Origin of the sequence: Pseudomonas sp. ML96 (assembly GCF_000761545.1) — a bacterium.
Lineage (GTDB): Bacteria > Pseudomonadota > Gammaproteobacteria > Pseudomonadales > Pseudomonadaceae > Aquipseudomonas.
This window is the reverse complement of sequence record NZ_JPMY01000021.1, coordinates 1-55,839: the sequence shown is the minus strand read 5'-3', so window position 1 is coordinate 55,839 and position 55,839 is coordinate 1. Positions and strand designations below refer to the sequence as shown.

General features: G+C 64.2%; 56 protein-coding genes and 1 pseudogene (1 of these 57 only partly in view). 46 read left to right on the top strand and 11 right to left on the bottom strand.

Features of this window, described 5'->3' with window-relative positions; genetic code table 11:
- The 6 genes from fadB to IP89_RS13440 form a co-directional block, all read left to right on the top strand.
- Positions 1–1,879, top strand: partial view of a fatty acid oxidation complex subunit alpha FadB gene (fadB, locus tag IP89_RS13465; protein ID WP_043310074.1) — the 3' portion only. 269 nt of this gene lie to the left of the window's left edge; 1,879 of the gene's 2,148 nt are visible here — the last part of the coding sequence; its start codon lies off the left edge, out of view; its stop codon occupies positions 1,877–1,879.
- A gap of 30 nt (positions 1,880–1,909) precedes the next feature.
- Positions 1,910–3,085, top strand: a complete 1,176-nt coding sequence (gene fadA / locus IP89_RS13460; protein ID WP_043310073.1) for an acetyl-CoA C-acyltransferase FadA — start codon at positions 1,910–1,912, stop codon at positions 3,083–3,085.
- 62 nt (positions 3,086–3,147) lie between these two features.
- Positions 3,148–3,402 carry a DUF1653 domain-containing protein gene (locus IP89_RS13455; protein WP_043310072.1) on the top strand — a complete coding sequence of 85 codons (255 nt, stop codon included), beginning with the start codon at positions 3,148–3,150 and terminating at the stop codon, positions 3,400–3,402.
- A 90-nt stretch (positions 3,403–3,492) separates the two neighbouring features.
- Positions 3,493–6,102, top strand: coding sequence for a type I DNA topoisomerase (gene topA, locus IP89_RS13450; RefSeq protein ID WP_043310071.1), 2,610 nt, complete (start codon positions 3,493–3,495; stop codon positions 6,100–6,102).
- Positions 6,103–6,179: 77 nt separating this feature from the next.
- On the top strand, positions 6,180–6,698 hold the full coding sequence (locus tag IP89_RS13445; protein ID WP_043310070.1) for a DUF6586 family protein: 519 nt from the start codon (positions 6,180–6,182) through the stop codon (positions 6,696–6,698).
- Positions 6,699–6,767: 69 nt separating this feature from the next.
- Positions 6,768–7,001 (top strand): hypothetical protein, encoded by a 234-nt coding sequence (locus IP89_RS13440; RefSeq protein ID WP_043310069.1) that lies wholly within the window; start codon positions 6,768–6,770, stop codon positions 6,999–7,001.
- 59 nt (positions 7,002–7,060) lie between these two features.
- On the opposite strand, the gene sulA is transcribed toward IP89_RS13440, so the two are convergent.
- Complete coding sequence (gene sulA / locus IP89_RS13435) at positions 7,061–7,528, bottom strand: SOS-induced cell division inhibitor SulA (protein ID WP_043310068.1); 468 nt, start codon at positions 7,526–7,528, stop codon at positions 7,061–7,063.
- 17 nt (positions 7,529–7,545) lie between these two features.
- Positions 7,546–8,157 carry a transcriptional repressor LexA gene (gene lexA, locus IP89_RS13430; RefSeq protein WP_043310067.1) on the bottom strand — a complete coding sequence of 204 codons (612 nt, stop codon included), beginning with the start codon at positions 8,155–8,157 and terminating at the stop codon, positions 7,546–7,548.
- Between the two features lie 243 nt (positions 8,158–8,400).
- Here lexA and IP89_RS13425 point away from each other — a divergent pair, with 243 nt between their 5' ends.
- The 4 genes from IP89_RS13425 to IP89_RS13410 are packed head-to-tail and all read left to right on the top strand — an operon-like array spanning position 8,401 to position 11,442.
- On the top strand, positions 8,401–9,108 hold the full coding sequence (locus tag IP89_RS13425) for a TetR/AcrR family transcriptional regulator (RefSeq protein WP_043310066.1): 708 nt from the start codon (positions 8,401–8,403) through the stop codon (positions 9,106–9,108).
- Between the two features lie 40 nt (positions 9,109–9,148).
- The gene (locus IP89_RS13420) at positions 9,149–9,673 is read left to right on the top strand and encodes a L,D-transpeptidase (RefSeq protein WP_043310065.1); all 525 of its coding nucleotides are present in this window, start codon (positions 9,149–9,151) and stop codon (positions 9,671–9,673) included.
- A gap of 19 nt (positions 9,674–9,692) precedes the next feature.
- On the top strand, positions 9,693–10,691 hold the full coding sequence (nagZ, locus tag IP89_RS13415; RefSeq protein ID WP_156115051.1) for a beta-N-acetylhexosaminidase: 999 nt from the start codon (positions 9,693–9,695) through the stop codon (positions 10,689–10,691).
- Between the two features lie 13 nt (positions 10,692–10,704).
- Positions 10,705–11,442, top strand: a complete 738-nt coding sequence (locus IP89_RS13410; protein ID WP_043310064.1) for an S-methyl-5'-thioinosine phosphorylase — start codon at positions 10,705–10,707, stop codon at positions 11,440–11,442.
- Between the two features lie 56 nt (positions 11,443–11,498).
- Here the strand turns inward: IP89_RS13410 and IP89_RS13405 are convergent, their stop codons facing one another.
- Both IP89_RS13405 and mfd read right to left on the bottom strand, forming a co-directional pair.
- Positions 11,499–12,023 (bottom strand): CsiV family protein, encoded by a 525-nt coding sequence (locus IP89_RS13405; RefSeq protein ID WP_043310063.1) that lies wholly within the window; start codon positions 12,021–12,023, stop codon positions 11,499–11,501.
- Positions 12,024–12,043: 20 nt separating this feature from the next.
- Complete coding sequence (mfd, locus tag IP89_RS13400) at positions 12,044–15,475, bottom strand: transcription-repair coupling factor (protein WP_043310062.1); 3,432 nt, start codon at positions 15,473–15,475, stop codon at positions 12,044–12,046.
- 153 nt (positions 15,476–15,628) lie between these two features.
- Here mfd and IP89_RS13395 point away from each other — a divergent pair, with 153 nt between their 5' ends.
- From IP89_RS13395 to sthA, 3 genes are all read left to right on the top strand, one after another.
- Positions 15,629–17,080 carry a glyceraldehyde-3-phosphate dehydrogenase gene (locus IP89_RS13395; RefSeq protein WP_043310061.1) on the top strand — a complete coding sequence of 484 codons (1,452 nt, stop codon included), beginning with the start codon at positions 15,629–15,631 and terminating at the stop codon, positions 17,078–17,080.
- Between the two features lie 88 nt (positions 17,081–17,168).
- The gene (locus tag IP89_RS13390; protein WP_043310060.1) at positions 17,169–18,173 is read left to right on the top strand and encodes an FAD:protein FMN transferase; all 1,005 of its coding nucleotides are present in this window, start codon (positions 17,169–17,171) and stop codon (positions 18,171–18,173) included.
- Positions 18,174–18,327: 154 nt separating this feature from the next.
- Positions 18,328–19,722, top strand: coding sequence for a Si-specific NAD(P)(+) transhydrogenase (gene sthA, locus IP89_RS13385; RefSeq protein WP_043310059.1), 1,395 nt, complete (start codon positions 18,328–18,330; stop codon positions 19,720–19,722).
- A 164-nt stretch (positions 19,723–19,886) separates the two neighbouring features.
- Here the strand turns inward: sthA and IP89_RS13380 are convergent, their stop codons facing one another.
- From IP89_RS13380 to IP89_RS13370, 3 genes are read right to left on the bottom strand one after another with little or no spacing between them, the layout of a single operon-like run.
- Positions 19,887–20,606, bottom strand: a complete 720-nt coding sequence (locus IP89_RS13380; protein WP_043310058.1) for a glycerophosphodiester phosphodiesterase — start codon at positions 20,604–20,606, stop codon at positions 19,887–19,889.
- Positions 20,603–20,902: a hypothetical protein gene (locus IP89_RS13375; protein WP_043310057.1), complete on the bottom strand. Its 300-nt coding sequence runs from the start codon at positions 20,900–20,902 to the stop codon at positions 20,603–20,605. Before IP89_RS13375 ends, IP89_RS13380 begins: the two co-directional genes overlap by 4 nt.
- Positions 20,899–21,474 carry a PilZ domain-containing protein gene (locus IP89_RS13370; RefSeq protein WP_043310056.1) on the bottom strand — a complete coding sequence of 192 codons (576 nt, stop codon included), beginning with the start codon at positions 21,472–21,474 and terminating at the stop codon, positions 20,899–20,901. The genes IP89_RS13375 and IP89_RS13370 overlap by 4 nt, the downstream gene beginning before the upstream one ends.
- A gap of 98 nt (positions 21,475–21,572) precedes the next feature.
- Here IP89_RS13370 and IP89_RS13365 point away from each other — a divergent pair, with 98 nt between their 5' ends.
- From IP89_RS13365 to IP89_RS13355, 3 genes are read left to right on the top strand one after another with little or no spacing between them, the layout of a single operon-like run.
- Positions 21,573–22,829 carry a lipoprotein-releasing ABC transporter permease subunit gene (locus IP89_RS13365; RefSeq protein ID WP_043310055.1) on the top strand — a complete coding sequence of 419 codons (1,257 nt, stop codon included), beginning with the start codon at positions 21,573–21,575 and terminating at the stop codon, positions 22,827–22,829.
- Complete coding sequence (gene lolD / locus IP89_RS13360; protein WP_043310054.1) at positions 22,822–23,505, top strand: lipoprotein-releasing ABC transporter ATP-binding protein LolD; 684 nt, start codon at positions 22,822–22,824, stop codon at positions 23,503–23,505. Before IP89_RS13365 ends, lolD begins: the two co-directional genes overlap by 8 nt.
- A gap of 1 nt (position 23,506) precedes the next feature.
- Positions 23,507–24,751 (top strand): lipoprotein-releasing ABC transporter permease subunit, encoded by a 1,245-nt coding sequence (locus tag IP89_RS13355; RefSeq protein ID WP_043310053.1) that lies wholly within the window; start codon positions 23,507–23,509, stop codon positions 24,749–24,751.
- Between the two features lie 31 nt (positions 24,752–24,782).
- Here the strand turns inward: IP89_RS13355 and IP89_RS13350 are convergent, their stop codons facing one another.
- The gene (locus tag IP89_RS13350; protein WP_043310052.1) at positions 24,783–25,313 is read right to left on the bottom strand and encodes a DUF2062 domain-containing protein; all 531 of its coding nucleotides are present in this window, start codon (positions 25,311–25,313) and stop codon (positions 24,783–24,785) included.
- A gap of 97 nt (positions 25,314–25,410) precedes the next feature.
- Between IP89_RS13350 and IP89_RS13345 the strand changes: the two genes are divergently transcribed.
- From IP89_RS13345 to murB, 8 genes are all read left to right on the top strand, one after another.
- Positions 25,411–27,636, top strand: coding sequence for a DNA internalization-related competence protein ComEC/Rec2 (locus IP89_RS13345; protein ID WP_043310051.1), 2,226 nt, complete (start codon positions 25,411–25,413; stop codon positions 27,634–27,636).
- Positions 27,637–27,708: 72 nt separating this feature from the next.
- Positions 27,709–28,380, top strand: coding sequence for a MotA/TolQ/ExbB proton channel family protein (locus IP89_RS13340; protein ID WP_052081073.1), 672 nt, complete (start codon positions 27,709–27,711; stop codon positions 28,378–28,380).
- Positions 28,377–28,808: a biopolymer transporter ExbD gene (locus IP89_RS13335; protein ID WP_043310050.1), complete on the top strand. Its 432-nt coding sequence runs from the start codon at positions 28,377–28,379 to the stop codon at positions 28,806–28,808. The genes IP89_RS13340 and IP89_RS13335 overlap by 4 nt, the downstream gene beginning before the upstream one ends.
- Positions 28,805–29,809 carry a tetraacyldisaccharide 4'-kinase gene (gene lpxK, locus IP89_RS13330; RefSeq protein ID WP_043310049.1) on the top strand — a complete coding sequence of 335 codons (1,005 nt, stop codon included), beginning with the start codon at positions 28,805–28,807 and terminating at the stop codon, positions 29,807–29,809. Before IP89_RS13335 ends, lpxK begins: the two co-directional genes overlap by 4 nt.
- A gap of 37 nt (positions 29,810–29,846) precedes the next feature.
- Positions 29,847–30,032: a Trm112 family protein gene (locus IP89_RS13325; RefSeq protein ID WP_043310048.1), complete on the top strand. Its 186-nt coding sequence runs from the start codon at positions 29,847–29,849 to the stop codon at positions 30,030–30,032.
- Positions 30,033–30,794: a 3-deoxy-manno-octulosonate cytidylyltransferase gene (gene kdsB, locus IP89_RS13320; protein WP_043310047.1), complete on the top strand. Its 762-nt coding sequence runs from the start codon at positions 30,033–30,035 to the stop codon at positions 30,792–30,794.
- Positions 30,794–31,258 carry a low molecular weight protein-tyrosine-phosphatase gene (locus IP89_RS13315; protein ID WP_043310046.1) on the top strand — a complete coding sequence of 155 codons (465 nt, stop codon included), beginning with the start codon at positions 30,794–30,796 and terminating at the stop codon, positions 31,256–31,258. Before kdsB ends, IP89_RS13315 begins: the two co-directional genes overlap by 1 nt.
- Positions 31,255–32,274, top strand: coding sequence for a UDP-N-acetylmuramate dehydrogenase (gene murB, locus IP89_RS13310; protein ID WP_043310045.1), 1,020 nt, complete (start codon positions 31,255–31,257; stop codon positions 32,272–32,274). Before IP89_RS13315 ends, murB begins: the two co-directional genes overlap by 4 nt.
- Before the next feature lie 208 nt (positions 32,275–32,482).
- Here the strand turns inward: murB and rne are convergent, their stop codons facing one another.
- The gene (rne, locus tag IP89_RS13305; protein WP_081963245.1) at positions 32,483–35,539 is read right to left on the bottom strand and encodes a ribonuclease E; all 3,057 of its coding nucleotides are present in this window, start codon (positions 35,537–35,539) and stop codon (positions 32,483–32,485) included.
- Between the two features lie 592 nt (positions 35,540–36,131).
- Here rne and rluC point away from each other — a divergent pair.
- Genes rluC through sppA form a run of 3 tightly spaced genes read left to right on the top strand, consistent with a single transcriptional unit; the run spans position 36,132 to position 38,731 of the window.
- A complete protein-coding gene (gene rluC / locus IP89_RS13300) occupies positions 36,132–37,085 on the top strand; it encodes a 23S rRNA pseudouridine(955/2504/2580) synthase RluC (RefSeq protein WP_043310108.1) in 954 nt (317 codons plus the stop codon).
- Positions 37,078–37,770, top strand: coding sequence for an HAD-IA family hydrolase (locus tag IP89_RS13295; RefSeq protein ID WP_043310042.1), 693 nt, complete (start codon positions 37,078–37,080; stop codon positions 37,768–37,770). The genes rluC and IP89_RS13295 overlap by 8 nt, the downstream gene beginning before the upstream one ends.
- Entirely contained in the window at positions 37,763–38,731 is a 969-nt protein-coding gene (sppA, locus tag IP89_RS13290) for a signal peptide peptidase SppA (protein WP_043310040.1), read from the top strand. Before IP89_RS13295 ends, sppA begins: the two co-directional genes overlap by 8 nt.
- A 26-nt stretch (positions 38,732–38,757) precedes the next feature.
- Here the strand turns inward: sppA and IP89_RS13285 are convergent, their stop codons facing one another.
- Positions 38,758–39,336 carry a nucleoside triphosphate pyrophosphatase gene (locus IP89_RS13285; RefSeq protein WP_043310038.1) on the bottom strand — a complete coding sequence of 193 codons (579 nt, stop codon included), beginning with the start codon at positions 39,334–39,336 and terminating at the stop codon, positions 38,758–38,760.
- Between the two features lie 119 nt (positions 39,337–39,455).
- On the opposite strand from IP89_RS13285, the gene IP89_RS13280 reads away from it, so the two are divergent.
- From IP89_RS13280 to IP89_RS13220, 13 genes are all read left to right on the top strand, one after another.
- Positions 39,456–39,983, top strand: coding sequence for a YceD family protein (locus IP89_RS13280; RefSeq protein WP_043310036.1), 528 nt, complete (start codon positions 39,456–39,458; stop codon positions 39,981–39,983).
- A 13-nt stretch (positions 39,984–39,996) separates the two neighbouring features.
- On the top strand, positions 39,997–40,179 hold the full coding sequence (rpmF, locus tag IP89_RS13275; RefSeq protein ID WP_021700475.1) for a 50S ribosomal protein L32: 183 nt from the start codon (positions 39,997–39,999) through the stop codon (positions 40,177–40,179).
- 3 nt (positions 40,180–40,182) lie between these two features.
- Entirely contained in the window at positions 40,183–41,193 is a 1,011-nt protein-coding gene (gene plsX / locus IP89_RS13270) for a phosphate acyltransferase PlsX (protein ID WP_081963244.1), read from the top strand.
- A gap of 151 nt (positions 41,194–41,344) precedes the next feature.
- Positions 41,345–42,283, top strand: coding sequence for an ACP S-malonyltransferase (fabD, locus tag IP89_RS13265; RefSeq protein WP_043310033.1), 939 nt, complete (start codon positions 41,345–41,347; stop codon positions 42,281–42,283).
- Between the two features lie 18 nt (positions 42,284–42,301).
- On the top strand, positions 42,302–43,045 hold the full coding sequence (gene fabG, locus IP89_RS13260) for a 3-oxoacyl-ACP reductase FabG (RefSeq protein WP_043310032.1): 744 nt from the start codon (positions 42,302–42,304) through the stop codon (positions 43,043–43,045).
- A gap of 181 nt (positions 43,046–43,226) precedes the next feature.
- Complete coding sequence (gene acpP, locus IP89_RS13255) at positions 43,227–43,460, top strand: acyl carrier protein (protein ID WP_043310031.1); 234 nt, start codon at positions 43,227–43,229, stop codon at positions 43,458–43,460.
- A gap of 109 nt (positions 43,461–43,569) precedes the next feature.
- Positions 43,570–44,814 (top strand): beta-ketoacyl-ACP synthase II, encoded by a 1,245-nt coding sequence (gene fabF, locus IP89_RS13250; RefSeq protein ID WP_043310030.1) that lies wholly within the window; start codon positions 43,570–43,572, stop codon positions 44,812–44,814.
- Complete coding sequence (pabC, locus tag IP89_RS13245) at positions 44,814–45,629, top strand: aminodeoxychorismate lyase (protein WP_043310029.1); 816 nt, start codon at positions 44,814–44,816, stop codon at positions 45,627–45,629. Before fabF ends, pabC begins: the two co-directional genes overlap by 1 nt.
- A 3-nt stretch (positions 45,630–45,632) precedes the next feature.
- Positions 45,633–46,670, top strand: a complete 1,038-nt coding sequence (mltG, locus tag IP89_RS13240; RefSeq protein WP_043310028.1) for an endolytic transglycosylase MltG — start codon at positions 45,633–45,635, stop codon at positions 46,668–46,670.
- 9 nt (positions 46,671–46,679) lie between these two features.
- Positions 46,680–47,312, top strand: coding sequence for a dTMP kinase (tmk, locus tag IP89_RS13235; RefSeq protein ID WP_043310027.1), 633 nt, complete (start codon positions 46,680–46,682; stop codon positions 47,310–47,312).
- Complete coding sequence (locus tag IP89_RS13230) at positions 47,305–48,291, top strand: DNA polymerase III subunit delta' (protein WP_043310026.1); 987 nt, start codon at positions 47,305–47,307, stop codon at positions 48,289–48,291. Before tmk ends, IP89_RS13230 begins: the two co-directional genes overlap by 8 nt.
- Before the next feature lie 36 nt (positions 48,292–48,327).
- Entirely contained in the window at positions 48,328–48,684 is a 357-nt protein-coding gene (locus tag IP89_RS13225) for a PilZ domain-containing protein (protein WP_043310025.1), read from the top strand.
- 73 nt (positions 48,685–48,757) lie between these two features.
- Positions 48,758–49,540, top strand: a complete 783-nt coding sequence (locus IP89_RS13220) for a TatD family hydrolase (protein ID WP_043310024.1) — start codon at positions 48,758–48,760, stop codon at positions 49,538–49,540.
- Between the two features lie 237 nt (positions 49,541–49,777).
- On the opposite strand, the gene IP89_RS13215 is transcribed toward IP89_RS13220, so the two are convergent.
- Positions 49,778–50,911: an aminotransferase class V-fold PLP-dependent enzyme gene (locus tag IP89_RS13215; protein WP_043310023.1), complete on the bottom strand. Its 1,134-nt coding sequence runs from the start codon at positions 50,909–50,911 to the stop codon at positions 49,778–49,780.
- Between the two features lie 75 nt (positions 50,912–50,986).
- On the opposite strand from IP89_RS13215, the gene IP89_RS13210 reads away from it, so the two are divergent.
- From IP89_RS13210 to IP89_RS13190, 6 genes and pseudogenes are all read left to right on the top strand, one after another.
- Positions 50,987–51,625, top strand: a complete 639-nt coding sequence (locus IP89_RS13210; protein WP_043310022.1) for a TetR/AcrR family transcriptional regulator — start codon at positions 50,987–50,989, stop codon at positions 51,623–51,625.
- Positions 51,626–51,706: 81 nt separating this feature from the next.
- Complete coding sequence (locus tag IP89_RS13205; RefSeq protein WP_043310021.1) at positions 51,707–52,675, top strand: GTP 3',8-cyclase MoaA; 969 nt, start codon at positions 51,707–51,709, stop codon at positions 52,673–52,675.
- 141 nt (positions 52,676–52,816) lie between these two features.
- Positions 52,817–52,936 (top strand): annotated as a pseudogene (locus IP89_RS23030) (radical SAM protein); the annotation flags it as partial.
- Between the two features lie 635 nt (positions 52,937–53,571).
- Positions 53,572–54,957: a gamma-mobile-trio recombinase GmtY gene (gene gmtY, locus IP89_RS13200; protein ID WP_043310020.1), complete on the top strand. Its 1,386-nt coding sequence runs from the start codon at positions 53,572–53,574 to the stop codon at positions 54,955–54,957.
- Positions 54,957–55,307, top strand: coding sequence for an integrase repeat-containing protein (locus IP89_RS13195; RefSeq protein WP_043310019.1), 351 nt, complete (start codon positions 54,957–54,959; stop codon positions 55,305–55,307). Before gmtY ends, IP89_RS13195 begins: the two co-directional genes overlap by 1 nt.
- Positions 55,307–55,839, top strand: a 533-nt coding sequence (locus IP89_RS13190) for an integrase repeat-containing protein (protein ID WP_043310018.1), incomplete at its 3' end; no start/stop codon positions are given. The genes IP89_RS13195 and IP89_RS13190, both read left to right, overlap by 1 nt.

Sequence of the window (55,839 nt, the reverse complement as noted above, 5' to 3'; positions counted from 1 at the left end):
CGAAGCCAACAAGATCTTCAGCGATTTCGAAGACCTGGCCGTTCCGACCGTCATCGCCATCAACGGCATCGCCCTGGGCGGCGGTTTCGAAATGTGCCTGGCCGGTGACTACCGTGTCGCCTCCGAGAGCGCCAAGATCGGCCTGCCAGAAGTCAAACTGGGCATCTACCCGGGCTTCGGCGGCACCGTGCGCCTGCCGCGCGTGATCGGTACCGACAACGCCATCGAGTGGATCGCTTCCGGTAAGGAAAACAAAGCTGCCGACGCCCTGAAAGTAGGTGCCGTCGACGCTGTTGTCGCTTCCGCCAAGCTCAAGGACGCCGCTCTGGACCTGGTCAAGCGTGCCATCTCCGGCGAGCTGGACTACAAGGCCAAGCGTCAGCCCAAGCTGGAAAAAATCAAGCTCAACGCCATCGAGCAGATGATGGCCTTCGAAACCGCCAAGGGTTTCGTTGCTGGCCAGGCCGGCCCGAACTACCCGGCTCCGGTTGAAGCCATCAAGACCATCCAGAAGGCCGCGAACTTTGGTCGCGACAAGGCCCTGGAAGTGGAAGCCGCTGGCTTCGTCAAACTGGCCAAGACCTCGGTTGCCGAGAGCCTGATCGGTCTGTTCCTGAATGACCAGGAGCTGAAGAAGAAGGCCAAGCAGCACGACGAGATCGCTCGTGACGTGAAACTGGCCGCCGTTCTCGGCGCCGGCATCATGGGTGGCGGTATCGCCTACCAGTCCGCCTCCAAAGGCACCCCGATCCTGATGAAGGATATCCGCGAAGAGGGTATCCAGCTGGGTCTGAGCGAAGCTTCCAAGCTGCTCGGCAAGCGCGTCGAGAAGGGCCGTCTGGCCCCGGCCAAGATGGCTGAAGCCCTCAACGCCATTCGCCCGACCATGTCCTACGGCGACTTCGGCAACGTCGACATCGTCGTCGAAGCCGTTGTCGAGAACCCGAAGGTCAAGCAGATCGTTCTGGCCGAAGTGGAAGGCGTGGTGCGTGAAGACGCCATCCTGGCTTCCAACACCTCGACCATCTCCATCAGCCTGCTGGCCAAGGCCCTGAAGCGTCCGGAAAACTTCGTCGGCATGCACTTCTTCAACCCGGTGCACATGATGCCGCTGGTGGAAGTGATCCGTGGCGAGAAGTCCAGCGACGTGGCCGTTGCCACCACCGTGGCCTACGCCAAGAAGATGGGCAAGAACCCGATCGTGGTCAACGACTGCCCGGGCTTCCTGGTCAACCGCGTACTGTTCCCGTACTTCGGCGGCTTCTCCAAGCTGCTGGAGTTCGGTGTCGACTTCGTGCGCATCGACAAGGTCATGGAGAAGTTCGGCTGGCCCATGGGCCCGGCTTACCTCTCCGACGTCGTCGGCATCGACACTGGCCACCACGGCCGTGACGTGATGGCCGAAGGCTTCCCGGACCGTATGGCCGTTGAAGGCAAGACTGCCGTCGATGTGATGTACGACGCCGATCGCCTGGGTCAGAAGAACGGCAAGGGCTTCTACGCCTACGAGACCGACAAGCGCGGCAAACCGAAGAAAGTCTCCGACCCGGTCGCCTACGAGCTGCTGAAGTCCATCGTCAAAGAGCAGCGCGAGCTGACCGACGAAGACATCATCAACTTCATGATGATCCCGCTGTGCCTGGAAACCGTTCGTTGCCTGGAAGACGGCATCGTCGAGACCGCAGCTGAGGCCGATATGGGCCTGATCTACGGTATCGGCTTCCCTCCCTTCCGCGGTGGTGCTCTGCGTTACATCGATTCCATCGGTGTCGCCGAGTTCGTCGCCCTGGCCGACAAGTATGCCGACCTGGGCGGCCTGTACCACCCGACCGCCAAGCTTCGTGAAATGGCCGCCAAGGGCCAGAAGTTCTTCGGTTAATCGCGCAGCGAACAGAGCGAGAGTAGAAATATGAGCCTGAATCCGAGAGACGCGGTCATTGTCGACTTCGGCCGCACCCCGATGGGTCGTTCCAAGGGTGGCATGCACCGCAACACCCGTGCCGAAGACATGTCGGCCCATCTGATCAGCAAAGTCCTGGAGCGCAACACCAAGGTCGATCCGGCCGAAGTGGAAGACGTGATCTGGGGTTGCGTTAACCAGACCCTGGAGCAGGGCTGGAACATCGCGCGCATGGCGTCGCTGATGACCCAGATCCCGCACACCAGCGCCGGCCAGACCGTCAGCCGTCTGTGCGGTTCCTCCATGAGCGCCCTGCACACTGCCGTGCAGGCGATCCAGACCGGCAACGGCGACGTATTCGTCGTCGGTGGTGTGGAGCACATGGGCCACGTCGGCATGATGCACGGCGTCGATCCAAACCCGCACATGTCCCTATACGCCGCCAAGGCGTCGGGCATGATGGGTCTGACCGCTGAAATGCTGGGCAAGATGCACGGCATCAGCCGTGAAGCCCAGGACCAGTTCGGTGAGCGTTCCCACCGTCTGGCCCACAAGGCTACCGTCGAAGGCAAGTTCAAGGATGAAATCATCCCGATGCAAGGCTACGACGAGAACGGCTTCCTGAAGGTGTTCGACTTCGACGAAACCATTCGTCCGGAGACCACCGTGGAAAGCCTGGCGGCCCTGAAGCCGGCGTTCAACCCGAAAGGCGGCACCGTGACTGCAGGTACTTCCTCGCAGATCACCGACGGCGCTTCCTGCATGATCGTCATGAGCGCCCAGCGTGCTCAGGACCTGGGCATCCAGCCGCTGGCCGTGGTTCGTGCCATGGCTGTGGCCGGTGTCGATCCGGCGATCATGGGCTACGGCCCGGTGCCGTCCACTCAGAAAGCACTCAAGCGTGCCGGCCTGAGCATGGATGACATCGACTTCGTCGAGCTTAACGAAGCCTTCGCCGCCCAGGCTCTGCCAGTGCTGAAAGACCTGAAACTCCTCGACAAGATGGAGCAGAAGGTCAACCTGCACGGTGGCGCCATCGCTCTGGGTCACCCGTTCGGCTGCTCCGGTGCACGTATCTCCGGCACCCTGCTGAACGTTATGAAGCAGAACGGCGGTACTCTGGGCGTGTCCACCATGTGCGTGGGTCTCGGCCAGGGCATCACCACCATCTTCGAACGCGTCTAAGCGTCAGAGGGTGTAAAGACCGGGGCCTGGTGCCCCGGTTTTTGTTTTTCAGGAGAAATTTCATGCAACTGCAACCCGGTCTCTACCGTCACTACAAGGGCCCGCAGTACCGTGTATTCGGTTCCGCGCGCCACTCGGAAACCGAGGAGTGGGTGGTGGTCTACCAGGCGCTCTATGGTGATTTCGGCCTGTGGGTGCGACCGCTGGAGATGTTCTGCGGTACGGTCGAACTGGACGGCGAGACGGTAGCGCGCTTTGCTCTGATCGAGGCCGAACCGGCGGTGATCGGACAGGACGTTGCCGGGAATCGCGCTTGACCGCGACTCGACAGCCACTATATATAGCGGTGCCTTGATAGGCTCCCGCCTCTTATTCTTCCTTTTTTGTTTTCAGGAATTCTCCAATCCATGGGCAAATCGCTGGTCATCGTGGAATCCCCGGCCAAGGCCAAGACCATCAACAAGTACCTGGGCAACCAGTTCGTGGTGAAGTCGAGCATCGGCCATATTCGTGACCTGCCCACCAGCGGTTCCGCCAGCGCCAGCAAGGAGCCAGCCAAGCGCGGCAAGGCTGCCGCCGCCGAGGCGCCGGCTCTGTCGCCCAAGGAGAAGGCCAAGCGCCAGCTGTTCTCGCGCATGGGTGTCGACCCCGAGCACGGCTGGAAAGCCAAGTACGAAATCCTTCCCGGCAAGGAGAAGGTGATCGAAGAACTGCGTCGTCTGGCCAAGGATGCCGACACCATCTATCTCGCAACCGACTTGGACCGCGAAGGAGAGGCCATCGCCTGGCACCTGCGCGAAGCCATCGGTGGCGACGACAGCCGCTACAAGCGCGTGGTGTTCAACGAGATCACCAAGAAGGCCATCCAGGAGGCCTTCTCCCAGCCGGGCGAGCTGGATATCAACCGGGTCAACGCGCAGCAGGCGCGTCGCTTCCTCGATCGCGTGGTGGGCTACATGGTCTCGCCGCTGCTGTGGGCCAAGATCGCCCGCGGCCTGTCTGCCGGTCGTGTGCAGTCGGTAGCGGTGAAGCTGGTGGTGGCGCGCGAGAAGGAAATCCGTGCCTTCGTCCCGGAAGAGTACTGGGAAGTGCATGCCGACCTGGGCAGCGCCAAGGGCGACAAGGTGCGCTTCGAGGTTACCCGCGAGAATGGCGAGGCCTTCAAGCCGCTCAACGAAGCCCAGGCCATGGCCGCCCTGGCTAAGCTCAAGGCGTCCAGCTACAGCGTGGTCAAGCGCGAGGACAAACCGACCTCGAGCAAGCCGTCCGCGCCGTTCATCACTTCGACCCTGCAGCAGGCGGCGAGCAATCGCCTCGGCTTCGGCGTGAAGAAGACCATGATGATGGCCCAGCGTCTCTACGAGGCTGGCTATATCACCTATATGCGTACCGACTCGACCAACCTGTCGGCCGACGCCATCGATATGGTGCGCGGCTTCATCGACGGCGAGTTCGGCAAGAAATACCTGCCGGCCAAGCCGAACTTCTATTCGAGCAAGGAAGGCGCCCAGGAGGCGCACGAGGCGATTCGCCCGTCCGACGTCAACCTGCGCCCGACCCAGCTGTCCGGTATGGAGCGTGATGCGGAGCGCCTGTACGAGCTGATCTGGCGCCAATTCGTGGCCTGCCAGATGCCGCCGGCCGAATACCTGTCCACCAGCGTCAGCGTCGCTGCCAGTGGCTTCGAGTTGCGTGCCAAGGGCCGCATCCTCAAGTTCGACGGTTACACCCGTGTGCTGCCGCAACAGAGCAAGCCGGGTGAGGACGACGTGCTGCCGGAGATGAAGGAGGGCGAAGCGCTCAAGCTGCTGCAGCTCGACCCCAGTCAACACTTCACCAAGCCGCCAGCGCGCTTCTCCGAGGCCAGTTTGGTCAAGGAGCTGGAAAAGCGTGGCATCGGTCGTCCGTCCACCTACGCGGCGATCATCTCGACCATCCAGGAGCGCGGCTACGTCACCGTACACAACCGTCGTTTCTACGCCGAGAAGATGGGCGATATCGTCACCGAGCGCCTCGACGAGAGCTTCTCTAACCTGATGGACTACGGCTTCACCGCCGCCATGGAAGAGCGTCTGGATGACGTGGCCCAAGGCGAGCGCGACTGGAAGCACCTGCTCGACGAGTTCTACGGCGACTTCAAGAAGAAGCTGGAAGTGGCCGAGGTGGCGGACAAGGGCATGCGTGCCAACCAGCCGACCCCGACTGATATCGCTTGCCGCGATTGCGGCCGGCACATGATGATCCGCACGGCCTCCACTGGCGTGTTCCTCGGTTGCTCCGGCTACGCACTGCCGCCGAAGGAGCGCTGCAAGGCCACTCTCAACCTGATTCCGGGCGACGAGATCGCCGCGGATGATGAGGGCGAGTCCGAATCCCGCGTGCTGCGTAACAAGCATCGCTGCCCGATCTGCAGCACGGCGATGGACGCCTATCTGCTGGACGAGACGCGCAAGCTGCACATCTGCGGCAACAACCCGGATTGCGCCGGCTACGAGATCGAGCAGGGCCAGTACCGCATCAAGGGCTACGAAGGTCCGAGCCTGGAGTGCGACAAGTGCGGCAGCGAGATGCAGCTCAAGACCGGCCGCTTCGGCAAGTTCTTCGGGTGCACCAATCCTGCGTGCAAGAACACCCGCAAGCTGCTGAAGAGCGGTGAGGCCGCGCCGCCCAAGATGGACGCGGTGAAGATGCCGGAGCTCAAGTGCGAGAAGGTCGATGACACCTACGTGCTGCGTGATGGCGCCTCGGGCCTGTTCCTTGCGGCCAGCGGCTTCCCCAAGAACCGCGAGACTCGTGCGCCGCTGGTGCTGGAGCTGATTCCGCACAAGGACGAGATCGATCCGAAGTACCACTTCCTGCTGGATGCGCCGAAGAAGGATCCGGAAGGCCGCCCGGCGGTGATCCGCTTCAGCCGCAAGACCAAGGAGCAGTATGTGCAGAGCGAGGTGGACGGCAAGCCCACCGGCTGGCGCGCCTTCTTCGATGGCGGCAAGTGGAAGGTGGAAGACAAGCGCTGATCGCGCAGGCCGCACCTTGGCTAAGAGGTGCGGCGTCCTCCCTCAAGTAATCTGCACGACGGCTGCGAGGCATCGGCATGGCTCACGAACTCTATACCCGCACCAACCAGAAGATCTTCTTCGCCGGCCTGGCCCTGGAGAGCCTGCGCAAGGCCGAGGCTGGTGAGGCGATGAATGCCCAGGCTCTGATGCAGTCCGAGCGCGAGGCCGTGCTGTTCCACCTCTACGGTGCGGTGCTGGGGCTGTGCCATGAGGTCGCCGGCTACTACAAGCTGGCGGAGATGGGCGCGCCACGGGTTGAGCTGCTGCTTAATCAGGCTGTCCTGCAGTCTTCGCCGACTCCTGAGCTGGCCGAGCTGATGGAGATTGCTCAGCAGCCGGAAAGCTGGCTGGCGCAATTGCTTGCCGGCTACGCGCAGCTGTTCCAGCCGCCGCAGGCGCCCAAGACCGCCAAGGTCGACCCAACTCTGCCGCTGATCAGTGCAGTCAGTGTCGAGGACGAACCTGAGACACAGCGGTACGCGGAGCTGGAGAGTTGGCGGCAGCAGCTCAAGCAACTGGTGCTGCGCTACCGCGAGTCGCTCAGCGAGTGCTGATTGGCTTGCCAGGCTAGGGCGCAAGCGCCATGGCTGTTACACTGGCTGCCTGCTAGGAGACCTACCCTCATGTCCACTTCCTTCCTCGAAATCGTCGAACTGCCTGACGGGCGCATCATTCTGCGGCGCGCCGAAGATGAGGAAGTGCTGGTGACTCTGGACTTCTCGACGGACGCCAAGGCTTTCCTGCAGGGGCATCATGTCGAGGTGGCCAAGGCCATGCTCAATGTCGGTGTGCAGATGGCTGGTCGTCTGGCCGAAGGCGAGATGGAGCAGGACGAGCAGCCACGCGTGCTGCACTGATTCGCGGGAGCCTGCAATAGGCTCTTATGCGGGACGATGACCGTCCCGGGGCACAAGTTTCAATCCAGCTGAATATTCAGGCTTTGTGCGCAACCCAGGCGCGCGGCGCTGGTCAGGCTCGCGCGCTGAGTGGATTGCAGGCTGATCCAGCTCACTACTGTATGGCTTCTGCCCAGGCGCAGGGCTTCCCGCGCCAGTTCCGCGGCATCCTGGCCTGCGCGTGGTTGCAGCAGGAGCAGCCGGTCCAGGTTGAGGCCGAGGCTGCGCAGCCAGGCATTGGTGATGGAGGCTGGCGGGGCTACCAGAGTCAGCCAGCGTGCATCCTGATTGCGGCTGAGCTCGCGCAGCACCGGGCCGAGCAGATGGCGGCAGTTGCCGAGCGAGCCTGACAGACGCAGTTCACTGAACGGCTCGGGTTCGTCGAGCCAGGGGGCTTGGGGTTCTTCACCGAGCAGCGGAAGGCTGGCGCCGAGGAAGGCTTCAAACAGCGGGAGTTGCGAGCGATTCAGCGACTGCGGGAACTGCATGAAGCTCTCCTTGATGCTTAGCGGCGGATCACGCCGACACTCAGGCCTTCGATTACCAGGTCCTGTTCTTCCAGATTCACCTCGATAGGGGCGAACTCAGGGTTTTCGGCTATCAGCAGGACTTTGTTGCCATCACGCTGGAAGCGTTTGACGGTGACTTCGTCGTCGATGCGCGCCACTACTATCTGGCCGTTACGGACTTCGCGAGTGGTGTGCACAGCCAGCAGGTCGCCATCGAGGATGCCGATGTCCTTCATGCTCATGCCGCGCACACGCAGCAGGTAGTCGGCCTTGGGGCGGAAGAACTCCGGATTGATCTTGCAGGAGTCCTCGACGTTCTGCTGAGCGAGGATAGGGGCGCCTGCGGCGACCCGGCCGATCACCGGCAGGCCTTCTTCTTCATTGGTCGCGGGCTCGAAGCCGGGAATGCGAATGCCACGGGAGGCGCCTGGGGTCATCTCGATGGCGCCTTTTCGCGCCAGCGCTTTGAGGTGTTCCTCGGCGGCGTTGGGCGATTTGAAGCCCAGCTCCTGGGCGATCTCGGCGCGGGTCGGCGGATAGCCGTTGTCTTCCAGGCAGCGTTTGATGAAGGCGAGGATTTCGGATTGTCGCGGCGTCAGTTTGAGCATGCTGGCGGTCTGTCTGTTTATACAGTTGCTGTGATTATATACAGTGATTCGTCTCTGGCAACACCTCTTTTCTATCTAAGGCAAAACGGCCATTTCTGCCGTTCGGCGCAGTGGGCTCGGCTTTTGCCTGTCTCGCCTATGGTTAAATGCGTGACCGGCCGGCCATGATTGGTCCTGCCAGACTTGACAGGGCAATATTCTGAAACGTATGTTTCAAACAAGTGTTTGTCTGGCGAGGATGTCATGGCTCAATCAGAAACCGTTGAGCGCATATTGGATGCTGCAGAGCAGCTGTTTGCGGAGAAGGGCTTTGCCGAGACTTCGCTGCGGCTGATCACCAGCAAGGCCGGGGTCAACCTGGCGGCCGTCAATTACCATTTCGGCTCCAAGAAAGCGCTAATTCAGGCGGTGTTCTCGCGTTTCCTCGGGCCGTTCTGTATCAGCCTCGAGCGTGAGCTCGATCGCCGTCAGGCCAAGCCGGAAGCCAAGCCCAGCCTGGAAGAGCTGCTGGAGATGCTGGTGGAGCAGGCCCTGGCGGTGAAGCCGCGCAGCGGCAACGACCTGTCCATCTTCATGCGCCTGCTCGGCCTGGCCTTCAGCCAGAGCCAGGGGCACCTGCGCAAGTATCTGGAAGAGGTGTACGGCAAGGTCTTCCGCCGCTACATGCTGCTGCTCAATGAGGTGGCACCTAAGCTGCCGCCGCTGGAGATCTTCTGGCGTGTGCATTTCATGCTTGGCGCCGCAGCGTTCAGCATGTCCGGTATCAAGGCGCTGCGTGGCATGGCGGAGAACGATTTCGGCGTGGATACCTCGATCGAGCAGGTGATGCGTCTGATGGTGCCGTTCCTCGCCGCCGGCATGCGTGCCGAGAGTGGTGTGAGCGACGAGGCGCTGGCCACTGCCCAGTTCAAGCCACGCAGCAAGGTTCAGGTCGCCGCCAAGGCTGTCTGATGCTGTGCCCGAGTGGGTCGATGGGCTAAGCTAGCGGCCCATGCGCCCACTCGATTTCCTGCATATCTCCATTGCCGACCAGTGCCTGTACGGCTTCGCCGACGGGCAGCTATGTCTGCGCCTGCCGGTATCCACCGCATTGAATGGCGCTGGCGAGCAGAGTGGCTCCAACTGTACGCCGCGTGGCCGTCATCAGGTGCGCGCGAAGATCGGTGACGGCCTGCCGCTTGGCTCGGTGTTGCGCGGGCGGCGCTGGACCGGCGAGGTCTGGTCCGAGGCGCTGGATACACAGTTCCCCGGCCGCGACTGGATTCTTACCCGCATTCTCTGGCTCAGCGGATGCGAGCCAGGCGTCAATCGCCTGGGCCAGGTCGACACCTTCCGCCGCTACATCTATCTGCATGGCACGCCGGACACCCAACCCATGGGCGTGCCGCTGTCCCACGGCTGCGTGCGCCTGCGCAACGCCGACCTGCTAGATCTTTTCCCTCTTGTACCGCCGCACTGCGCGGTAATGATCGACGAGGCGCCGTGCCCGCAGTGGGCGACGGCCGATCTCGCTTAAGGACGCTTCTGTGACGACCCTGTTTGGTTCCCTGATGCTGGACATCCAAGGTACCTGGCTGACCGCCGAGGACCGCCAGATTCTGCGCCAGCCCGAGGTGGGCGGCCTGATCCTGTTCGCCCGCAACATCGAAGACCCGCGCCAGGTGCGCGGGCTGTGTGCCGCCATCCGTGCCGTGCGCCCGGACCTGCTGCTGGCGGTGGACCAGGAAGGTGGCCGCGTGCAGCGCCTGCGCCAGGGCTTCGTGCGCCTGCCGGCGATGCGTGCCCTGGCCGGCAACGACAATGCCGAACAACTGGCTGAGCACTGCGGCTGGCTGATGGCCACCGAGGTACTGGCCGTGGGCCTTGACCTCAGCTTTGCCCCGGTGCTGGACCTGGATCACCAGCGCAGCGCCGTGGTCGGTAGCCGTAGCTTCGAAGGTGACGCTGAGCTGGCCACGCGCCTGGCTGGCGCCTTCATCCGCGGTATGGATGCGGCGGGCATGGCCGCTACCGGCAAGCACTTCCCCGGCCATGGTTGGGCCGAGGCCGACTCGCACGTGGCCATCCCGGTGGACGAGCGCAGCCTGGAGCAGATCCGCGCCAAGGACCTGATCCCGTTCCAGCGCCTGAGTAAGCAGCTGGCCGCGGTGATGCCGGCCCATGTCATCTACCCGCAGGTCGACGCCGGCCCGGCCGGTTTCTCGCGTCGCTGGCTGCAGGAGATCCTGCGTGGCGAACTGGGCTTTGACGGGGTGATCTTCAGCGACGACCTGTCCATGGCTGGCGCCCATGTGGTCGGCGATGCCGCCAGTCGTATCGAGGCGGCGCTGAATGCCGGCTGCGACATGGGCTTGGTGTGCAACGACCGCGCCTCTGCCGAGCTGGCCCTCGGCGCCCTGCAGCGCCTCAAGGTGCAGCCGCCCAAGGGGCTGGCGCGCATGCGCGGTCGTGGCTTCGCGCGTACCGACTATCGCGAGCAGCCGCGTTGGCTGCAGGCCATCGCCGCCCTGCGTGCGGCGCAGTTGATCGACTGACGGGGGAGCCAGCATGACCACCTACGCCATCATCGGCGGCACCGGCCTGACCCAATTGGACGGCCTGACTCTCAAGCAGGCGCAGAACATCGACACGCCCTACGGCGCACCCTCGGCCGCCGTGCTGCGCGGCGAGTACGCCGGCCACGAGGTACTGTTCCTCGCCCGCCACGGCCACCCGCACCGCATCGCGCCGCACCAGGTGAACTACCGCGCCAACCTGTGGGCGCTGAAGCAGGCCGGTGCCGAGGCAATTTTCGCGGTCAACGCGGTGGGTGGCATTCATGCGGCCATGGGTAGCGGCCACCTGTGCGTGGCGCACCAGATCATCGATTACACCTGGGGCAGGGCGCATACCTTCTTCGACGGTGAGCTGGAGCATGTCACTCATATCGATTTCAGCTTCCCCTACGACGAGGAGCTGCGTGGCCGGCTGATCGCTGCGCTGCAGGCGCTTGGCTATGCGCACAGCATCCATGGTGTGTATGGCGCGACCCAGGGGCCGCGGCTGGAGACGGCGGCGGAGATCACCCGCATGGAGCGCGATGGTTGCGACATCGTTGGCATGACCGGCATGCCCGAAGCCGCACTGGCTCGTGAGCTGGAGTTGCCCTACGCCTGCCTGGCGCTGGTGGTGAACCCGGCGGCTGGCAAGACCAACGGCACCATCAGCATGGCCGAGATCGAGGCGGAGCTGGAGCGCGGCATCGGCAAGGTGCGCGCCGTGCTGGGCCATGTGCTCGGCGCCTGATTCGAGCACAGATGAAAAAGCCCCGCATTGCGGGGCTTTTTTGTGCAGCTGTGCAATCAGGGCTGGGTGACTTTCACCAGTACGCCCAGGCTGCCGTTGTCCAGGTAGGTCAGCTCGCCCAGCTTGAGGCGGGTCTTCTGCCGCACGCGCTCGCTGCCGGTGAGCAGGCCGTCGTTGTCGAAGCGGTTGATCCAGAAGTCTGCCTGCAGGTCGACCAGGCGCTGCTGTTCGCTCAGGGTCACCACGCCCTCTACCGGGAAGTGGCCGAACTGCTCGTTGCCGGTGCTCAGCGAGGCTTTGTCCTGCACGGCGCTGAGGTTCTGCGCCCAGGCCTTGTGCAGCAGCACTTCGTAGCCGTTGCCCGGGTTGAGTTTGGCCGCCTCGCCGTCCAGTGCGGTGCCGCGCTCGTTGTCGGCGATCGGGTTGGCGCCCACGGCCCAGTCATCCGGGGCCGGCTGGCTGGTAGAAAGTGCTTCGCCACCCTGGCGGAAGACGATGACTTCGATCTGGAACAGGCCGTCGGCGAAGGCCTGCGGGGCCATCAGGCAGAGCAGCAGGAAGAGGGGGCGAAGCACGCGCATGGGTCAGTCCTTTAAAAGTATTACGGGGCGAGGCGCTCCAGCAGCGCCTCCAGGGTATTGAAACGTTCTTCCGGGCGCTCCATCGGCACCTGGAATTTGAACAGGGTGGCGCCTTCGAACTTATAGCGATTCGGTTGGCTCTGGATCAGCTTGATCAGCACCAGTGGGTCGACGCTGGTATCGGCGGCGAACTCGATGCGGCCGCCTTGCGGGCCAGCGTCGACTTTCTTGATGCCGAGCTTCTCCGCCTGCAGCTTGAGCAGGGTCAGACGCATCAGGTTCTTGGTCGCCTCCGGCAGTAGGCCGAAGCGGTCGATCATCTCCACCTGCAGCTCCTTCAGGCCGTCTTCGTCGGCGGCGTTGGCGATGCGCTTGTAGAGGATCAGACGGCTGTGCACATCCGGCAGATAGTCGTCGGGAATCAGCGCCGGCACCCGCAGGTTGATCTCGGCGCCGCCGCCCAGCGGCTGCTCCAGGTTCGGTTGCTCGCCCTTGCGGATGGCTTTCACCGCGCGTTCGAGCATCTCCATGTAGAGCGTGAAGCCGACCGCCTGGATTTGCCCGCTCTGGCCGTCGCCGAGCAGCTCACCGGCGCCACGAATTTCCAGGTCGTGGGTCGCCAGGACGAAGCCGGCGCCCAGGTCCTGGGCGTTGGCGATGGCTTCCAGACGCTTCTGTGCGTCCTCGGTCATGCCCTTGCGTGGCGGCGTGAGCAGGTAGGCATAGGCCTGGTGGTGGCTACGGCCGACCCGGCCGCGCAACTGGTGCAGCTGGGCCAGGCCGAACTTGTCGGCGCGCTCGATGAGGATGGTGTTGGCGCTGGGCACGTCGATGCCGGTCTCGATGATTGTCGAGGCGATCAGCACGTTGAAGCGCTTGTGGTAGAAGTCGCTCATCACGCGCTCCAGGTCGCGCTCGTGCATCTGCCCGTGGCCGATACCGATACGTGCCTCTGGCACCAGTGCGGCCAGGTCGGCGGCGCACTTCTCGATGGTCTTCACGTCGTTGTGCAGGTAGTACACCTGGCCGCCGCGCAGTAGTTCGCGCAGCAGCGCCTCCTTGATCACCGAGTCGTGCTGCTCCATGACGAAGGTGCGTACCGACAGCCGGCGTGCCGGCGGGGTGGCGATGATCGACAGGTCGCGCATGCCCGACACCGCCATGTTCAGCGTGCGCGGGATCGGTGTGGCGGTCAGGGTGAGGATGTCGACTTCGCTGCGCAGGGCCTTGAGCTGCTCCTTCTGGCGCACGCCGAAGCGGTGCTCTTCGTCGATGATGCACAGGCCCAGGTCCTTGAAGCGCACATCGTCCTGCAGCAGTTTGTGGGTGCCGATGACGATATCGATCTTGCCCTCGGCCAGCTTGGCCACCGCCTCGTTGACTTCCTTGGCCGACTTGAAGCGGCTCATCACCTCGACCGTCACCGGCCAGTCGGCGAAGCGGTCGCGGAAGCTGTTGTAGTGCTGCTGGGCGAGCAGGGTGGTCGGTACCAGCACCGCCACCTGGCGGCCGCTGTGCACGGCGATAAAGGCCGCGCGCATGGCCACTTCGGTTTTGCCAAAGCCGACGTCGCCGCAGACCAGGCGATCCATCGGCTTGGCCGCGAGCATGTCCTCACGCACGGCGTCGATGGCGTTCTGCTGGTCCGGGGTCTCCTCGAAGGGGAAGCCGGCGCTGAAGGTGGCGTAGTCGGCGGCCGGGTCCTTGAAGGCATAGCCTTCGCGGGCGGCGCGGCGGGCGTAGATGTCGAGCAGCTCGGCGGCCACATCGCGCACCTGCTCGGCAGCCTTGCGCTTGGCCTTCTGCCAGGTTTCCGAGCCGAGGCGATGCAGCGGCGCCAGGGCGTCGTCGCTGCCGGTGTAGCGGGCGATCAGGTGCAGGCTGGCCACCGGCACGTAGAGCTTGGCTTCCTCGGCGTACATCAGGGCGAGGAATTCGGCGGCCTGGCCGTCGAACTCCATGGTCACCAGGCCCAGGTAGCGGCCGACGCCGTGGTCGATATGCACCACCGGCGCGCCTTCGCGCAGCTCGGTGAGGTTCTTGATCACGTTGTCGCCGCCATCGCGCGATTTCTCGCGGCGGCGGCGTTGCATCACCCTCTGGCCGAACAGCGGGCTTTCGGCGACCAGGGCGATCTTGTCGAGCAGCAGACCCTCGTCCAGCGGGGCGATGCAGATGGCCAGGCGCTCGCGGCTGTCAGTGAACTCCTTCCAGCCGGCCACTTCGATGGGCTTGAGCTTGAGCCGCGCCAGCAGTTCCAGCAGCACCTCGCGGCGGCCGGCGGACTCGGCGCTGAACAGCACGCGGCCCGGGTATTCCTCGATAAAGCGGCGCAGGGCGGCCAGCGGCTCGGTCGCCTTGGCCTGGATCGCCAGATCCGGCAGGGCGCGGGCGTCGAAGCGCTCGCGGCCGACGCCGACTTCCACATCTTCCTGGCTGACTACCACGCGCGGCCAGTTCTTCAGGCGGGCGAAGCAGTCTTCTACCGGCAGGAAGATGTCGGCCGGCGGCAGCAGCGGGCGCTCGGGGTCGACGCGGCGGTCCTCGTAGCGGTTGCGTGCGTCGGTCCAGAACTGCTCGGCGGCCTGCTCGATACCCGGCAGGGAGAACACCTGGGTGTCGCCCGGCAGGTAGTCGAACAGGGTGCCGGTTTCCTCGAAGAACAGCGGCAGGTAGTACTCGATACCGGCCGGGGTGATGCCGGATGCGAGGTCCTGGTAGATCGGGCAGCGGCGGAAATCGACGTCGAAGCGCTCGCGGAAGCGCCCGCGGAAGTCGGTGACGGCCTTCTTCTCCAGCGGGAACTCGCGGGCCGGCAGCAGGCGGATCGACTCCACCTTGTCCACCGAGCGCTGGGTCTCCGGGTCGAAGGTGCGCAGGGTCTCGATCTCGTCGTCGAACAGGTCGATGCGGTAGGGCGTGTCGCTGCCCATGGGGAACAGGTCGATCAGCGCGCCGCGCACGGCGAACTCGCCGTGCTCGTAGACGGTGTCCACGCAGCGGTAGCCGGCGGCTTCCAGGCGTGCGCGCATTTCCTCGACGTCGAGCTTCTGGCCGACGTCCAGCAGCAGGCCGGAGCCGAGCAGGAAGCGGGTCGGTGCCAGGCGGTGCAGGGCGGTGGCAATCGGCACCACCAGCACACCGTGCTTGATCTCCGGCAGGCGATAGAGGGTGGCAATACGCTGGGAGATGATGTCCTGGTGCGGCGAAAACACGTCGTAGGGCAGGGTTTCCCAGTCTGGGAAGTGCAGTACCGGCAGGTCCGGGGCGAAGAACGCCAGCTCTTCCTGCAGGCGCTCGGCGCTCTGGCTGTCGGCGGTCAGCAGCAGGGTGAAGCGCTTGGCGGCGCTGGCCGCCTCGGCCACGGCCAGGCTCAGCGCGGCGCCGGGCAGGTTGCCCCAGTGCTGTTTGCCGGCGGCGCCCGGCAGTTTCGGCAAGTGCAGTACGGACACGGGTGTCGCGGCCCCAGGCGAAAAAGAAGGCGGCAATTGTAACGAGGCGAGGCATCCACTGTCAGTTACGACGGGCGCACATTGCTCAGCGCAGTGGGCGCCGTCATAATGTAGCCCCTTTTTTCAGCCCCTACATGTGGAAGGTAATTGCCCGTGACCCAGAAGCCCGACCAGTGTCTCGGTGAGTGGATCGATCGTGAAGCCCTCGCAGAAGCGATGATTCCTATGATCGGTCAGCTCTACCGCAACAACAGCGTGGTGACCTCGATCTACGGCCGTGGTCTGATCAACCGTTCGGTGATCGACATCCTCAAAGCCCATCGCTTCGCCCGTCACCGCCTGGCTGACGAAGGCAGCGAGCTGTCGGTGCACGATACCTTCCCGATCCTCAAGGCCATGAGCGAGCTCAAGCTGGGCGCCGCTTCCGTGGACCTGGGTAAGATGGCCAGCAAGTTCAAGACCGAAGGCAATGGCCGTGCCGTCGAGCAGTTCGTCAAGGACGAGCTGGCCGACGTGGTTGGCAAGCAGAATGGCGCTGCCCGTGAAGGCACCGACGTGGTTCTGTACGGCTTCGGCCGCATCGGCCGCCTGCTGGCGCGCATCCTGATCGAGAAAACCGGTGGTGGCGACGGCCTGCGTCTGCGTGCCATCGTCGTCCGTAAGGGCGCCAGCAACGACCTGGTCAAGCGCGCCAGCCTGCTGCGTCGTGACTCGGTACACGGCAAGTTCGATGGCACCATCACCATCGACGAAGAAAACAACACCCTGACTGCCAACGGCAACCTGATCCAGGTGATCTATGCCAAGGACCCGAAGGAAGTCGACTACACCCAGTACGGCATCAAGAACGCCCTGCTGGTCGACAACACCGGCGTCTGGCGTGATGCCGAGGGCCTGGGTCAGCACCTGGCCTGCCCGGGTGTCGATCGCGTGGTTCTGACCGCACCGGGCAAGGGCGCGCTGAAGAACATCGTGCACGGCATCAACCACAGCGAAATCACCGCTGACGACAAGATCATCTCCGCTGCTTCCTGCACCACCAACGCCATCGTGCCGGTGCTGAAAGCCGTGAATGACCAGTACGGCATCGTCAACGGCCACGTCGAAACCGTTCACTCGTACACCAACGACCAGAACCTGATCGACAACTTCCACAAAGGCAGCCGTCGTGGCCGCAGCGCCGCGCTGAACATGGTGATCACCGAGACCGGTGCCGCCACTGCAGCCGCCAAGGCTCTGCCGGTACTGAAAGGCAAGCTGACCGGCAACGCCATCCGCGTACCGACGCCGAACGTCTCCATGGCCATCCTCAACCTGAACCTGGAGAAGGCCACTACTCGCGAAGAGATCAACGAGTACCTGCGCCAGATGGCCATGCACTCCGACCTGCAGAAGCAGATCGACTTCGTCCAGTCGCAGGAAGTGGTTTCCACCGACTTCGTCGGTTCGCGCCACGCCGGTGTGGTCGATGCCGAAGCTACCATCGCCAACGACAACCGCGTTGTGCTGTACGTGTGGTACGACAACGAGTTCGGCTACAGCTGCCAGGTAGTTCGCGTGATGGAAGACATGGCTGGGGTCAACCCGCCGGCCTTCCCGCGCTAAGCGCCGGGTAACACGCAAAACGGGAGCTTCGGCTCCCGTTTTCGTTTTCTGCGCCTAGGCTTGCGCCTGACTTCGATGGAATCCCTGTGTGGCCAGATTCTCCGTTCTGCTCCTGATCCTGCTGTTGTCCGGCTGCGGCGATACGCTGCAGGAGTTCGGCGGGCCGACCATGGGCAGCCGTTATTCGCTGAAGTACGTACAGACCGCTGGCGTGCCGCCACGGGAGCAGCTGCAGGCCGAGGTGCAGGGCATATTGGCCGAGGTCGACCGGCAGATGTCGACCTGGCGCGCGGACTCCGAGCTGTCGCGTTTCAACCGCCTGCCGGCTGGGGCCTGCATGCCGATGCCTGCTCCGGTGCTGGAACTGGTGCGCTTCGGTGAAGAGTTGTCCGCCAGCAGCGCGGGCGCTTTCGACCTGACCGTGCAGCCGCTGATGGAGCTCTGGGGCTTCGGCGCGCAGTCGCGCGGCCAGCGCGTGCCGGCGGCCGAGGAGATCGCCGCAGTCATGCCACTGATCGGCCAGCGCCACCTGCGCATCGCCGGCGAGCGTCTGTGCCAGGAAGCCGCCGTGCGCGTCGACCTGGACGCCATCGTTGCTGGCGCCACGGTGGATCGCATCGCCGCGCGCCTGGCCGAGCTGGGCGTACATAGCTTCCTGTTGGAAGTCACCGGCGAGCTGAAGGCGGTGGGGCGCAAGCCGGATGGCTCGCCCTGGAACATCGCCATCGAGGCGCCGCGCGCCGATCGCCTCGAGGAGCAGCTGCGTCTGCAGTTGGACGGCCTGGGCCTGTCCACTTCGGGCGACTACCGTAATTACTTCGAGGTCGACGGCAAGCGCTACTCGCATACCTTCGATCCGCGCAGCGGCCGGCCGGTTGCGCACGACCTGGCTTCGGTCAGCGTGGTGGATGCCTCGGTGCTGCGCGCCGATGGCCTGTCGACCACGCTGATGGTGCTGGGAGCCGAGCAGGGCATGGCCTACGCCGAACGCGAGGGTGTGGCTGCGCTGTTCATTCAGCGTCAGGGCGAGGGCTTTGTCACTCGCGCCAGTCCGGCCTTCATCGCGCGCTTCGGTGCGCCCGGGGCCATGTAGTGGATAGAAAGCTCGCCTACGACGCGACCAAGCGCTAATGTGCGCGGCAAAATCACATGGCTAAGCTATGTGAAGCAATTCGAGATCGCGGCCATGGGGTGCCGCGGTCGAACCGGGCGCCGCTGGAGCGTCCGGCGCGTGATGAGGAGTAAGCATGGCGGTCTACAACTACGACGTGGTGGTGCTGGGCTCGGGCCCGGCGGGCGAAGGCGCGGCGATGAACGCGGCCAAGGCCGGGCGCAAGGTGGCGGTAGTCGACAACCGTCCGTTGGTCGGCGGCAACTGCACCCACCTCGGCACCATTCCGTCCAAGGCGCTGCGTCACTCGGTGCGCCAGATCATGCAGTACAACACCAACCCGCTGTTCCGCCAGATCGGCGAGCCGCGCTGGTTCTCCTTCCCCGACGTGCTGAAGAGCGCCGAGCGGGTGATCTCCAAGCAGGTCGCCTCGCGCACCGGCTACTACGCGCGCAACCGCGTCGACGTGTTCTTCGGCACCGCCAGCTTCCATGACGAGCAGACCGTTGAAGTGGTCTGCGCCAGCGGCGTGGTCGAGAAGCTGGTGGCCAAGCAGGTCATCATCGCCACCGGCTCGCGTCCCTATCGTCCGGCGGACGTGGACTTCCACCACCCGCGTATCTATGACAGCGACACCATCCTCAGCCTGACCCACACCCCGCGCCGCATCATCATCTACGGAGCGGGCGTGATCGGTTCCGAGTACGCCTCGATCTTCAGTGGCTTGGGCGTGCTGGTCGACCTGATCGACAACCGCGACCAACTGCTCAGCTTCCTCGACGACGAAATCTCCGATGCGCTGAGCTACCACCTGCGCAACAACAACGTGCTGATCCGTCACAACGAGGAGTACGAGCGCATCGAGGGCCTGGATAACGGCGTGATCCTGCACCTCAAGTCGGGCAAGAAGATCAAGGCCGACTGCCTGCTGTGGTGCAACGGCCGTACCGGCAACACCGACAAGCTGGGCCTGGAAAACATCGGCATCAAGGTCAACAGCCGTGGTCAGATCGACGTCGATCAGCAGTACCGTACCTCGGTGTCGAACATCTTCGCCGCCGGTGACGTGATCGGCTGGCCGAGCCTGGCCAGTGCCGCCGCCGACCAGGGCCGCTCGGCTGCCGGCAGTGCGGTGGAGAACGACAGCTGGCGCTTCGTCGATGACGTGCCGACCGGCATCTACACCATTCCGGAGATCAGCTCGATCGGCAAGAACGAGAAGGAGCTGACCCAGGCCAAGATCCCTTACGAGGTCGGCAAGGCTTTCTTCAAGGGCATGGCGCGGGCGCAGATTTCCCACGAGCCAGTGGGCATGCTGAAGATCCTGTTCCACCGCGAGACCCTGGAAATCCTTGGCGTGCACTGCTTCGGCTACCAGGCCTCGGAGATCGTGCACATCGGCCAGGCGATCATGAACCAGAAGGGCGAGGCGAATACCATCAAGTACTTCGTCAACACCACCTTCAACTACCCGACCATGGCCGAGGCCTATCGGGTGGCGGCGTTCGACGGTCTCAACCGGCTTTTTTGAGCGGCTCCGACCGGTGGCCTGAACCGGTCGGGGATCCTCTCAACGACTCCCGCACCTGGCGCTGGCCGAATCGGGAGAGCTTCTGACCAGGCGCGATGCTGCAAAAAGAAACCGGCCCAAGGGCCGGTTTCTTTTTGTCTGCTGCGTTTTCGAGAAAGGCGTGTTCAGCGCTTGAGCGTGTCGACCGCCAGCCCCGGAAAGTCGGTGATGATGCTGTCCGCGCCGAAGTCGGCCAGGCGGCGCATCAGGGCCGGTTCGTTGACCGTCCACACCGACACGTGCAGGCCGGCCTTCTGCGCCTTGAGCAGGCGCTCCGGGGTGCACAGGGTCCAGTTCAGTGCGAGCATCGAGCACTCGTGGTGAGCTGCGACCTTGAGTGGGTCCAGCCAGTTGTATTCGGCCACCAGGCCGCGTGACAGCTCCGGCGCCAGGCGGCGCAGGGCGCGCAGCACTTCGCGCGAGCTGCTGGTGACGGTGACCTTGTCCTTGATGCCGAAGCGCTCGGCCAGGGCCTGGATGGCCAGCACGGTGCGTGCGGCGCGCACCCGTGAGGCGCTTTTGACTTCCAGCTGCCAATGCTCGAAGGGGCACTGTTCGAACAGGGTTTCCAGTTTCGGGATGGGGCAGGGCGTCTTCCAGCCGGGGCCGCCCAGGCGGGCATCGAGGGTCACCAGTTCGGCGGCCTCGTGCTCCACCACCTTGCCGCGGCGGCCGGTGGTGCGCTTGAGCGTCGGGTCGTGGATCACCATCAGCTCGCCGTCGCGCGACAGGTGCAGGTCCAGCTCGCAGCGGGTCACGCCGTGAGCGAGGCATTGCTGGAAGCTGGCGAGGGTGTTTTCCGGTGCTTCGCCCTTGGCACCGCGGTGGCCGTAGATGAGGGTCACTGTTGATCCTTGATGGGGTAGTGCTGCTGGTGGTGCAGCACGCTGTTGATCACGTGGTCGTATTCGAAATAGACGCTGAAGCTGCGGTAGTCCCAGCGAGTGATGGGCGGCTTGCCCACTGGCGGGTGTTCCTCGTCGGCCAGGCCAAAGCGCTCCAGCACCGAACGCTTGGATTCGCCCTTCTGCGGCAGGTTGGCGACGGCGTCGCCCTGCTGGCCGACGGGGATCTCGATGGTCTCGGCCTGAACCAGCGGTGACAGCAACAGGGTGAAGAGCAGGGCGCGGGACAGCCTCATCGTTGCTGTTCCTTGGCGATGCGTCGCTCCAAGGCCTGTTTCTGCAGGATGTGGCGAGCGACCAGCTGGCGCTGGGCGTCGGTCAGGGCCTCGAACTCGGTGCCGATCTCGAACTGCTCGTTGTCGCGCGGCTGGCAATGCACGACCTGGGCGCGCAGCAGTAAGCCCAGGGCTTGGGGCATGAGCACCATCTTGATCGCCAGGTGGCTGCCGACAGGCACCGGCTTGGCGTTGCTGAAGCTGATGCCGCCTTCGGAGATGGACACCCGGCGCGGCGCGCCGATGTCGCGCAGCAGGCTCTGCGCCACGGCCTGACCGAGCAGGTCGATGCGCTTGTTCATTACCTTCAGGTAGTTGGCCAGGGTGCGATCGCGCTCGCTGATATGTCGCAGCAGATGCTGCGACTCGAAGTCCATCAGGTGCAGATCGCTGAGCAGATTGAACAGCGGCGAGTTGTCGTGCAGCGGGTCACTGGCATGCGCCTCGGCCCCGGAGAGCAGGCTGAAATCCAGTGCGATCGTATCCTCGATACGGTAGTATTCGCGGCGATCATCGACGTCTTGATTCGACATGGCGAACCCATGGCAGCAGTGGTGGTCTGAGTGTAAGGCCGCGCGCCAGGCCTCGCCACAAGGACGTTTCTCTCTTTTCGCCAGCGAACTCCTCACTCATGTTCAGACCCCTGCCGTTCTTTATCGGCTTGCGTTACACGCGGGCCCGACGCCGCAGCCTGTTTGTCTCCTTCATCTCCCTGACCTCCATTATCGGCCTCGCCCTCGGCGTGCTGGTGATGATCGTTGTGCTGTCGGTCATGAATGGCTTCGACCGCGAGATGCGTGATCGCGTACTGGGCATGGTGCCGCACGCGACCCTCGATAGCCCCACGCCGATCCAGGATTGGCGCACCATCGGTGAAGGGCTGCTGCGTCACCCGCAGGTCGCGGCCGTGGCGCCGTTCACCCAGATGCAGGGCCTGTTGACCAACAACGGTCAGGTGCAGAAGGTACTGATCAACGCCATCGACCCTGCCGAAGAGGGCAAGGTGTCGATCATCGGCAACTATTTCCTCAAGGATCAGGGCTCCCTCGACTCGCTCGAGGCCGGCGGCTTCGGCATGCTCATTGGCGACCTGGCGGCGAAGAAGCTCGGTCTGAAGATCGGTGACAAGGTCACCTTCGTCGCGCCCGAAGTGGCAGTGACGCCGGCCGGCATGTTCCCGCGAATGAAGCGCTTCACCGTGGTCGGCATCTTCCACGTCGGCGCCGGCGAGATCGACGGCCATGTGGTGATGGCCCATGTGCAGGACGCCGGCCGCCTTCTGCGCCTGAAACCGGGCGAGGTTCAGGGTATTCGCCTCAAACTGCATGACCTGTTCCAGGCTCCGCAGGTGGCCTGGGAGCTCGCCGGTCTGCTGCGCGACCAGGACTTCTACGCCCGCGACTGGACCCGTACCCACGGCAACCTGTACCAGGCCATCCGCATGGAGAAGACCATGATCGGCCTGCTCCTGCTGCTGATCGTCGCCGTGGCTGCCTTCAACATCATCTCCACCCTGGTGATGGTGGTGACCGACAAGAAATCCGATATCGCCATCCTGCGTACCCTCGGCGCCACGCCGCGGCAGATCATGGCCACCTTCATGGTCCAGGGCACGGTGATCGGCGTAGTCGGCACCCTGCTCGGTGGCGTGCTCGGCGTGCTGGCGGCGCTGAACGTCAGTGCAGCGATCAAGGGGCTGGAGGGCCTGCTCGGCATCCAGTTCCTCAATGCCGAGGTGTATTTCATCGATTACCTGCCGTCGCAGGTGCAGGTCAGCGACGTGGCGCTGGTCTGCGGTGCGGCGCTGGTCCTGAGTTTCCTTGCCACCCTTTACCCGGCCTGGCGTGCGGCGCGCACCCAGCCTGCGGAGGCTTTGCGTTATGAGTGACAAGTCCGTCCTGAGTTGCCGCAACCTGGGCAAGAGCTACGAGGAAGGCCCGCAGACGGTCGAAGTACTGGCCAATGTCGAGCTGGAGCTGCTGCCCGGCGAGCGTGTGGCCATCGTCGGCACTTCCGGCTCGGGCAAGAGCACTCTGCTCAACATGCTCGGCGGCCTGGATACGCCGAGCCGCGGCAGCGTCTGGCTGGCTGGTGAGGAGCTCTCGGCACTCAACGAGAAGGCCCGAGGCCTGCTGCGCAATCGCGCGCTGGGCTTCGTCTACCAGTTTCACCACCTGCTGCCGGAGTTCACCGCGCTGGAGAACGTGTGCATGCCGCTGCTGATCGGCAAGACGCCGATCGCTGAAGTGCGCCAGCGTGCCACCAAGCTGCTGGAGCGGGTCGGCCTCGGCCATCGCCTGTCGCACAAGCCGGCCGAGCTGTCCGGTGGCGAGCGCCAGCGCGTGGCCATCGCCCGCGCCCTGGTCAACAACCCGGCGCTGGTACTGCTCGACGAGCCGACCGGCAACCTCGACCAGCACACCGCCCAGGGCATTCAGGATCTGATGCGCGAACTCAGCACCTCGTCGCAGACCGCCTTCCTGGTGGTGACCCACGACCCGCAACTGGCGGGGCAGATGGATCGCGTACTGCGCCTGGAAGATGGCCGACTGGTAGCTGCCTGATATGTTCAGACCCCTCTCGCTCTTCATCGGTATTCGCTACACCCGCGCCAAGCGGCGCAACCACTACATCTCGTTCATCTCGCTGGCGTCGATGATCGGCCTGGGCCTGGGCGTGCTGGCGATGATCGTGGTGCTGTCGGTGATGAACGGTTTCCAGAAGGAAATGAGCTCGCGCATCCTCGGCATGGTGCCGCACGCGACCCTCAGCGCCGAACAGCCGCTGGACGACTGGCAGGCCGTGGCGGCGCGGGCGATGAAGCATCCCGAGGTGGTCGGCGCCGCACCCTTCGCCGAACTGGATGGCATGTTTTCCTACAAGGGCACCATGCAGCCGGTGCAGGTCAACGGCATCGACCCGGCCGAGGAGGCGAAGGTCTCGATCCTCGGTCAGCACATGGTCCAGGGCAACCTGGCCGACCTCAAGGCCGGCGAGTTCGGCGTGGTGATCGGTGAGATCACCGCGCGGCGCTTCCGTCTCAACGTGGGCGACAAGCTGACCCTGATCGTGCCGGAGCTGAGTGGCGCGGCGGGTGGCATCACCCCGCGCATGCTGCGTCTGTCTGTGGTCGGCGTGTTCAAGGTCGGCGCCGAGCTCGATGGCAGCCTGGCGCTGATCCATATCGCCGATGCCTCCGGCATCCAGCGCTTGGCCGAAGGTCAGGTGCAGAGCGTGCGCATTTCTCTCAAGGATCTGTACCAGGCGCCGCAGGTTTCCGCCTCTATCGCCCGCGAGCTGGGCGCTGGCTTCAAGGCCGTCGACTGGACGCGCACCCAGGGCAGCCTGTTCAGCGCCATGCAGATGGAGAAGACCATGATCGGCCTGCTCCTGCTACTGATCATCGCGGTGGCCGCGTTCAACATCATCGCCACGCTGATCATGGTGGTCGCCGACAAGCGTGCGGACATCGCCATCCTGCGTACCCTGGGCGCCACGCCGGGGCAGATCATGACGGTGTTCATGGTCCAGGGCACTGTGATCGGCTGCATCGGTACCCTGGTCGGTGGCGTGCTGGGCGTGATCGTCGCCCTCAATATCAGCGGTTGGGTCGCCTGGCTGGAGCGCGCGGCCGGTACCCATGTGTTCAGCTCGGACGTGTACTTCATCAGCAGCCTGCCGTCTGATCTGCGTGGCCTGGATGTGCTACTGATCTGCACTGCGGCGCTGACCATGAGCTTCCTCGCCACGCTGTATCCGTCCTGGCGCGCATCGCGCACGCAGCCGGCCGAGGCCCTGCGTTACGAATAAGAAAAACGCCGCTGAACAGCGGCGTTTTCTTTTATTGGTCGGCGGCTTGCCGACGGCGTTCGGCGCGCTTGCGCCAGCTGTGTGCGACCCACCAGCGCCAATACAGCATGGTGGTGGCGTAGGCCAGGGCGCCGAGCAGCGCGCCGGTGACCACCGAGCCGAGCAGGAAGGGCTTCCAGACGATGCTCAGCTCGCCGCTGATCCACTCCCAGGTCAGTTCGTCCGGCAGCTCCATCGGCGGAATGCCGAGCAGCCAGCTGCCCATCTTGTAGGTGCAGTAGAAGATCGGCGGCATGGTGAAGGGGTTGGTCAGCCAGACCAGACCCACCGAGATCGGCAGGTTGGCGCGGATCGGAATCGCCAGGCAGGCGGCGATCAGCATCTGCGCGGGGGCCGGGATGAAGGCGGCGAACAGACCTGCAGCCATGGCACGCGCCACCGAGTGGCGGTTCAGGTGCCAGAGGTTGGGATCGTGCAGCAGGGTACCGAGGAAGCGTAGCGACTTGTGCTCCCGGATCATGTCCGGATTGGGCATGTAGCGTTTGAATAGGCGGCGAGGCATGGGCAGTCTCGAAAAACACGAGCGGCTATTATGCACCGATGGTCGCAGGCGGGTTTGGCCGCATTGTGACAACCGATAACCCAAGGATGGGAAAACGATGCGCACAGGGATGCTCGCGCTGGCCGCAGGCCTGGCCTGCCTGCCGTTCTTGCCACAGCTGCCGGCGACCTGGCAGTTGCTGGCGTTGCTGCCAATCGCACTGATGTTGCTGCCCTGGCGCAGCTATCCCGTGGCTTTTTTTCTGCTCGGCTTCGCCTGGGCTTGCGCCAGCGCACAGCTGGCCCTGGATGATCGCCTGTCTGTAGACCTGGATGGGCGCACCCTATGGCTGGAGGGGCAAGTCGCCGGCTTGGCGGAGATGGGGGAGGGCGTGGTGCGTTTCCAGCTGGAGGAGGCCAGTACACGGGCGCATCGCCTGCCGCAGCGTATGCGCCTGGCCTGGTACGACGGCCCGCCACTGCAGGCGGGCGAGCGCTGGCGCCTGGCGGTCAAGCTCAAGCGCCCGCGTGGCCTGGTCAATCCGCAAGGCTTCGATTACGAGGCCTGGTTGCTCGCCCAGCGCATCGGCGCTACCGGTACGGTCAAGCAGGGCGAGCGCCTGGGCGCGGCGAATGGTCCTGCCGCCTGGCGCGATCAGCTGCGCCAGCGCCTGCTGAGCGTCGAGGCGCACGGCCGTGCCGGCGGCTTGGCCGCGCTGGTGCTGGGCGACGACTCCGGGCTGAGTCGCGCCGACTGGAAGGTGCTGCAGGACACCGGCACCGTGCATCTGCTGGTGATCTCCGGTCAGCATGTGGCCATGCTGGCGGCGCTGCTCTATGGCTTGGTCGCGGGCGCTTTCCGCCTGGGGCTGTGGCCGCGTGCATTGCCCTGGCTGCCTTGGGCCTGCGGCCTGGCCTTCGCCGGGGCGCTGGGCTATGGCCTGTTGGCGGGGTTCGAGGTGCCGGTGCGGCGAGCCTGCGTGATGGTCGCCCTGGTCCTGCTCTGGCGCCTGCGCTTTCGCCATCTCGGCCTGTGGTGGCCGCTGCTGCTGGCCTTTGTCCTGGTGTTGCTGGTCGAACCATTGGCCAGCCTGCAGGCGGGCTTCTGGCTGTCATTCGGCGCGGTGGCGGTGCTCGCCTGGGTGTTTGGCGGCAGGCTCGGCGCCTGGTCCTGGTGGCGGGTCTGGTGGCGTGCCCAATGGACCCTGGCGTTGGGGCTGCTACCGCTGTTTTTCGCCCTCGGCCTGCCGCTCAGCCTGAGCGGCCCGCTGGCCAATCTGCTGGCGGTGCCCTGGGTCAGCCTGCTGGTGGTACCGCTGGCACTACTTGGCACGCTGTTCTTGCCGGTGCCCTGGCTGGGCGAGGCGATTCTGTGGCTGGCCGGCGGACTACTGGAGCTGCTGTTCCTGGCGCTGGCGTGGATCGCGGCGCTGCTGCCGGCCTGGTTGCCGACGGCGGTCCCGCTCTGGTGTTGGTTGCTCGGCAGTCTGGGCGTGCTGCTCTGCCTGGCGCCATCGGGCGTACCGGCGCGCGCCTTGGGCTTGGTGCTGGTTCTGGCGCTGTTTCTGCCGCCGCGCGAGCAGATTGAACCGGGGCAGGCGGAGGTCTGGCAGCTGGATGTCGGCCAGGGCCTGGCGGTGCTGGTGCGCACCCGCGAGCATGCGCTGCTGTATGACGCTGGGCCGCGTTTCGGCGACTTCGATCTGGGCGAGCGCGTGGTGCTGCCTTCGCTGCGCCAGCTCGGCGTGGGGCGGCTTGATCTGATGTTGCTCAGCCATGCCGACAGCGATCACTCCGGTGGCGCCGGGGCGATGGCGCGCGGTATGCCCGTGGGGCGGGTACTGAGTGGCGAGGCAGCAGAGTTGCCGGCTCAGTTGCAGGCGCAGCCCTGTGTCGATGGCGCCAGCTGGGATTGGGATGGTGTGCGCTTCACCACCTGGCGCTGGTCGCAGGCAGAGCAGGGCAACCAGGCCTCGTGCCTGCTCAAGGTGCAAGCCGTGGGGGAAAGCCTGTTGCTGACCGGCGATATCGATGCGCGGACTGAGCGGGCGCTGCTCGAACTGGGTCCCGAGCTGCGTGCCGATTGGCTGCAGGTGCCGCACCATGGCAGCCGCAGTTCCTCGTCTGGCGTGTTCCTCGATGCGGTGCAGCCGCATGCGGCCCTACTTTCGCGCGGCTGGCACAACCCTTTCGGCCATCCGCATCCGGGTGTGCTGGCGCGTTACCAGGCGCGCGGCATTGCCCTGCACGACAGCGCCGAGCAGGGCGCGCTGCGTCTGTTGCTGGGCACCGGAGAGGGCGTTGTCGGCTGGCGCCAGCGTGCGCGTTTCTGGCGGGAAAAATGAGAACCCGGATGGTCTGCGCCGGCCTGACCCTATGCTAGAGTGGCGCCACTTTTCCGAGGGGGATTCTCTACCGTGTGGGAGCTGGTCAAATCTGGCGGCTGGATGATGCTGCCGATCATTCTGAGTTCTATCGTCGCCGCCGCCATCACTGCCGAGCGCCTCTGGACCCTTCGCGCCAGCCGTATCGCGCCGCCCCATCTGCTGGGCCAGGTGTGGCTGTGGATCAAGGAAAAGAAGCTGACCAACGACAAGCTCAAGGAGCTGCGCGCCAACTCGCCGCTGGGGCAGATCCTCGCCGCCGGCCTGGCCAACTCCAAGCATGGTCGCGAGATCATGAAGGAGTGCATCGAGGAAGCCGCCGCCCGCGTCATTCATGATCTCGAGCGCTACCTGAATACCCTCGGCACCATCGCCGGTATCGCGCCGCTGCTCGGCCTGCTCGGCACCGTGCTGGGCATGATCGATATCTTCAGCGCCTTTATGGGCACCAGCATGGCCAACGCCTCGGTGCTCGCCGGCGGTATCGCCAAGGCTCTGATCACCACCGCCGCCGGCCTGTTCGTGGCCATCCCGGCGCTGTTCTTCCACCGTTTCCTGGTGCGCCGCGTCGACGAGCTGGTGGTCGGCATGGAGCAGGAGGCGATCAAGTTGGTGGAAGTGGTGCAGGGCGACCGTGACGTCGACCTGGGCAACGGTAGCGCTCCCGCGCCGAAGGAAGCTCGCAAAGAGGTCAAGAAGGCGTGAAGTTCCGGCGCAAACAGCGGGAGAACAACGTCGAGATCAACCTGGCGTCGCTGATCGACGTGGTGTTCATCCTGCTGCTGTTCTTCGTGGTCACCACCACCTTCACCCGCGAGACCCAGCTCAAGGTCGACCTGCCGGAAGCCGCCAGCGGCACGCCGCCGGAAGACACCGCACTGAAGCAGATGGAAGTGCTGATCAGTGCCGAGGGCAGCTATTCGCTCAATGGCCAGGCACTGCTCAAGAGTGATCTAGACGGCCTGATGGCGGCGCTGGGCAAGGAGTCCGGCGGCGACAACAGCCTGCCGCTGTCCATCAGTGCCGACGCCAAGACCCCGCACCAGGCGGTGATCACTGCCATGGACGCGGCCGGCAAGCTGGGCTTCTCCCACCTGCGTATCACCACGGTCGAGGCCGGGGCCAAGCCTTGAGCCTCGCCGACCGGCTCACTGCCGCCTGGTACCAAGGCCATCCGGCCCTGACGCTGCTGCGCCCGCTGGAGTGGCTGTACCGCCGGGTGGTGCAGGGCAAGCGCCGCGCCTTCCTGGCGGGTGAGGGCGATATCTATCGCGCGCCGGTGCCGGTGCTGGTGGTCGGCAACGTCACCGTCGGTGGTACCGGCAAGACGCCCATGATTCTCTGGCTGATCGAGCATTGTCGTGCGCGCGGCCTGCGCGTCGGCGTGGTCAGCCGCGGCTATGGCGCCACGCCGCCGCAACTGCCCTGGAGGGTGCGTGCGGACGATCCGGCTGGCCACGCTGGCGATGAGCCGCTGCTGATCGTCCAGCGCAGTGGCGTGCCGCTGGTGATCGATCCGCAACGCGCCCGCGCCGTGCAGGCCCTGCTCGAGCAGGAGGCGCTTGACCTGATCCTCTGCGACGACGGTCTGCAGCATTACCGCCTGGCCCGTGACATCGAGCTGGTGCTGGTGGACGCCGCGCGCGGCCTGGGCAATGGCCGCTGCCTGCCGGCCGGTCCCCTGCGTGAGCCGGCCGAGCGCCTGGCCGAGGTCGATGCGGTGCTGCGCAATGGCGCGGCCGAGGACGGTGAGGAGGGCTACGCCCTGCAACTGCGGCCGACCGCGTTGATCAACCTGCGCAGTGGCGAGCGTGTCGGTCTCGACCACTTCGCACCGGGCCAGCAGGTCCACGCGGTGGCCGGCATCGGTAACCCGCAGCGTTTCTTCAATACCCTCGAAGCGCTAAACTGGCGGCCGATCGCGCATCCCTTCGCCGATCACGCCTGCTTCAGTTCCGAGGCCCTGCAGTTCAGCCCCGCGCTGCCGCTGGTGATGACCGAGAAGGATGCGGTGAAATGCCGGGCCTTCGCCGCCGCCGACTGGTGGTACCTGGCCGTGGATGCGGCGCCTTCGCCTGCCTTCATCGCCTGGTTCGACCAGCGGCTGAGCCGCCTGCCATCTGCCCGACCCTGACGTTTTCGCCGTTCACAACCTCTCCGAGGAATCCTTCATGGACCCCAAACTGCTCGACATCCTGGCCTGCCCGGTATGCAAGGGCCCGCTGCAGCTCTCCGAAGACAAATCCGAGCTGATCAGCAAGGGCGCCGGCCTGGCCTACCCGATTCGCGACGGCATCCCGGTGATGCTGGAGAGCGAGGCGCGCACCCTCAGCGTCGATGAGCGCCTGGACAAGTAAATGACCGACTTCACCGTTGTCATTCCCGCCCGCTACGCCTCCAGCCGCCTGCAGGGCAAGCCGCTGCAGGACATCGCCGGCAAGCCCATGGTCCAGCATGTGTGGGCGCAGGCGAAAAAGAGCTCCGCAAGCCGCGTGGTGATCGCCACCGACGATGCGCGCATCTTCGAGGCGTGCCAGGGTTTCGGCGCCGAAGTGCTGCTGACCCGTATCGACCACAACTCCGGTACCGATCGCCTGGCCGAAGTGGCCAGCCAGCTCGGCCTGGCCAATGACGCCATCGTGGTCAACGTGCAGGGCGACGAGCCGCTGATTCCGCCGAGCATCATCGATCAGGTGGCCGCCAACCTGGCCGCCAACCCGCAGGCCGCCATCGCTACGCTGGCCGAACCGATCGAGGATGTCGCCGCGCTGTTCAATCCCAATGTGGTCAAGGTGGTGGCGGACAAGACCGGCCTGGCCCTGACCTTCAGCCGCGCGCCATTGGCCTGGGCTCGCGATGCCTTCGCCAAGAGCCGCGACGTGCTGCCGGAGGGCGTGCCGTATCGCCGCCACATCGGCATCTACGCCTACCGTGCCGGCTTCCTGCATGACTTCGTCGCCTGGGGCCCGTGCTGGCTGGAAGACACCGAGTGCCTGGAGCAACTGCGGGCCCTGTGGCACGGTGTGCGCATCCATGTGGCCGATGCCTTCGAGGCGCCGGCTGCTGGCGTCGATACGCCGGAAGACCTGGAGCGGGTGCGTCACCTGCTGGGGGCCTGATGCGCGTTCTGTTCGTCTGCATGGGCAATATCTGTCGCTCGCCCACGGCCGAGGGGGTGTTCCGTCATCGTCTGGCGCAGGCCGGCTTGCACGAGCTGGTGACGGTGGACTCTGCCGGCACCGGCGACTGGCATGTCGGCAAGGCGCCGGACGGCCGCTCCAGCCAGGCGGCGCTGACTCGCGGCTATGACCTGTCGAGCCTGCGCGCGCGCCAGGTGCAGCGTGAGGACTTTCACGGGTTCGACCTGATCCTGGCCATGGATCATGACAACCTGGCTCGTCTGCAGGCACTGCGGCCCGCCACGGGCGGCGCCGAGCTGGATCTGTTCCTGCGTCGCTACCAGCTGGCGCTGGACGAGGTGCCCGACCCCTATTACGGCGGCGCCGATGGCTTCGAGCAGGTTCTCGACCTGATCGAGCAGGCCAGTGACGCGCTGCTTGTCGAGATCAAGGGGCGCCTGTGAGCCTGCAATTGAATCAATCGTTTTCCCTCAAGCCGTTCAACACCTTCGGCGTCGATGTCGAGGCGCGGCTGTTCGCCGAGGCGCGAGACGACGACGAAGTACGCCAGGCGCTGGCCGAGGCCGAGCGCCGTGGCCTGCCGCTGCTACCTATCGGTGGCGGCAGCAACCTGCTGCTGACCGCGAATGTCGAGGCTCTGGTGCTGCGCATCGCCAGTCGTGGTCTGCATATCCTCAATGACGACGGCGAGCGGGTCGTAGTGGAGGCCGAAGCCGGTGAGCCTTGGCATCCCTTCGTGCTCTGGAGTCTCGAACAGGGCTTGGCCGGCCTGGAGAACCTCAGTCTGATCCCCGGCACCGTCGGCGCCGCACCGATGCAGAACATCGGCGCCTATGGTGTGGAAATCAAGGACGTGTTCGCCGGGCTGACCGCGTTGGATCGCCAGAGCGGCGAGCTACGCGAGTTCGGTCTGGACGAGTGCGCCTTCGCTTACCGCGACAGCCTGTTCAAGCAGCAGCCGGGGCGCTGGCTGATCCTACGTGTGCGTTTTGCCCTGAGTCGCAAGACCGACCTGCATCTGGACTACGGTCCGGTGCACCAACGTTTGCAGCAGGAAGGCGTCGAGGCGCCGACGGCGCGCGATGTCAGTCGCGCCATCTGCGCCATCCGCAGCGAGAAACTGCCCGACCCGGCCGAGTTGGGCAATGCCGGTAGTTTCTTCAAGAACCCGGTGGTGCCGGCGGCACTGGCCGAGCGCATTCGCGCTGAGCATGCCGATCTGGTCAGCTATCCGGCGGGCGAGGGGCAGGTCAAGCTCGCGGCCGGCTGGCTGATCGAACGGGCAGGGTGGAAGGGCTTCCGTGAGGGCGATGCCGGTGTGCATCGTCTGCAGGCCCTGGTGCTGGTCAACTACGGTGCGGCGTCGGGTGGGCAGTTGCTGGCATTGGCTCGGCGCATCCAGGCGGATATCGAGCAGCGCTTCGGCGTCCTGCTGGAGATAGAGCCCAACGTGCTCTGAGAGCCTGCCGGTGTTCGCGCTCGCCAGCAGGTGCCGTGAGAAGCGCTAGGGGGTAGGGTGCCACTCCTGTCTACATCAACAGCTGTCTCTGCCGATTGTGTGAATGATCGTCATGTCCTGCCCAGGGCATGGAGAGAGATCAAAAACATAACGAGCAGAAACGAAAAAGGGGATGCCGAAGCATCCCCTTTTTCTTGTGCCGCTGATCTTAGACCTGCGGCTTGCTCTCTTCCTCTTCCACCTGCGGGGCGGTTTCGGTGACAGCTTCTGCCTGCTCAGCCACAGGCTCGTCGCGGGTCGGCTCGCTCGGGGCGGCTTGAGGGGCTTCCTCGACCACTTCGGCGGCTGGTTCGGCAACCACTTCGGCCGGTGCGGCCTCCACGATGCTTTCAACAACCGGGGCAGCAACGACTTCTACCGGTGCAGCTTCGACCACTTGAGGTGCGGCGGCGGCTTCGGCAGCGAGGCGGGCGGCCTCCTGCTGACGGCGACGTACTTCACGCGGATCGTTCGGCGCACGACCACCGCTGCTCTGTGCGGCGGCTGCCGGAGCGGCCTCCACGGGCGCGGCTTCGACAACGGCAGCCGGAGCTTCGACAACCGAAGCGACCGGAGCCTGCTCGACCGGGGCTACTTTCACCACCGGCTCAGCTACCGGCTCAGCTACCGGCTCAGCTACCGGCTCGGCAACGATGGCCGGGGCAGGAGTGGGCTCTTCGACCGCTACGCTGACTTCGGCTGGCTGCACTGGCTCGGCTGCCGGAGCTTGTTCCGGCTGAGCCAGAGCTTCCTCGGTCGCCACGGTAACGGCAGCGGCTACGGCTACGGCGGCGCTTTCTGCTGCGGTAGTGGTAGCGCCTTCGTTGCCGGCTTCGGCGGCTTCTACAGCCTCTTCGCCGTCGTCGACGATCGGGTTGCCATCGGCATCGCGCAGGCGCTCGCGGCGGTTGCTGCGGCGACGCTGGCCACGGGAGCGGCGGCGCGGACGATCACCGCCTTCGCCGGCCTCTTGGCCGTCTTCCAGCTGCTCGGCGCTGTCCAGTACTTCTTCCTCGGCAGCCTCGGTATTCAGCTGCTCGGTACGCGGTTGCTGCTCTTCACGCGGCGGACGCGGCTGGCGCTCTTCACGTGGCTTGCGCTCGGCGCGTTGCTCCTGGCCTTCACCAGTGGCGGTGTCCAGTGGTTCACGCAGCTCGCGGCGGCGCTCTTCGCGCGGCTCGCGGCCTTCGCGAGGCTGACGCTCGCCACGCTCGCGACGGTTTTCCTGACCTTCACGCGGCTCGCGTGGCTCACGGGCTTCGCGTGGTTGACGCTCTTCGCGAGGCTGGCGTTCTTCACGGGCTTCACGCGGTTGGCGTTCTTCACGCGGCTCGCGGGCTTCGCGCGGCTGGCGCTCTTCACGCGGTTTACGCTCTTCGCGTTCGCCACGCTCGCTGCGCTCACCGCGTTCGCGGTTGCCACGGCCATCGCGACGGTTCTGCTGGCGGTTGCCACGGCGCTCGTCGCTGCGCGGCTTGCGCTCGGCGGGCTTGGCTTCGGCAACCGGCTGCGGCTCTTCTTCCTTGCCGGCGAACAGGCTGACCAGACCCTTGACCAGGCCTTTGAACAGGCTCGGTTGCGGAATCGGGGCGGCCGGTGCCAGCGGGGCAGCCGGAGTCGGCGCGGCAGGGCGCGGCGGGGTGGTTTTCAGCGCAGCTTCCTGGCGGACCAGGGTGCGGGTGGCGCTGGCTGGTTGGGCGTCTTCGACTTCCGCCGCGGCCATTTCGTAGCTGGATTGGCCGCTCATCACTTCCGGGCTGTCGTCGCGCAGGCGCTGGACTTCGAAGTGCGGGGTTTCCAGGTGGTCGTTCGGCAGAATCACGATGCGCGCACGGGTGCGCAGCTCGATCTTGGTGATGCTGTTGCGCTTCTCATTGAGCAGGAAGGCCGCAACCGGGATCGGTACCTGGGCGCGAACCTCGGCGGTACGGTCCTTCAGGGCTTCTTCTTCGATCAGACGCAGGATGGCCAGCGACAGGGATTCGACGTCGCGGATGATGCCTTGGCCGTTGCAACGCGGGCAGACGATGCCGCTGGTTTCACCCAAGGACGGACGCAGGCGCTGACGGGACATTTCCAGCAGGCCGAAGCGCGAGATGCGGCCGACCTGAACGCGGGCGCGGTCGGCTTCCAGGGCTTCGCGGACTTTCTCTTCCACGGCGCGCTGGTTCTTGGCTGGGGTCATGTCGATGAAGTCGATCACGATCAGGCCGCCGATGTCGCGCAGGCGCAGCTGGCGGGCGATCTCTTCGGCCGCTTCCAGGTTGGTCTGCAGGGCGGTTTCTTCGATGTCGCCGCCTTTGGTCGCACGCGCCGAGTTGATGTCGATGGACACCAGGGCTTCGGTCGGGTCGATGACGATGGAGCCGCCGGACGGCAGCTTCACTTCGCGCTGGAAGGCGGTCTCGATCTGGCTTTCGATCTGGAAGCGGTTGAACAGCGGTACGCTGTCTTCGTACAGCTTGATCTTGCTGGCGTACTGCGGCATGACCTGCTGGATGAAGGCCAGGGCTTCTTCCTGGGCTTCGATGCTGTCCACCAGCACTTCGCCGATGTCCTGGCGCAGGTAGTCGCGGATGGCGCGGATGATCACGTTGGATTCCTGATAGATCAGGAAAGGTGCGGCGCGGCCCTGGGAGGCTTCCTTGATCGCGGTCCACAGCTGGATCAGGTAGTCCAGGTCGAGCTGCAGCTCTTCGCTGGAACGGCCCAGGCCTGCGGTGCGCACGATCAGGCCCATGTCGCCCGGGGCGTTGAGGCCGTTCAGTGCTTCGCGCAGTTCGTTGCGCTCTTCGCCTTCGATGCGGCGGGAGATGCCACCGGCGCGCGGGTTGTTCGGCATCAGGACCAGGTAGCGGCCGGCGAGGCTGATGAAGGTGGTCAGGGCGGCGCCCTTGTTGCCACGCTCTTCTTTCTCGACCTGGACGATGACTTCCTGGCCTTCCTTCAATACTTCCTTGATGTTGACGCGGCCGCCTTCGGGAGCCTTGGAGAAGTATTCGCGGGAGATTTCTTTGAGGGGCAGGAAGCCGTGGCGCTCGGCGCCGAAGTCGACGAAGGCCGCTTCGAGGCTGGGCTCGACGCGTGTGATGCGGCCCTTGTAGATGTTGGCTTTCTTCTGCTCACGGGCGCCGGACTCGATGTCCAGGTCATAGAGCTTCTGGCCATCTACCAGAGCGACACGCAACTCTTCGGGCTGAGTTGCGTTGATCAGCATTCTTTTCATGTTGTACCAATGGTTTCCGGGGCTGCCGGAAACGGCGTTTGGCACACACGACTCTCAGGGTCGGTGTCAGGGCGCGCTCAGGAGTGGTCGTAAATCACTCCAGTGTCTAGCGGCTCGGGCCAATAGGGCCGGTGCCGCGACTACGCTCCTGTTTGCTGTGGTGACAGAAGCACTCAGTCAGGGGAGGAATCAACCGGTCGGTGCGGACGAATGTGAAGCGTCTTGGTAAAGCCTGTAGCTACGCTGTCCGACGGTTGTGCATCTCCACCCTACACGTATCGCTGAAATCGGGTGCCGCTCGCTGAATCCGTAGCGGGTTTGCATTACCGCAGGCTGGGCCTGCGCGTCTGTCGAGTCTGGCCGCGATTTCTGCGTGCCAGCCTCTTTGGCTCAAGGCGTTGTTTCCGGGGTTCTTCGCGCTCTGTGCGGCGAGGGCCCCGTCGGACGGCCTCACGTCCTGAAAGGGTTGCGCTCGGTAGGGATGGCAGTGTTGTCGATCATCCGCTGACCGGGCCGCTTTTGGCGGCGTTCGCGACTATATCAGTAATGATTAAGTGCTTCAATTCCATAAAAAATTGTTATGATCGCGGCCATGACTACAGACAATTCTCCAACCTCCGGCGTCCAGCTGCTTGAGGTTGCGCCGGACCATGCCGGCCAGCGTATCGATAATTTTCTCCTCGCCCGCCTCAAGGGTGTGCCGAAAACCCTGATCTATCGCATCCTGCGCAAGGGCGAAGTGCGGGTGAACAAAGGGCGGATCAAGCCCGAATACAAGCTGCAGGCTGGAGACATCGTGCGGGTTCCGCCGCTACGCCTGGCTGAGCGTGACGAACCGGTACCGCTGGCGCAGAGCCTGCTGGAGCGCCTCGAGGCGGCCATCGTCTATGAAGACAAGGCGCTGATCGTGCTGAACAAACCGGCCGGCATTGCCGTGCATGGCGGTAGCGGTCTGAATTATGGCGTGATCGAGGCCTTCCGCCAGCTGCGCCCGGATGCCAAGGATATCGAGCTGGTCCACCGCCTGGATCGCGATACCTCGGGCCTGCTGATGATCGCCAAGAAGCGCAGCATGCTGCGCCATCTGCACGAGGCGCTGCGCGGTGATGGTGTCGACAAACGCTACATGGCGCTGGTGCGCGGCAGTTGGCCGACCTCGAAGAAGAAGGTCGCCGCACCGTTGCTGAAGAACAACCTGCGCTCCGGTGAGCGCATGGTCGAGGCCAATCCCGAGGGCAAGGAGGCGCTCACCGAGTTTCGCGTGCTGCGCCGCTTCGGCGAGTTCGCCACCCTGGTCGAGGCCAGTCCCATCACTGGGCGCACACACCAGATTCGTGTGCACGCCAAGCACGCCGGGCATTCGATTGCTGGCGACCCCAAGTACGGTGACGAGGAGTTCACTCGCGAAATCCGTGAGCTGGGCGGCAAACGCCTGTTCCTGCATGCCTATCAGTTGAAGATCGAACTGCCGGATGGCCAGCGCCTGGAGCTTGAGGCGGCGGTCGACGATATGTGGGAAGCGACCCTGGAGCGTCTTAGTGCCTGACTATCAGCTGCTGATCTTCGATTGGGACGGCACGCTGGTCGACTCGATCGGGCGTATCGTCGAGTCCATGCGCCAGGCGGCTGATGTGTGCGGCTTGCCACAGCTGAGCGATGAGGCGATCAAGGGCATCATCGGGCTCGGTCTGCCGGAGGCCATTCAGACGCTCTACCCGCAGTTGGGTGAGGAGGCGCAGATCGAGCGCTTCCGTCTCGGCTATGCCGAGCACTACATGGCGTTGGAAAATGAGCCCTCGGCGCTGTTCCCGGGGGTGGTGGAGGCGCTGGCGTCCTTCCGCGAGCGGGGCTATCGCCTGGCCGTGGCTACCGGCAAGAGTCGTCGCGGTCTGCACAAGGTGCTGGAGGGGCGTGGCTGGCTGGATTATTTCGACATCACCCGCTGCGCCGACGAGACGGCCAGCAAGCCACATCCGCGCATGCTGCACGAGATCATGGCGCATTGCGCCGTGGCGCCGGAGCGGGCGTTGATGGTGGGTGACTCGTCTTTCGATCTGCTGATGGCGCGTAATGCCGGGGTGGACTCGGTGGCCGTAGGCTTCGGTGCGCAGCCGCTGGATAGCTTGCGCGCCCATGGTCCGCGCCTGGCGATCAACGAATTTTCCGAATTGCGTGCCTGGCTGGAAGGGCGCGCGTCCGTTGCGACTGTCGAGGTGGGTGAGTATGTCTGATGAATGGAAAGTGTCGGGCGACGAGAAAGCCTGGAAGCTGCTGGAGAACACGCTGCAGGCCGGCGTAGTCGAGCAGCGTCGGGCGCGGCGCTGGGGGATCTTCTTCAAGTTGCTGGCCTTCACCTACCTGTTCGGGGCGCTGGCGCTGTTCTCTCCGGCGCTGAAGCTGGGTAAATCCGCTTCGTTGGCGGAGCAGCATACGGCGCTGATCGAAGTGCGCGGCATGATCATGGCTGATGAAGAGGCCAGTGCCGACAATATCGTCAGCAGCCTGCGCGCAGCCTTCGAGGACGAGAAGACCAAGGGTATCGTCCTGCGTATCAACAGCCCGGGCGGCAGTCCGGTGCAGTCCGGCTACATCTATGACGAGATCAAGCGCCTGCGTGGCGAGCATCCGGACATCAAGGTCTATGCGGTGATCAGTGATCTGGGTGCCTCGGGGGCCTACTACATCGCCAGTGCGGCCGATCAGATCTATGCCGACAAGGCCAGTCTGGTTGGCTCCATCGGTGTTACTGCGGCGACTTTCGGCTTTGTCGGGGTGATGGAGAAGGTTGGTGTCGACCGTCGTGTCTATACCTCGGGTGAGCACAAGGCCTTCCTCGATCCCTTCCAGCCGCCGAAGGAAGAGGAAACTCGTTTCTGGCAGAGCGTGCTGGAAACCACTCACAAGCAGTTCATCGACAGTGTGAAGAAGGGGCGCGGCGATCGGCTCAAGGTCGACGGACATCCGGAGCTGTTCTCCGGGCTGGTCTGGTCGGGCGAGCAGGCGCTGGAGTTGGGTCTGGTGGATGCGCTGGGTAGCAGCAGTTATGTGGCGCGCGAGGTGATCGGCGCCAAGGACATCGTCGACTTCACGCGTGAAGAGAGTCCGCTCGACCGCTTCACCAAGAAACTCGGCACCAGCGTGGCCGAGCGTCTGGCGCTGTGGATGGGCTTCCAGGGGCCGACGCTGCGCTGAGTCTTGCGCTTCCTTTATATGCGTAGTCAGGGAATGGCGACGCCTTCCCTGTCCAGCATCTGCACCAGGCGGATCAGGGGTAGGCCGACCAGGCTGGTGCCGTCGCCGCCCTCGGTGCTGCGGAACAGGCTGACGCCGAGGCCTTCGGCCTTGAAGCTGCCGGCGCAGTCGTAGGGCTGCTCGATCTTCAGGTAACGGCCGATCTGCTCCTCGCTCAACTGGCGGAAATGCACGGTGAAGGGCACCACGTCCACTTGGCAGTGGCCGCTGGCGCTGTTGAGCAGGGCAAGGCCGGTGAGGAAGGTCACGCTGGCGCCGCTGGCGGCCAGCAATTGCTGGTTTGCGCGCTCGAAGTCGTGGGGTTTGCCGAGAATCCTGTCGCCCAGTACTGCGACCTGGTCCGAGCCGATGATCAGGTGGGCGGGATGCGAGTCGCTCAGGGCGCAGGCCTTGGCTTCGGCCAGGCGTCGTACCAGTGTCTCGGCGCTCTCGCCAGGCTGCGGCGTTTCGTCGATGGCGGGCGCGGCCCAGCTGAAGGGCTGGTGCAGGCGGGCCAGGAGTTCGCGGCGATAGGGCGAACTAGAGGCAAGTACCAGTGGCAGCATGGTCGATCTCCTGGCCGGAATTGCGAGAGGCGCGCGCGATTCTAGCGGGCGCCTGGTCCGACGGACAGGGCGGAAATTCCTTTGACACTGGCAGGGTGCATCCCTAGAATACCGCGCCTATGTCGAATGGACCGATTCCACCTCACGTTGATCCGCGCAAACTTGCCGATCGCGGTGCTGCTCTCGAAGGGGAGATGCCGCTGGCCAGTTTCGAGCGACTGTGCGGCTCGCTGGAAGATAATTCCGGCAAGGTGCGCGCGAAGCTGGTCTTCGAACGTGGCGAGCGTCGAGCTGTGAGTATTCACAGTGAGCTCGAGGTTGAGGTCAAGATGGTTTGCCAGCGTTGTCTGGAACTGGTCGCCCTGCCGATCCGCAGCGAGTGTCATTATGCGGTGGTGAAGGAAGGTGCGGATACCCAGTCGCTGCCGAAGGGCTATGACGTGCTGGAAGTGGGTGAAGATCCGTTGGATCTGCTGACGTTGGTCGAAGATGAGCTGTTGCTCGCTCTGCCCATCGTTCCGGCCCATGCCCCTGAGGATTGCCAGCAGCCGGCCGGTGCTAACGAGCCCGAGCCGAGCCAGGACGAGGTACCGCGGTCCAACCCGTTCAGTGTTTTGGCGCAGTTAAAGCGTGACCCAAACGTTTAGGAGTTATTGAGTTATGGCTGTTCAGCAGAACAAAAAATCCCGCTCTGCCCGCGACATGCGCCGTTCGCACGACGCTCTCGAGGCCAACGCTCTGTCCGTAGAGAAGAGCACCGGTGAAGTTCACCTGCGTCACCACGTGTCCCCGGAAGGTTTCTACCGCGGCCGTAAAGTGATCGACAAGGGCGCCGACGAGTAATCCTTGTCCGCTTCGCTGATCGCGATTGATGCAATGGGTGGGGACTTCGGTCCCCACTGCATTGTTCCGGCCTGCATTTCTAGCCTGGCCGAATTCCCCTCGCTGCACCTGACCCTCGTCGGTCAAGCTCCTCTCCTCGAAGAACTTATTGCTCGCCACCCTGGTGTCGATCGCGCGCGCCTGCACGTCGAGCACGCCAGCGAAGTGATCGGCATGGATGAGCGGCCCACGCATGCCTTGCGCGGCAAGCCCGATGCCTCCATGCGCGTGATGCTGGAGCTGGTGCGCAGTGGCCGGGCCAAGGCCTGCGTCAGTGCTGGCAATACCGGTGCGCTGATGGCGCTCTCCCTCTATGTACTCAAGCCCCTGCCGGGCATCGACCGGCCGGCGATGGTCACGGCCGTGCCTACCGCCAAGGGTGTCTGCCACTTGCTCGATCTGGGCGCGAATGTCGACTGCAGTGCCGAGCAGCTCTATCAGTTCGCCGTGATGGGCGCTGTGGCTGCCGAGGCGCAGGGCATGCTGCGGCCGCGAGTGGCGCTGCTCAATGTCGGTACCGAGAACATCAAGGGCAACCAGCAGGTCAAGCTGGCGGCCAGTCTGTTGCAGCAGGCGGAGGGGCTGAACTACATCGGCTTCGTCGAGGGCGATGGCCTGTATCGCGGCGAGGCCGATGTGGTGGTGTGCGACGGCTTCGTTGGCAACATCCTGCTGAAGTCCAGCGAAGGCCTGGTCTCGATGATCTCCGAGCGCATCGAGGCGCTGTTCAACGAAGGCTTCGTCTCCAAGCTGGCCGGCGCCGTGGCCTTGCCGCTACTCAAGCGCCTGCGTGGCGAATTGGCACCGGCACGTCACAATGGCGCCAGCTTCCTCGGCTTGCAGGGCATAGTGGTGAAGAGCCACGGTGCGGCCAGTGCCGAAGGCTTCCAGAGTGCCATTCGTCGGGCTGTCATCGAGGTGCGCGAGAATCTGCCGCAGCGCCTGCACGGGCGCCTCGAAGATCTACTGCTCTGAACTGCGCGAGCCGGCGAACTCGATCGCTACTGCGCTCTCCAATACGCACGCGTCTCGCCATGTCTGTGACCACAGGCGAGGTTGCTCCATCCAAGCTTCAGTTCATGACCCGCTCGACGGGTTCCCATCGACTAGATAAGGGATAGTTTCGATGTCCGCCTCCCTCGCATTTGTCTTCCCCGGCCAAGGCTCGCAGTCGCTTGGCATGCTCGCCGAGCATGGCGCTCAGCAATCGCTGATCCGGGACACCTTCGGCGAGGCCTCCGATGCGCTCGGCTATGACCTCTGGGCGCTGACCCAGGAAGGCCCCGAGCAGCGCCTCAACGAGACCGACAAGACCCAGCCAGCCATTCTGACGGCATCCATTGCTCTGTGGCGCCTGTGGTTGGCCGAAGGCGGCGCACGTCCGGCCTTCGTCGCCGGGCATAGCCTGGGTGAGTACTCCGCGCTGGTCGCCGCCGGTGCGATTGGTTTTGCCGATGCGGTGAAGCTGGTCGAGCGTCGTGGCCAGCTGATGCAGCAGGCTGTGCCGGCCGGGCAGGGCGGCATGGCCGCCATCCTCGGTCTGGAGGATGCCGACGTGCTGGCCGCTTGCGCCGAGGCGGCGCAGGGTGATGTGGTCAGCGCCGTCAACTTCAACGCGCCGGGCCAGGTGGTGATCGCCGGTAGTGCGGCCGCTGTCGAGCGCGCCATCGAGGCCTGTAAGGCGCGTGGCGCCAAGCGCGCCATGCCGCTGCCGGTCAGCGTGCCGTCGCACTGCGCGCTGATGCGCCCGGCAGCAGAGAAATTCGCCGATGCAGTCAATGCACTGTCCTGGCAGGTGCCGCAGATCGCGCTGGTACAGAACGTCAGCGCGGCCGTGCCGGCCGACCTGGAGACCCTCAAGCGCGATCTGCTGGCGCAGCTGTACAGCCCGGTGCGCTGGGTTGAGAGCGTGCAGTTCCTGGCCGAGCAGGGCATCACTGAGCTGGTCGAGTGTGGTCCCGGCAAGGTGCTGGCTGGCCTCAACAAGCGCTGCGTCAAAGGCATCAATACCCACAACCTGGATACCCCGGACGCCTTCGCCGCCGCGCGTGCGGCGCTGGCCTGAGTCAAAAAGGAGATCATCATGAGTCTGCAGGGCAAAGTTGCGCTGGTTACCGGCGCCAGCCGTGGTATCGGTCAGGCCATTGCGTTTGAGCTGGGTCGTCAGGGTGCAATCGTCATCGGCACCGCCACCAGCGAGGCGGGTGCCGCGCGTATCGGCGAGGCGCTCAAGGAGCAGGGCATCCAGGGCGCCGGCCTGATGCTCGACGTGAGTAGCAGTGAGTCGGTCGATGCCGTGCTGGAACAGATCCAGAAGGATTTCGGTGCCGTGGCCATTCTGGTCAACAACGCCGGCATCACCCGCGACAACCTGATGCTGCGCATGAAGGACGAGGAGTGGTTCGATGTCATCAATACCAACCTCAACAGCCTGTTCCGTCTGTCCAAGGCCGTGCTGCGCGGCATGACCAAGGCCCGCTGGGGGCGCATCATCAGCATTGGTTCGGTGGTTGGCGCCATGGGTAACGCTGGGCAAGCCAACTACGCGGCGGCCAAGGCCGGCCTGGAAGGCTTCAGCCGCGCCCTGGCGCGTGAAGTCGGTTCGCGCTCGATCACCGTCAACTCGGTGGCGCCTGGCTTCATCGATACCGACATGACCCGCGAGCTGCCGGATGCTCAGCGCGAGGCGCTGCTGACCCAGATTCCGCTGGGCCGCCTGGGTCAGGCCGAGGAGATCGCCAAGGTGGTCGGTTTCCTGGCTTCCGACGGCGCAGCCTACGTCACCGGTGCTACCGTCCCGGTGAATGGCGGCATGTACATGAGCTGAATGTGACTCGTCCTTTCAGCTAACTGTCATAGAACCAGTCTAAAGTCCGTTACAAAAGTGCAACCGGCGGTAGACGGCAGTTCGAAAGGGCGTAAGGCCATTCGGCTTGAAACTTAGAAAACCCTTTCTATACACTGCAGCCCAGCTGCACGGAATTTTTCCATAGGAGTGAAAACAAGACATGAGCACCATCGAAGAACGCGTCAAGAAAATCGTCGCCGAGCAACTGGGCGTCAAAGAAGATGAAGTGACCAACAGCGCTTCCTTCGTAGAAGACCTGGGCGCCGACTCCCTTGACACCGTCGAGCTGGTGATGGCTCTGGAAGAGGAATTCGAGACCGAAATCCCGGACGAGCAGGCTGAGAAGATCACCACCGTTCAGGAAGCCATCGATTACATCAACGCGCATTCCTAAGCGTTTGTAATCGCCGGTTTTCGGCCCCGAAAAGCCGCACTGCCCCTCAAAAGGCGTGCGGTTTTTCTTTATCGGGGCGGCAAGTTTCAACGAGAAAGAGGATTGTGCAGTGTCGCGTAGACGCGTCGTGGTTACCGGTATGGGCATGCTGTCGCCGTTGGGCGTCGATGTGGCGAGCAGCTGGCAGGGCATTCTGGCTGGCCGTAGTGGCATAGGCCTGATCGAGAGCGTCGATCTGTCGGCCTTCTCCACCCGCATCGGCGGTGCGGTGAAGGGCTTCGACGTCGAGCAATACCTGTCGGTCAAGGAGGCGCGCAAGCTCGACCTGTTCATTCAGTACGGTCTGGCGGCCAGTTTCCAGGCGATGCGTGATGCCGGTCTGGAAGTCACCGATGCCAATCGCGAGCGCATTGGTGTGGCCATGGGCTCCGGTATCGGCGGCCTGAGCAACATCGAGGCGACCTGCAAGATCCTGTTCGAGCAAGGACCGCGGCGTATCTCGCCGTTCTTCGTGCCTGGCTCGATCATCAACATGATTTCCGGCTTCCTGTCGATCCACCTGGGTCTGCAGGGGCCGAACTACGCCATTGCCACCGCCTGCACCACCGGTACCCACTGCATCGGCATGGCCGCGCGCAATATCGCCTACGGTGAGGCTGACGTGATGATCGCCGGCGGCGCGGAGATGGCTGCCTGTGCTCTGGGCATGGGCGCTTTCGGCGCGGCGCGCGCGATGTCCACCCGCAATGATGCCCCGACCCGTGCCAGCCGCCCCTGGGACAAGGGGCGTGATGGCTTCGTACTGTCCGACGGTGCCGGTGCCTTGGTGCTGGAAGAGCTGGAACACGCCAAGGCGCGCGGTGCGACCATCTACGCCGAGCTGGTCGGCTTCGGCATGAGTGGCGATGCCTACCATATGACCTCGCCGCCGGAAGACGGCAACGGTGCCGCGCGTTGCATGACCAATGCCCTGCGCGACGCTGGCATGAATCCGGATCAGGTGCAGTACATCAATGCCCACGGCACCTCGACCCCGGCTGGCGACAAAGCTGAGGCCAGTGCGGTGAAGTCGGTGTTCGGCGAGCACGCCTACAAGCTCTCGGTCAGCTCGACCAAGTCCATGACCGGTCACCTGCTGGGTGCGGCGGGCGCGGTGGAGGCGATCTTCAGCGTGCTGGCGCTGCGCGACCAGGTCGCGCCGCCGACCATCAACCTGGACGAGCCGGACGAGGGCTGTGACCTCGACTTCGTCGCGCACCAGGCCAAGCCGCTAGCGATCGACGCGGTGCTGTCCAACTCCTTCGGCTTCGGCGGCACCAACGGTTCTCTGGTGTTCCGTCGCTTCAACGGCTGATGCTGAGCTGGATCAACGGCCGCCCGGCCACGCAATTGCCTCTGGGTGATCGTGGCCTGGCCTATGGCGATGGTCTGTTCGAGACCATTGCCGTGCGCGGCGGCCGCGCCACGCTGCTACCGCGTCATCTGGCGCGCTTGCGCGAGGGGCTGCAGCGCCTGTCCATCGATCTCGACCTGGCGCTGTTGGAGGCCGAGCTGCAAGCCTTCTTCATTGAGCTGGGCGAGGGTGTGGCCAAGCTGCTGGTGACCCGTGGCGATGGCCTGCGTGGTTATGCGCCACCGCAGGCGGCCAGTCCACGGCGCATTCTGCTGGGCAATCCGTTGCCCAGTTATGCCGCCGAGAACGCCGAGCAGGGCGTGCGCCTGTTTCCCTGCGCCACCCGCCTGGCCGAGCAGCCACTGCTGGCTGGTCTCAAACACCTCAATCGACTGGAGCAGGTACTGGCGCGTGGCGAGTGGCAGGACGCCGCCTTCGCCGAAGGACTGATGCGCGACGTGTCGGGACGGGCGGTCGAGGGTGTGTTCAGCAACCTGTTCCTGGTCAAGAACGGCGTGCTGCTCACTGCCGAGCTGTCGCGTTGTGGCGTGGCCGGGGTGATGCGGGCGGAAGTGCTGGCCCAGGCCGAGCGAGTTGGTCTGGTGTGCGAGGTGCGCGACCTCACCATTGATGAGCTGTATGCCGCTGATGAAATCTTCCTCTGCAACAGTCTCTACGGCATCTGGCCGGTGCGCGAGTTGCAGGGCCATCACTGGCCCGTTGGAGCGCTGACCCGTAAACTGCAGGCCCTTATCCGCAGTCTTCTGGATTCCTGATTCGTGATTCGCAAGTTGCTGTTGCTGCTGGTCGCCGGCCTGGTTCTGCTCGTGCTGACGTTGGCTCTGGCAGGCTGGCGCCTGCACAGTGCGCTGAACCAGCCGCTCAAGCTGGAGGCCGAGCGCCTGATCGAGGTGCAACCGGGCGATACCCCGGGCGGCCTGCTCAATCGCCTGGAGGGCGAGGGCGTACTGGATGGCGCGTTCTGGCTGCGCCTGTACTGGCGCTTCAACCTGCCGGATCAGGCCTTGCACAGCGGCGAATACCGCCTGACTCCGCAACAGAATGTGCGCGACCTGCTCGGCCTCTGGCGGCGCGGCGAAGTGGTGCAGTACAGCCTGACCCTGGTGGAGGGCTGGAGCTTTCGCCAGGTACGCACCGCGCTGACGCGCCAGGAAAAGCTCGAGCAGAGCCTGGCCGGGCTCGACGACAAGGCGCTGATGGCCAAGCTCGGCTTGTCCGGCGTCAGCCCCGAGGGGCGCTTCTTCCCTGACACCTACCGCTACGTGCGTGGCATGAGTGACCTCGACCTGCTCAAGCAGGCGCGCGGTCGCCTGGATCAGGTGCTGGAGGAGGAGTGGAGCAAGCGCGCCGAGGGCCTGCCGTACCGCGAACCCTACGATGCGCTGATCATGGCCTCGATGGTCGAGAAGGAGACCGGCGTGGCCGAGGAGCGTGGGCAGATCGCGGGTGTGTTCGTTCGCCGCCTGCGTACGGGCATGCGCCTGCAGACCGACCCGACGGTGATCTTCGGCCTCGGCGAGCGCTACAAGGGCAACCTGACCCGCGCCCACCTGCTCGAGGCGACGCCCTACAACACCTACACCATCGACGGCATGCCGCCGACGCCCATCGCCCTGGCCGGGCGCGAGGCGATCCATGCCGCGCTCAATCCGGTGGCAGGCAAGAGCCTGTACTTCGTCGCCCGTGGCGACGGCAGCCATGTATTCTCGGAAACCCTGGAGCAGCACAACCGTGCCGTGCGCGAGTATCAGCTCAAGCGCCGCGCCGACTACCGCTCCAGTCCCGCGCCCAAATAAGGAAGAGCCGTGAGCGGTCTGTTCATCACCCTGGAAGGCCCGGAAGGGGCCGGCAAGAGCACCAATCGCGAGTACCTCGCCGCGCGCCTGCGCGAGCAGGGCGTCGAGGTGGTGCTGAGTCGCGAACCCGGCGGCACGCCGCTGGCCGAGCGTATCCGCGAACTGCTGCTGGCGCCCAGCGATGAGACCATGGATAGCGATACCGAGCTGCTGTTGGTGTTCGCTGCCCGCGCCCAGCATCTGGCGCAGGTCATCCGTCCAGCGCTGGCGCGTGGCGCCGTGGTGCTCTGTGACCGCTTCACCGATGCGACCTATGCCTACCAGGGCGGCGGCCGTGGCCTGGGCGAGGCACGCATCGCCGAGCTGGAACGTTTCGTCCAGGGCGAGCTGCGTCCCGACCTGACCCTGGTGTTCGACCTGCCGGTGGAGATCGGACTTTCCCGCGCCGCTGCGCGCGGTCGCCTGGATCGCTTCGAGCAGGAAGGGCGGGGCTTCTTCGAGGCCGTGCGGCAGACCTATCTGCAACGCGCCGCCGCTGCGCCGGCACGCTACCGCGTGCTGGATGCGGCGCAGTCGCTGGAATCGGTGCAACGCTCGATCGACGTACTGCTGCCGGAAATTCTGGAGCGTTTCCGTGGCTGAGGCCTATCCCTGGCAGGCACAGCTCTGGCAGCAACTGGCCAGCCGCCTGCGGCACGCCCACGCCTATCTGCTGCATGGCCCGGCCGGTATCGGCAAACGTGAGCTGGCCGAGCGCCTGATGGCGCGCCTGCTGTGCCAGAAGCCCAATGGCCTGGACGCCTGTGGCCAATGCAAGTCCTGCCATCTGCTAGCCGCCGGTACCCACCCGGATGTATTCGTGCTGGAACCGGAAGAAGCCGACAAGGCGATCAAGGTCGACCAGGTGCGTGAGCTGGTCGGTTTCGTGGTGCAGACCGCGCAGCTCGGTGGGCGCAAGGTGGTGCTGCTGGAACCGGTAGAGGCGATGAACCTCAACTCCGCCAACGCCCTGCTCAAGAGCCTGGAGGAGCCCTCCGGCGATACCGTGTTGCTGCTGGTCAGCCATCAGCCGAGCCGCCTGCTGCCGACCGTGAAGAGCCGTTGCGTACAGCAGGCCTGCCCATTACCGAGCCGGGAGCAGAGCCTGGCCTGGTTGACCCAGGCGTTGCCGGAATGCAGCGACGAGCAGCGTCAGGAGCTGCTCGCCCTGGCCAGCGGCTCGCCGCTGATGGCGCGCCGGCTGCACACCCAGGGCGTACTGGAGCAACGTGCGCTGGTGGTCGAGGGCGTGAAGAAGCTGATCAAGCAGCAGGCCAGCGCCAGCCAGTTGGCCGAGGCCTGGAAAAGCCTGCCGATGATCATGCTGTTCGACTGGTTCTGCGATTGGGCGCAGCTGATGCTGCGCTACCAGCTGAGCCGCGACGAAGAGGGGCTGGGCGCCACCGATATGCGCAAGGTGGTGCAGTATCTGGCCGACAAGACACCGCAGCACAAGCTGTTGGCCATGCAGGACTGGCTGCTGCAACAGCGGCAGAAGGTGCTGGGCAAGGCCAACCTGAACGGTGCTCTGCTTCTCGAAGCCCTGCTGGTGCAGTGGGCAAGCCTGCCCGGGCCGGGCTAGAATCGAAAATCGGATTAAGTCGCAAGGATTTAGTGCATGAGCTTGCCACCCAATTTGGGCCCGCGTAACGGAATTCTGTCCCTGACCATCAAGGACAAGTCCGTGCTGTACGCGGCCTATATGCCCTTCATTCGCAATGGCGGCCTGTTCATTCCGACCGCCAAGAGCTACAAGCTGGGCGACGAGGTGTTCATGCTGCTCAACCTGATGGATGAACCGGAGAAGATCCCGGTGGCGGGCAAGGTGGTGTGGATCACGCCCAAGGGCGCCCAGGGCAACCGCGCCGCTGGTGTCGGTGTGCAGTTCAACGATGGCGACAACACCGCACGCAACAAGATCGAGACCTACCTGGCCGGTGCGCTGAAGTCGGATCGTCCGACCCACACCATGTAAGTCACGGATACACAGCTTCAAGGCAGAGGCGCCCGAATCGGGCGCTTCGTCATTTCAGAGACAGAGAAATTCCATGCTGGTTGACTCCCATTGCCACCTCGACCGCCTCGACCTGGCGGTCCATGCCGGTTCCCTCGATGCGGCGCTGGAGGCTGCTCGTGCCCGCGGCGTGCAGCATTTCCTGTGCATCGGCGTGAGCGCCTCCAACGCCGGCGCGGTCAAGGCGCTGGCCGAGCGCTATGCCGATGTCGACTGCTCGGTGGGCGTGCATCCGCTGGACCTGGAGAAGGGCGAGGCACCGGCACTGGACTGGCTGCTCGGTGAGCTGAATCACCCCAATGTGGTGGCCATCGGCGAGACGGGGTTGGACTACCACTACGAGCCCGAGGCGGCCGAGTTGCAGCAGCAGTCCTTCCGCCTGCACCTGGAGGCGGCCAAGGTCACCGGCAAACCGGTCATCGTGCACACCCGCGAGGCGCGGGCCGATACCCTGGCCCTGCTGCGCGAGGCGGCGCTGCCGCAGGCTGGCGTGCTGCACTGCTTCACCGAGGACTGGGATATGGCCAAGGCGGCGCTGGACATCGGCTTCTATATCTCGCTGTCTGGCATCGTCACCTTCCGCAATGCCGATGCCCTGCGCGAAGTGGCGCGCAAGGTGCCGGCCGACCGCCTGCTGGTGGAGACCGACTCGCCCTATCTCGCGCCCATTCCCCATCGTGGCAAGCCCAACCTGCCGCAGTACGTGCGCGAGGTGGCAGAGTTCCTGGCCATGGTCCGTGGCGAGTCGTTCGAGGCTCTGGCCGAGCAGACCACGGCCAACTTCAGGCGTCTGTTCCCCCTCGCCCGAGTGGCCTGACAGGTCGGTCCGCAAAAATCGCGGACAAAAAAAACCCGGGTTCTGGGGGATGAATCCGGGTCAAGACCATTAGGAGTAAAACGAAGGTACGCGATCCACGGTACCTCGACTGGCTGGGCACTTGGGGGGAGATGCCGCACGCCAGTTCTTCCAGTATTGGCCAGGATTGCCCTGCGTCCATGTTGGTCACGCCGGTTTCTTAAACGTATTTGGAATACCGCCGCGGCTGCTGAGCACTCAGCCTTGTCGCAACTGAGCCAGTACCGTCAGGCTTTGCTCGATCACCGCCGGCTCGGTATAGAAATGTGGCGACAGGCGGATGCCCTTGCCGCGTTGTGCGCAAATCACCTGCTGTTCCCTGAGGCGGCTGAACAGAACCTGGTTGTCCCACCCCTCCAGGCTGAAGGTGAGAATGCCGGCGCGGCGTGCCGGGTTCAGCGGGCTGTGTAGCTGAACGCCAGCCATGCGCTGCAGACCTTCCTGCAGTTGCAGCACGCGCTCTTCGATCAAGGCTGCGACCTGCGGCAGTCCTACTTCCTCAAGCAGCGACAGGCTGGCCTCCAGGGCCATGGCGCCAAGCATATTCGGGCTGCCGCACTCGAAGCGCCGGGCGCTGCGGGCCGGCTGCCAGTCGCTGCGATCGTAGTCGCCGGCATGTTCGAGCATGTGCCAGCCGTATTCGTGCAGGGTCAGTTGTTCGCGCAGGTCGCTGCGGCAATAGAAGACGCCCAGGCCTTCGGGGCCGAGCATCCATTTGTGGCCGTCGGCCATGGCGAAGGCGCAATCGCAGGCCTGCACGTCCAAAGGCTGCGCGCCGAGCTGCTGGATGGCGTCGACGCAAAGCAGCACGCCCTTGGCGCGGCAGCCGGCGCCCAGGCGTGGTAGGTCCAGACGCAGGCCGCTGGCGAACTGCACCGAGCTGATGGACAGCAGGCGGGTACGCGGGCCGCAGGCGCCCAGCAGGGCGCCCTCCGGGTCGCTGCCGCCCAGATTGACCTGCACCACCTCGACGCCGCGGGGTTTCAGCGCCTCCCAGACGATGCGGTTGGAGGGGAACTCCTCGTCGCTGATCACCACCTGGTCGCCTTCCCGCCAGTCCAGTCCGAAGGCGACGAACGACAGCGCCTCCGAGGTGTTCTTGACCAGCGCCACGTCCGCACTGGTCGGCGCGTTGAGCAGGCGCTGCAGGCGTTCGCGCAGGCGCTTCTCGACCTGCAGCCAGGCGGGGTAGTCGCGGGCGCCGAGGCTGATGTTCTCTTCGGCGAAGCGGCGCACCGCTTCAGCGGCACGCCTGGGCCAGGGAGCCACGGCGGCGTGGTTGAGATAGCAGAGTCCGGGAGCTAGGGGGAATTCGTCGCTTGGATTGATCATTGGGCCGATGATCCGTGCATTTTTGCGCTGAATAGGCATAATAACGCGCTTCAATTTTCATCTCGCAGTCACTTCATGAACAAAGAACCTCGCAAAGTCCGCGAATTCCGTCGCCGCGAACAGGAAATTCTCGATACCGCGCTCAAGCTCTTCCTTGAACAGGGTGAAGACAGCGTGACTGTCGAGATGATCGCCGATGCGGTCGGGATCGGCAAAGGCACGATCTACAAGCACTTCAAGTCCAAGGCCGAGGTCTACCTGCGTCTGATGCTGGACTACGAGCGCGACCTCAACGCGCTGCTGCTGTCCGAAGACGTGGCCAAGGACAAGGAAGCGCTGGCCCGTGCCTACTTCGAGTTCCGCATGCGTGACCCCCAGCGCTATCGCCTGTTCGACCGCCTCGAAGAGAAGGTGGTCAAGGGCAATCAGGTGCCGGAGATGGTCGAGCAACTGCACAAGATCCGTACCTCCAACTTCGAGCGCCTGACCCAGCTGATCAAGGGCCGCATCGAAGAGGGCAAGCTGGAAGACGTGCCGCCGTACTTCCACTACTGCGCCGCCTGGGCTCTGGTACATGGTGCCGTGGCGCTGTATCACTCGCCGTTCTGGAGCAGCGTGCTGGAAGACCAAGACGGCTTCTTCCAGTTCCTCATGGACATCGGCGTGCGCATGGGCAACAAGCGCAAGCGCGACGGCGAAGCGCCGACGGCCTGATGCCATTCAGCCCGCCAATGATGCGTTCTTTGCCATCGGCGGCGGGCATATACTCCGGACTGAACACTGTCGGAGTTCTCCATGATCGTTGACCGCCAGGGTCGGCGTTTCCGCAATCTGCGCATCAGCCTGACCGCCGCCTGCAACTATGCCTGCACTTACTGCGTGCCGGACGGCAAGCGTCTGGTTGCGGCCCAGGACGAGCTCTCGGCCGAGGCCATGGTGCGTGGCGTGGCCTACCTGATGGAGGCCGCCGGCATCGAGCGCCTGCGCATCACCGGCGGCGAACCGCTGGTCAGTCCCAAGCTCGATCATTTTCTCCGCGAGACCAGCCGCCTGGGCCTGCAGGACATCGGCCTGACCAGTAACGGCCAGCTGCTGTCGCGCAAGCTGCCGCTGCTGCTGGAGTGCGGCCTCAAACGCATCAACGTGTCGCTGGATACCCTCGACCCCGTGGCCTTCAGGCGCATCGCCCGCGGCGGCGACCTGGCCACCGTGCTGCAGGGCCTGGATGAGGCGCGCGCGGCTGGGCTGAAGGTGAAGATCAACATGGTGCCGCTGCGTGGGCAGAACCACGAGCAGGTGCTGCCGATGCTCGACTACTGCCTGGAGCGTGGTTTCGAGTTGCGCTTCATCGAGCTGATGCGCATGGGCCACCTGATGCGCGAAGGCGCGAGCTTCCAGCAGCAGTTCTATGGCATGCCCGAGCTGCTGGCGGAGGTCGGCAGCCGTTACGAATTCATCCAGGCCCCGGCGCCGCTGGATGCCACCGCGTTGCGCTACGAGATTCCCGGCCACGGCTTCTTCGGCGTGATCGCCAACGAAAGCGTGCCGTTCTGCCGTACCTGCTCGCGCCTGCGCCTATCTTCTACGGGCTGGCTGCACGGCTGCCTGTCGTCGAGCAATCGCCATTACGTTGGCGACCTGCTCGACAAGCCGCGTCATCAGGCCTTGCCGGCACTGCAGCGCCTGCTGGTACGCGCCCTGGCTGACAAGCAGGATGTCGCCTTTGCGGGCGGCGCCACAGTCATGAAAATTATCGGCGGCTGATGATCTGCTGCGCGTCGGCCAGGCGTTGTTGGAACCAGGCTCGGCATGCTCATTTACCGTCTGTAAACTCCGCTGCCTCGCCTCCTTTCGCCTAGCCTGGCTCTAGCTCGCGAGATCATCGTTAACCTAATGTCTCAAACCATGTCTGCCGAATTCCCCATTGCCTATATCGAGCCGGTGTTCCGTCCGCCGAGCGAAGCCCATTCCCTGATTCTGCCGGTGACCAACGGCTGCTCATGGAACAACTGCACTTTCTGCGATTAGTTACCCCAGGATTCAGTCCCAGATCTTGAGAGTTCACCCCATTTCTCTTCGACTTCAGATCAGTTTCTTGGCTCACGTGCCTCCTTGGCCCTCACTTGCCTTGTCGTAGCTACCCCAGAAACGTCCATGATTTCCCGAACTGCTCGAGCACGCATACGTTGGCGCTGCCTACCTGAACTGCTGAGTGTCGATTTTTTGGCGTGCAGGTCGGATTTGAATGTGGTCTGGCCAGGTTGAGCCGGCATAGACAGGCATAGCTGCTTTGGCTTGGATTCACTTGGCAGTCCCTCTAGCCGAAGCATGCGTCACGCTTATCGCTCAATCTTTGCCTCGTGCCTTCAGGAAGCCGGGCTTGAGTGGGTTGAAGCGCAATGGGGGGACTCTGAAATGCTCCATGCAATGCGTGATTTTGCTGGGCTTGGAGTAAATACATCGAGTTGAAGTGAAAACCGATGTGCTTTTCATGACGATAGCTCTAGTGATCAACAAGCTAGAGACCTCGCATGGACAAGTCCTTCACCCCCCTCGATCTCATTTGCAGCGTCCGCTGCCCACGCTACCCCGGCCAAGAGATGTTTGGAGTGCCCTCCAGGCAAGCAGGGCCACTCGTGAAAAGTATGGGCCGGTGACCCATGCCCACAATCCTTGAGTCGTCCCACCGGGAGTTCAGATCCTTTGTGGTCGGTGCGACTGGCATACAGCATGTACTGCCAATCATCGTGACCGAGCATGGGGTTCTGGATCAGTTTGCTCGGTACACGTATTTGAATCACCGAAAGAGCCGTTCTTGGCAGGAGTCTTCGGTTTTTGCAGTGCGGCTGCTGTTGGAGTTCATGGAGGCCAACCATGGTTTTTATGACGATCCGTGCACGCTGTTCACTGAGTTTTCCGATGCATTATTCACGGGTACTGTCTCGAACATCGGCGATCCTTCTGATCTGTGGTGGCAGCCCAGACAGCCGGAAGACGCTGGTAAGTTGATCGGCCACATTACGCAGTTCACTGATTGGCTGGCGCTCGTTAATGAGGACGCCAAGCTTCAGCTCAATCCCTGGCGACAAGCGACCCGGCATGAAGAACGGCTGAATTGGGCTGCGTATTCGCATCGTAGGGACAACGCATTCCTGTCACACCTTTGGCGCTCCAAACCGCAGACGAGCCAGTCCAGAGTAGTGCGCTCAAGAACGCTGCCGGTTGAGCGGCAAACGCCCGCCAAGGCATTTCCAGAGGAATGTTTTGAACTGTTGTTGTCCGAGGGTTTCCGCAGGCGGACGCGAGATTCACGAGGGCCGGTAGACCTTCGCAATGTCCTGATCTCCTGCCTGATGGAATACGGTGGAGTGAGGCTGTCCGAAGCGTTGTCGCTATGGAGCGATGACGTAAGCGTAGAGGACGGGGAGGTCATCGTCCGTATTCATCACCCTGAGTACGGGCTGGCACCTGGCGGCAAAACCAACCGCGCTGCTTACCTGCAAAACCAGTACGGGCTGCAACCCCGCAATCGGCTGGTGAAGGCGATAGATCCACTGTTTCTCGGTTGGAAGGACGGGCTGATTACTGACCCGCATCGACGCTGCTTTGAGGTGTTCTTCTATCCCGGTGATTTTGGTCAGGTATTTGCCGGCCTGTGGCGCGACTACCACCTGAAACAGCGGGTGAAGCCGAAGGCTGGCGAAGCTCATCCCTATGCCTTCACCAACAGGGACGGCCAGCCCTATTCGCACCGTATGTTTCGCAAGGCCCACAAGTTGGCCACTGAGCGGATAGGGTTGGATTATTACAAGATGGCGGGTACTACCCCTCACGGCCACCGACATGCGTTTGGTCAGCGGTTGGCACGTGATGGAGCTTCGCAACTCATGATCAGGAACGCCATGCACCACGTTTCGCTCGAATCGAGTCTGATCTATACGCAGCCTACGGCGAAACAGATGCGTGAAGAACTCCGCGATTTGGAGTGCCGAATGCGATTGCGGCATGCGGAGGCGGAATGCGTAGTGATCAAGGACGGAAACTAATGCCAGCCAAGAAGAATTTTTATACCTACTCCGAGGCCCAAGCCGCCATTCAGGCGCTGGGCATCAAGATTCGTCCTGACTACAAAAAGCGCTTCCGTGAAGGCCCGAGGCTGCCGGCCAGCCCCGATACGGTCTATGCCGAGGCTGGTTGGATCGGCTGGTACGACTTCCTTCGCAATGAGCGGCCCTCCCTTTACCCGACCTACGCAGAGGCCTGGGCGGCAGTCCAGGCGCTGGGCTATATGCAGCCTACGGCGAAGCAGATGCGTGAAGAACTCCACGATTTGGGGTGCCGAATGCGGTTGCGGCATGCAGAGGCCGGCAACTTAATGATCAAGGACGGAAACTAATGCCAGCCAAGAAGAAGAATTTTTATACCTACCCCGAGGCTCAAGTAGCCGCCCGGGCGCTGAGCATCGAGGGTCATACTGAATACAGAAAGCGCTACCGCGAAGACCCGAGGCTGCCGTCCAGGCCCGAGGTGGTCTATGCCTACGCCGGCTGGATCGACTGGTACGACCTCCTCGGCAATGAGCGGCCCGACCTCTACCCGACCTACGCTGAGGCCCAGGCGGCAGCCCAGGCGCTGGGTATTAAGAACCGGTCTGAGTACAGAAAGCGCTACCGCAAAGACCCGAGGCTGCCGTCCAGCCCCGAGGTGGTCTATGCTGACGCCGTCTGGATCGACTGGTACGACTTCCTCGGCAATGAGCGGCCCGACCGCTACCCGACTTACGCTGAGGCCCAGGCGGCAGCCCAGGCGCTGGGTATTAAGAACCGGCCTGACTACTGCAATCGCTTCTGCGAAGACCCGAGGCTGCGGGCCAACCCCGATGTGGTCTATGCCGACGCCGGCTGGATCGACTGGTACGACTTCCTCGG

Excerpts from the sequence above, each read along its gene's own strand:
- fadA (WP_043310073.1), top strand. The coding sequence starts at position 1,910 with ATGAGCCTGAATCCGAGAGACGCGGTCATTGTCGACTTCGGCCGCACC.
- IP89_RS13455 (WP_043310072.1), top strand. The coding sequence starts at position 3,148 with ATGCAACTGCAACCCGGTCTCTACCGTCACTACAAGGGCCCGCAGTAC.
- topA (WP_043310071.1), top strand. The coding sequence starts at position 3,493 with ATGGGCAAATCGCTGGTCATCGTGGAATCCCCGGCCAAGGCCAAGACC.
- IP89_RS13445 (WP_043310070.1), top strand. The coding sequence starts at position 6,180 with ATGGCTCACGAACTCTATACCCGCACCAACCAGAAGATCTTCTTCGCC.
- IP89_RS13440 (WP_043310069.1), top strand. The coding sequence starts at position 6,768 with ATGTCCACTTCCTTCCTCGAAATCGTCGAACTGCCTGACGGGCGCATC.
- sulA (WP_043310068.1), bottom strand. The coding sequence starts at position 7,528 with ATGCAGTTCCCGCAGTCGCTGAATCGCTCGCAACTCCCGCTGTTTGAA.
- lexA (WP_043310067.1), bottom strand. The coding sequence starts at position 8,157 with ATGCTCAAACTGACGCCGCGACAATCCGAAATCCTCGCCTTCATCAAA.
- IP89_RS13425 (WP_043310066.1), top strand. The coding sequence starts at position 8,401 with ATGGCTCAATCAGAAACCGTTGAGCGCATATTGGATGCTGCAGAGCAG.
- IP89_RS13420 (WP_043310065.1), top strand. The coding sequence starts at position 9,149 with ATGCGCCCACTCGATTTCCTGCATATCTCCATTGCCGACCAGTGCCTG.
- IP89_RS13410 (WP_043310064.1), top strand. The coding sequence starts at position 10,705 with ATGACCACCTACGCCATCATCGGCGGCACCGGCCTGACCCAATTGGAC.
- IP89_RS13405 (WP_043310063.1), bottom strand. The coding sequence starts at position 12,023 with ATGCGCGTGCTTCGCCCCCTCTTCCTGCTGCTCTGCCTGATGGCCCCG.
- sthA (WP_043310059.1), top strand. The coding sequence starts at position 18,328 with ATGGCGGTCTACAACTACGACGTGGTGGTGCTGGGCTCGGGCCCGGCG.
- IP89_RS13375 (WP_043310057.1), bottom strand. The coding sequence starts at position 20,902 with ATGAGGCTGTCCCGCGCCCTGCTCTTCACCCTGTTGCTGTCACCGCTG.
- IP89_RS13370 (WP_043310056.1), bottom strand. The coding sequence starts at position 21,474 with ATGTCGAATCAAGACGTCGATGATCGCCGCGAATACTACCGTATCGAG.
- IP89_RS13365 (WP_043310055.1), top strand. The coding sequence starts at position 21,573 with ATGTTCAGACCCCTGCCGTTCTTTATCGGCTTGCGTTACACGCGGGCC.
- lolD (WP_043310054.1), top strand. The coding sequence starts at position 22,822 with ATGAGTGACAAGTCCGTCCTGAGTTGCCGCAACCTGGGCAAGAGCTAC.
- IP89_RS13355 (WP_043310053.1), top strand. The coding sequence starts at position 23,507 with ATGTTCAGACCCCTCTCGCTCTTCATCGGTATTCGCTACACCCGCGCC.
- IP89_RS13350 (WP_043310052.1), bottom strand. The coding sequence starts at position 25,313 with ATGCCTCGCCGCCTATTCAAACGCTACATGCCCAATCCGGACATGATC.
- IP89_RS13345 (WP_043310051.1), top strand. The coding sequence starts at position 25,411 with ATGCGCACAGGGATGCTCGCGCTGGCCGCAGGCCTGGCCTGCCTGCCG.
- IP89_RS13325 (WP_043310048.1), top strand. The coding sequence starts at position 29,847 with ATGGACCCCAAACTGCTCGACATCCTGGCCTGCCCGGTATGCAAGGGC.
- kdsB (WP_043310047.1), top strand. The coding sequence starts at position 30,033 with ATGACCGACTTCACCGTTGTCATTCCCGCCCGCTACGCCTCCAGCCGC.
- IP89_RS13315 (WP_043310046.1), top strand. The coding sequence starts at position 30,794 with ATGCGCGTTCTGTTCGTCTGCATGGGCAATATCTGTCGCTCGCCCACG.
- rne (WP_081963245.1), bottom strand. The coding sequence starts at position 35,539 with ATGAAAAGAATGCTGATCAACGCAACTCAGCCCGAAGAGTTGCGTGTC.
- rluC (WP_043310108.1), top strand. The coding sequence starts at position 36,132 with ATGACTACAGACAATTCTCCAACCTCCGGCGTCCAGCTGCTTGAGGTT.
- sppA (WP_043310040.1), top strand. The coding sequence starts at position 37,763 with ATGTCTGATGAATGGAAAGTGTCGGGCGACGAGAAAGCCTGGAAGCTG.
- IP89_RS13285 (WP_043310038.1), bottom strand. The coding sequence starts at position 39,336 with ATGCTGCCACTGGTACTTGCCTCTAGTTCGCCCTATCGCCGCGAACTC.
- IP89_RS13280 (WP_043310036.1), top strand. The coding sequence starts at position 39,456 with ATGTCGAATGGACCGATTCCACCTCACGTTGATCCGCGCAAACTTGCC.
- rpmF (WP_021700475.1), top strand. The coding sequence starts at position 39,997 with ATGGCTGTTCAGCAGAACAAAAAATCCCGCTCTGCCCGCGACATGCGC.
- fabD (WP_043310033.1), top strand. The coding sequence starts at position 41,345 with ATGTCCGCCTCCCTCGCATTTGTCTTCCCCGGCCAAGGCTCGCAGTCG.
- fabG (WP_043310032.1), top strand. The coding sequence starts at position 42,302 with ATGAGTCTGCAGGGCAAAGTTGCGCTGGTTACCGGCGCCAGCCGTGGT.
- acpP (WP_043310031.1), top strand. The coding sequence starts at position 43,227 with ATGAGCACCATCGAAGAACGCGTCAAGAAAATCGTCGCCGAGCAACTG.
- pabC (WP_043310029.1), top strand. The coding sequence starts at position 44,814 with ATGCTGAGCTGGATCAACGGCCGCCCGGCCACGCAATTGCCTCTGGGT.
- IP89_RS13225 (WP_043310025.1), top strand. The coding sequence starts at position 48,328 with ATGAGCTTGCCACCCAATTTGGGCCCGCGTAACGGAATTCTGTCCCTG.
- IP89_RS13220 (WP_043310024.1), top strand. The coding sequence starts at position 48,758 with ATGCTGGTTGACTCCCATTGCCACCTCGACCGCCTCGACCTGGCGGTC.
- IP89_RS13215 (WP_043310023.1), bottom strand. The coding sequence starts at position 50,911 with ATGATCAATCCAAGCGACGAATTCCCCCTAGCTCCCGGACTCTGCTAT.
- IP89_RS13210 (WP_043310022.1), top strand. The coding sequence starts at position 50,987 with ATGAACAAAGAACCTCGCAAAGTCCGCGAATTCCGTCGCCGCGAACAG.
- IP89_RS13205 (WP_043310021.1), top strand. The coding sequence starts at position 51,707 with ATGATCGTTGACCGCCAGGGTCGGCGTTTCCGCAATCTGCGCATCAGC.
- gmtY (WP_043310020.1), top strand. The coding sequence starts at position 53,572 with ATGCCCACAATCCTTGAGTCGTCCCACCGGGAGTTCAGATCCTTTGTG.
- IP89_RS13195 (WP_043310019.1), top strand. The coding sequence starts at position 54,957 with ATGCCAGCCAAGAAGAATTTTTATACCTACTCCGAGGCCCAAGCCGCC.